The organism is Tsuneonella sp. HG222, from assembly GCF_053819185.1.
Map to the genome: position 1 here is coordinate 716,198 of NZ_JBSOQZ010000001.1, position 55,081 is coordinate 771,278.

At 67.6% G+C, this 55,081-nt stretch carries 55 protein-coding genes (2 of these 55 cut by a window edge); 31 read left to right on the forward strand and 24 right to left on the reverse strand.

The window, feature by feature from the left end; translation table 11 throughout:
- Window positions 1-902, forward strand: the 3' portion of a protein-coding gene (locus ACWPMZ_RS03570; protein ID WP_455702634.1) for a glycerol-3-phosphate dehydrogenase. The gene continues 568 nt to the left of window position 1, outside the view; only the last 902 of its 1,470 coding nucleotides appear in the window; its start codon lies beyond the left edge, outside the window; its stop codon occupies window positions 900-902.
- Here ACWPMZ_RS03570 and ACWPMZ_RS03575 read toward each other — a convergent pair.
- From ACWPMZ_RS03575 to crtY, 6 genes are all read right to left on the reverse strand, one after another.
- Window positions 899-2,515: an MFS transporter gene (locus ACWPMZ_RS03575; protein WP_455702635.1), complete on the reverse strand. Its 1,617-nt coding sequence runs from the start codon at window positions 2,513-2,515 to the stop codon at window positions 899-901. The genes ACWPMZ_RS03570 and ACWPMZ_RS03575 overlap by 4 nt on opposite strands.
- A 275-nt stretch (window positions 2,516-2,790) precedes the next feature.
- Window positions 2,791-4,665, reverse strand: coding sequence for an acetyl/propionyl/methylcrotonyl-CoA carboxylase subunit alpha (locus tag ACWPMZ_RS03580; RefSeq protein ID WP_455702636.1), 1,875 nt, complete (start codon window positions 4,663-4,665; stop codon window positions 2,791-2,793).
- Window positions 4,666-4,697: 32 nt separating this feature from the next.
- The gene (locus tag ACWPMZ_RS03585) at window positions 4,698-5,708 is read right to left on the reverse strand and encodes a phytoene/squalene synthase family protein (protein WP_455704158.1); all 1,011 of its coding nucleotides are present in this window, start codon (window positions 5,706-5,708) and stop codon (window positions 4,698-4,700) included.
- A gap of 71 nt (window positions 5,709-5,779) precedes the next feature.
- A complete protein-coding gene (locus ACWPMZ_RS03590; protein WP_455702637.1) occupies window positions 5,780-6,361 on the reverse strand; it encodes an LOG family protein in 582 nt (193 codons plus the stop codon).
- The gene (locus ACWPMZ_RS03595; protein ID WP_455702638.1) at window positions 6,358-7,851 is read right to left on the reverse strand and encodes a phytoene desaturase; all 1,494 of its coding nucleotides are present in this window, start codon (window positions 7,849-7,851) and stop codon (window positions 6,358-6,360) included. Before ACWPMZ_RS03595 ends, ACWPMZ_RS03590 begins: the two co-directional genes overlap by 4 nt.
- Window positions 7,848-9,029 (reverse strand): lycopene beta-cyclase CrtY, encoded by a 1,182-nt coding sequence (crtY, locus tag ACWPMZ_RS03600; protein ID WP_455702639.1) that lies wholly within the window; start codon window positions 9,027-9,029, stop codon window positions 7,848-7,850. The genes ACWPMZ_RS03595 and crtY overlap by 4 nt, the downstream gene beginning before the upstream one ends.
- A gap of 61 nt (window positions 9,030-9,090) precedes the next feature.
- On the opposite strand from crtY, the gene ACWPMZ_RS03605 reads away from it, so the two are divergent.
- On the forward strand, window positions 9,091-9,678 hold the full coding sequence (locus ACWPMZ_RS03605; protein ID WP_455702640.1) for a DUF2585 family protein: 588 nt from the start codon (window positions 9,091-9,093) through the stop codon (window positions 9,676-9,678).
- Window positions 9,679-9,764: 86 nt separating this feature from the next.
- The gene (locus tag ACWPMZ_RS03610) at window positions 9,765-11,597 is read left to right on the forward strand and encodes a DUF885 domain-containing protein (protein WP_455702641.1); all 1,833 of its coding nucleotides are present in this window, start codon (window positions 9,765-9,767) and stop codon (window positions 11,595-11,597) included.
- A 3-nt stretch (window positions 11,598-11,600) separates the two neighbouring features.
- Here ACWPMZ_RS03610 and ACWPMZ_RS03615 read toward each other — a convergent pair whose 3' ends face one another.
- The 3 genes from ACWPMZ_RS03615 to ACWPMZ_RS03625 form a co-directional block, all read right to left on the reverse strand.
- A complete protein-coding gene (locus ACWPMZ_RS03615; RefSeq protein WP_455702642.1) occupies window positions 11,601-11,912 on the reverse strand; it encodes a transcriptional regulator in 312 nt (103 codons plus the stop codon).
- On the reverse strand, window positions 11,909-12,367 hold the full coding sequence (locus tag ACWPMZ_RS03620; protein ID WP_455702643.1) for a hypothetical protein: 459 nt from the start codon (window positions 12,365-12,367) through the stop codon (window positions 11,909-11,911). Before ACWPMZ_RS03620 ends, ACWPMZ_RS03615 begins: the two co-directional genes overlap by 4 nt.
- Window positions 12,368-12,521: 154 nt before the next feature.
- Window positions 12,522-12,785: a hypothetical protein gene (locus ACWPMZ_RS03625; protein WP_455702644.1), complete on the reverse strand. Its 264-nt coding sequence runs from the start codon at window positions 12,783-12,785 to the stop codon at window positions 12,522-12,524.
- An 89-nt stretch (window positions 12,786-12,874) separates the two neighbouring features.
- Between ACWPMZ_RS03625 and ACWPMZ_RS03630 the strand changes: the two genes are divergently transcribed.
- Both ACWPMZ_RS03630 and ACWPMZ_RS03635 read left to right on the forward strand, forming a co-directional pair.
- On the forward strand, window positions 12,875-13,273 hold the full coding sequence (locus tag ACWPMZ_RS03630) for a hypothetical protein (RefSeq protein WP_455702645.1): 399 nt from the start codon (window positions 12,875-12,877) through the stop codon (window positions 13,271-13,273).
- A gap of 128 nt (window positions 13,274-13,401) precedes the next feature.
- Complete coding sequence (locus ACWPMZ_RS03635) at window positions 13,402-15,282, forward strand: DUF885 domain-containing protein (protein ID WP_455702646.1); 1,881 nt, start codon at window positions 13,402-13,404, stop codon at window positions 15,280-15,282.
- A gap of 23 nt (window positions 15,283-15,305) precedes the next feature.
- Here the strand turns inward: ACWPMZ_RS03635 and ACWPMZ_RS03640 are convergent, their stop codons facing one another.
- Complete coding sequence (locus tag ACWPMZ_RS03640) at window positions 15,306-15,518, reverse strand: hypothetical protein (protein WP_455702647.1); 213 nt, start codon at window positions 15,516-15,518, stop codon at window positions 15,306-15,308.
- 618 nt (window positions 15,519-16,136) lie between these two features.
- Between ACWPMZ_RS03640 and secE the strand changes: the two genes are divergently transcribed.
- The 7 genes from secE (at window position 16,137) to ACWPMZ_RS03675 (ending at window position 21,412) form a co-directional block, all read left to right on the forward strand.
- Window positions 16,137-16,343, forward strand: a complete 207-nt coding sequence (gene secE, locus ACWPMZ_RS03645; RefSeq protein WP_455702648.1) for a preprotein translocase subunit SecE — start codon at window positions 16,137-16,139, stop codon at window positions 16,341-16,343.
- Between the two features lie 35 nt (window positions 16,344-16,378).
- Window positions 16,379-16,915, forward strand: coding sequence for a transcription termination/antitermination protein NusG (gene nusG / locus ACWPMZ_RS03650; RefSeq protein WP_455702649.1), 537 nt, complete (start codon window positions 16,379-16,381; stop codon window positions 16,913-16,915).
- 145 nt (window positions 16,916-17,060) lie between these two features.
- On the forward strand, window positions 17,061-17,492 hold the full coding sequence (rplK, locus tag ACWPMZ_RS03655) for a 50S ribosomal protein L11 (RefSeq protein ID WP_455702650.1): 432 nt from the start codon (window positions 17,061-17,063) through the stop codon (window positions 17,490-17,492).
- 4 nt (window positions 17,493-17,496) lie between these two features.
- Window positions 17,497-18,192 carry a 50S ribosomal protein L1 gene (gene rplA, locus ACWPMZ_RS03660; protein ID WP_455702651.1) on the forward strand — a complete coding sequence of 232 codons (696 nt, stop codon included), beginning with the start codon at window positions 17,497-17,499 and terminating at the stop codon, window positions 18,190-18,192.
- Between the two features lie 285 nt (window positions 18,193-18,477).
- Window positions 18,478-19,983, forward strand: coding sequence for a M10 family metallopeptidase (locus ACWPMZ_RS03665; RefSeq protein ID WP_455702652.1), 1,506 nt, complete (start codon window positions 18,478-18,480; stop codon window positions 19,981-19,983).
- A 140-nt stretch (window positions 19,984-20,123) separates the two neighbouring features.
- Entirely contained in the window at window positions 20,124-20,537 is a 414-nt protein-coding gene (gene ligA / locus ACWPMZ_RS03670; protein WP_455702653.1) for a protocatechuate 4,5-dioxygenase subunit alpha, read from the forward strand.
- Entirely contained in the window at window positions 20,537-21,412 is an 876-nt protein-coding gene (locus ACWPMZ_RS03675) for a class III extradiol dioxygenase subunit beta (protein ID WP_455702654.1), read from the forward strand. Before ligA ends, ACWPMZ_RS03675 begins: the two co-directional genes overlap by 1 nt.
- Here ACWPMZ_RS03675 and ACWPMZ_RS03680 read toward each other — a convergent pair.
- Genes ACWPMZ_RS03680 through ACWPMZ_RS03690 form a run of 3 tightly spaced genes read right to left on the reverse strand, consistent with a single transcriptional unit; the run spans window position 21,409 to window position 24,529 of the window.
- Entirely contained in the window at window positions 21,409-22,314 is a 906-nt protein-coding gene (locus ACWPMZ_RS03680) for a hypothetical protein (protein WP_455702655.1), read from the reverse strand. The two genes, ACWPMZ_RS03675 and ACWPMZ_RS03680, sit on opposite strands and share 4 nt — an antisense overlap.
- Entirely contained in the window at window positions 22,293-23,054 is a 762-nt protein-coding gene (locus ACWPMZ_RS03685) for a competence/damage-inducible protein A (RefSeq protein WP_455702656.1), read from the reverse strand. The genes ACWPMZ_RS03680 and ACWPMZ_RS03685 overlap by 22 nt, the downstream gene beginning before the upstream one ends.
- Complete coding sequence (locus ACWPMZ_RS03690) at window positions 23,054-24,529, reverse strand: flavin-containing monooxygenase (protein ID WP_455702657.1); 1,476 nt, start codon at window positions 24,527-24,529, stop codon at window positions 23,054-23,056. The genes ACWPMZ_RS03685 and ACWPMZ_RS03690 overlap by 1 nt, the downstream gene beginning before the upstream one ends.
- Window positions 24,530-24,595: 66 nt before the next feature.
- Here ACWPMZ_RS03690 and ACWPMZ_RS03695 point away from each other — a divergent pair, with 66 nt between their 5' ends.
- Window positions 24,596-25,564, forward strand: a complete 969-nt coding sequence (locus tag ACWPMZ_RS03695; protein ID WP_455702658.1) for a magnesium and cobalt transport protein CorA — start codon at window positions 24,596-24,598, stop codon at window positions 25,562-25,564.
- On the opposite strand, the gene folD is transcribed toward ACWPMZ_RS03695, so the two are convergent.
- Together folD and ACWPMZ_RS03705 are read right to left on the reverse strand one after the other, a co-directional pair.
- On the reverse strand, window positions 25,565-26,506 hold the full coding sequence (folD, locus tag ACWPMZ_RS03700; RefSeq protein WP_455702659.1) for a bifunctional methylenetetrahydrofolate dehydrogenase/methenyltetrahydrofolate cyclohydrolase FolD: 942 nt from the start codon (window positions 26,504-26,506) through the stop codon (window positions 25,565-25,567). It abuts the gene before it with no gap.
- A 13-nt stretch (window positions 26,507-26,519) separates the two neighbouring features.
- Entirely contained in the window at window positions 26,520-27,389 is an 870-nt protein-coding gene (locus ACWPMZ_RS03705; RefSeq protein WP_455702660.1) for a methylenetetrahydrofolate reductase, read from the reverse strand.
- 138 nt (window positions 27,390-27,527) lie between these two features.
- Here ACWPMZ_RS03705 and ACWPMZ_RS03710 point away from each other — a divergent pair, with 138 nt between their 5' ends.
- The 3 genes from ACWPMZ_RS03710 to ACWPMZ_RS03720 all read left to right on the forward strand — a co-directional run bounded on the left by ACWPMZ_RS03710 (window position 27,528) and on the right by ACWPMZ_RS03720 (window position 30,345).
- The gene (locus tag ACWPMZ_RS03710; protein ID WP_455702661.1) at window positions 27,528-28,253 is read left to right on the forward strand and encodes an alpha/beta fold hydrolase; all 726 of its coding nucleotides are present in this window, start codon (window positions 27,528-27,530) and stop codon (window positions 28,251-28,253) included.
- 2 nt (window positions 28,254-28,255) lie between these two features.
- Window positions 28,256-29,683 carry a syringate O-demethylase gene (gene desA, locus ACWPMZ_RS03715; protein WP_455702662.1) on the forward strand — a complete coding sequence of 476 codons (1,428 nt, stop codon included), beginning with the start codon at window positions 28,256-28,258 and terminating at the stop codon, window positions 29,681-29,683.
- 89 nt (window positions 29,684-29,772) lie between these two features.
- Window positions 29,773-30,345 (forward strand): hypothetical protein, encoded by a 573-nt coding sequence (locus ACWPMZ_RS03720; protein ID WP_455702663.1) that lies wholly within the window; start codon window positions 29,773-29,775, stop codon window positions 30,343-30,345.
- 68 nt (window positions 30,346-30,413) lie between these two features.
- On the opposite strand, the gene ACWPMZ_RS03725 is transcribed toward ACWPMZ_RS03720, so the two are convergent.
- Window positions 30,414-32,513: a TonB-dependent receptor gene (locus tag ACWPMZ_RS03725; RefSeq protein WP_455702664.1), complete on the reverse strand. Its 2,100-nt coding sequence runs from the start codon at window positions 32,511-32,513 to the stop codon at window positions 30,414-30,416.
- 112 nt (window positions 32,514-32,625) lie between these two features.
- Here ACWPMZ_RS03725 and ACWPMZ_RS03730 point away from each other — a divergent pair, with 112 nt between their 5' ends.
- Window positions 32,626-33,837, forward strand: coding sequence for a hypothetical protein (locus ACWPMZ_RS03730; protein ID WP_455702665.1), 1,212 nt, complete (start codon window positions 32,626-32,628; stop codon window positions 33,835-33,837).
- A gap of 3 nt (window positions 33,838-33,840) precedes the next feature.
- On the opposite strand, the gene ACWPMZ_RS03735 is transcribed toward ACWPMZ_RS03730, so the two are convergent.
- Window positions 33,841-34,608 carry an IclR family transcriptional regulator gene (locus ACWPMZ_RS03735; RefSeq protein ID WP_455702666.1) on the reverse strand — a complete coding sequence of 256 codons (768 nt, stop codon included), beginning with the start codon at window positions 34,606-34,608 and terminating at the stop codon, window positions 33,841-33,843.
- A gap of 142 nt (window positions 34,609-34,750) precedes the next feature.
- Here ACWPMZ_RS03735 and ACWPMZ_RS03740 point away from each other — a divergent pair, with 142 nt between their 5' ends.
- The 5 genes from ACWPMZ_RS03740 to ACWPMZ_RS03760 all read left to right on the forward strand — a co-directional run bounded on the left by ACWPMZ_RS03740 (window position 34,751) and on the right by ACWPMZ_RS03760 (window position 38,779).
- Window positions 34,751-36,382 (forward strand): GMC family oxidoreductase, encoded by a 1,632-nt coding sequence (locus tag ACWPMZ_RS03740; RefSeq protein ID WP_455702667.1) that lies wholly within the window; start codon window positions 34,751-34,753, stop codon window positions 36,380-36,382.
- Window positions 36,379-36,768, forward strand: coding sequence for a nuclear transport factor 2 family protein (locus ACWPMZ_RS03745; RefSeq protein ID WP_455702668.1), 390 nt, complete (start codon window positions 36,379-36,381; stop codon window positions 36,766-36,768). The genes ACWPMZ_RS03740 and ACWPMZ_RS03745 overlap by 4 nt, the downstream gene beginning before the upstream one ends.
- A gap of 11 nt (window positions 36,769-36,779) precedes the next feature.
- Complete coding sequence (locus ACWPMZ_RS03750) at window positions 36,780-37,535, forward strand: SDR family oxidoreductase (protein ID WP_455702669.1); 756 nt, start codon at window positions 36,780-36,782, stop codon at window positions 37,533-37,535.
- A 4-nt stretch (window positions 37,536-37,539) separates the two neighbouring features.
- Complete coding sequence (locus ACWPMZ_RS03755; RefSeq protein WP_455702670.1) at window positions 37,540-38,070, forward strand: DUF3237 domain-containing protein; 531 nt, start codon at window positions 37,540-37,542, stop codon at window positions 38,068-38,070.
- Window positions 38,071-38,260: 190 nt separating this feature from the next.
- Window positions 38,261-38,779 carry a DUF1097 domain-containing protein gene (locus tag ACWPMZ_RS03760; RefSeq protein WP_455702671.1) on the forward strand — a complete coding sequence of 173 codons (519 nt, stop codon included), beginning with the start codon at window positions 38,261-38,263 and terminating at the stop codon, window positions 38,777-38,779.
- A gap of 97 nt (window positions 38,780-38,876) precedes the next feature.
- On the opposite strand, the gene ACWPMZ_RS03765 is transcribed toward ACWPMZ_RS03760, so the two are convergent.
- Both ACWPMZ_RS03765 and ACWPMZ_RS03770 read right to left on the reverse strand, forming a co-directional pair.
- Window positions 38,877-39,914, reverse strand: a complete 1,038-nt coding sequence (locus tag ACWPMZ_RS03765; RefSeq protein ID WP_455702672.1) for a hypothetical protein — start codon at window positions 39,912-39,914, stop codon at window positions 38,877-38,879.
- A gap of 54 nt (window positions 39,915-39,968) precedes the next feature.
- Window positions 39,969-40,115: a hypothetical protein gene (locus tag ACWPMZ_RS03770; protein ID WP_455702673.1), complete on the reverse strand. Its 147-nt coding sequence runs from the start codon at window positions 40,113-40,115 to the stop codon at window positions 39,969-39,971.
- Between ACWPMZ_RS03770 and ACWPMZ_RS03775 the strand changes: the two genes are divergently transcribed.
- Window positions 40,104-42,176: a hypothetical protein gene (locus ACWPMZ_RS03775; protein ID WP_455702674.1), complete on the forward strand. Its 2,073-nt coding sequence runs from the start codon at window positions 40,104-40,106 to the stop codon at window positions 42,174-42,176. The two genes, ACWPMZ_RS03770 and ACWPMZ_RS03775, sit on opposite strands and share 12 nt — an antisense overlap.
- Window positions 42,177-42,196: 20 nt before the next feature.
- Here the strand turns inward: ACWPMZ_RS03775 and ACWPMZ_RS03780 are convergent, their stop codons facing one another.
- On the reverse strand, window positions 42,197-43,687 hold the full coding sequence (locus ACWPMZ_RS03780; protein ID WP_455702675.1) for a carotenoid oxygenase family protein: 1,491 nt from the start codon (window positions 43,685-43,687) through the stop codon (window positions 42,197-42,199).
- A 101-nt stretch (window positions 43,688-43,788) separates the two neighbouring features.
- Here ACWPMZ_RS03780 and ACWPMZ_RS03785 point away from each other — a divergent pair, with 101 nt between their 5' ends.
- Both ACWPMZ_RS03785 and ACWPMZ_RS03790 read left to right on the forward strand, forming a co-directional pair.
- A complete protein-coding gene (locus ACWPMZ_RS03785) occupies window positions 43,789-44,313 on the forward strand; it encodes a MarR family winged helix-turn-helix transcriptional regulator (protein WP_455702676.1) in 525 nt (174 codons plus the stop codon).
- Window positions 44,314-44,343: 30 nt separating this feature from the next.
- Window positions 44,344-44,775, forward strand: coding sequence for a nuclear transport factor 2 family protein (locus tag ACWPMZ_RS03790; protein ID WP_455702677.1), 432 nt, complete (start codon window positions 44,344-44,346; stop codon window positions 44,773-44,775).
- Between the two features lie 32 nt (window positions 44,776-44,807).
- Here the strand turns inward: ACWPMZ_RS03790 and ACWPMZ_RS03795 are convergent, their stop codons facing one another.
- Both ACWPMZ_RS03795 and ACWPMZ_RS03800 read right to left on the reverse strand, forming a co-directional pair.
- The gene (locus ACWPMZ_RS03795) at window positions 44,808-46,031 is read right to left on the reverse strand and encodes an MFS transporter (RefSeq protein WP_455702678.1); all 1,224 of its coding nucleotides are present in this window, start codon (window positions 46,029-46,031) and stop codon (window positions 44,808-44,810) included.
- Window positions 46,028-46,900 (reverse strand): hypothetical protein, encoded by an 873-nt coding sequence (locus tag ACWPMZ_RS03800; protein WP_455702679.1) that lies wholly within the window; start codon window positions 46,898-46,900, stop codon window positions 46,028-46,030. The genes ACWPMZ_RS03795 and ACWPMZ_RS03800 overlap by 4 nt, the downstream gene beginning before the upstream one ends.
- Window positions 46,901-46,994: 94 nt before the next feature.
- Here ACWPMZ_RS03800 and ACWPMZ_RS03805 point away from each other — a divergent pair, with 94 nt between their 5' ends.
- Genes ACWPMZ_RS03805 through ACWPMZ_RS03815 form a run of 3 tightly spaced genes read left to right on the forward strand, consistent with a single transcriptional unit; the run spans window position 46,995 to window position 49,347 of the window.
- Entirely contained in the window at window positions 46,995-48,557 is a 1,563-nt protein-coding gene (locus ACWPMZ_RS03805) for an FAD-binding oxidoreductase (protein WP_455702680.1), read from the forward strand.
- Window positions 48,554-48,988 (forward strand): c-type cytochrome, encoded by a 435-nt coding sequence (locus ACWPMZ_RS03810; protein WP_455702681.1) that lies wholly within the window; start codon window positions 48,554-48,556, stop codon window positions 48,986-48,988. The genes ACWPMZ_RS03805 and ACWPMZ_RS03810 overlap by 4 nt, the downstream gene beginning before the upstream one ends.
- A complete protein-coding gene (locus ACWPMZ_RS03815) occupies window positions 48,985-49,347 on the forward strand; it encodes a hypothetical protein (RefSeq protein WP_455702682.1) in 363 nt (120 codons plus the stop codon). Before ACWPMZ_RS03810 ends, ACWPMZ_RS03815 begins: the two co-directional genes overlap by 4 nt.
- Here ACWPMZ_RS03815 and ACWPMZ_RS03820 read toward each other — a convergent pair.
- On the reverse strand, window positions 49,344-49,841 hold the full coding sequence (locus tag ACWPMZ_RS03820; RefSeq protein ID WP_455702683.1) for a nuclear transport factor 2 family protein: 498 nt from the start codon (window positions 49,839-49,841) through the stop codon (window positions 49,344-49,346). The two genes, ACWPMZ_RS03815 and ACWPMZ_RS03820, sit on opposite strands and share 4 nt — an antisense overlap.
- Before the next feature lie 71 nt (window positions 49,842-49,912).
- Between ACWPMZ_RS03820 and ACWPMZ_RS03825 the strand changes: the two genes are divergently transcribed.
- Genes ACWPMZ_RS03825 through ACWPMZ_RS03835 form a run of 3 tightly spaced genes read left to right on the forward strand, consistent with a single transcriptional unit; the run spans window position 49,913 to window position 54,557 of the window.
- Window positions 49,913-50,827: an NAD(P)H-binding protein gene (locus tag ACWPMZ_RS03825; RefSeq protein WP_455702684.1), complete on the forward strand. Its 915-nt coding sequence runs from the start codon at window positions 49,913-49,915 to the stop codon at window positions 50,825-50,827.
- Window positions 50,824-53,043 (forward strand): PQQ-dependent dehydrogenase, methanol/ethanol family, encoded by a 2,220-nt coding sequence (locus tag ACWPMZ_RS03830; protein WP_455702685.1) that lies wholly within the window; start codon window positions 50,824-50,826, stop codon window positions 53,041-53,043. The genes ACWPMZ_RS03825 and ACWPMZ_RS03830 overlap by 4 nt, the downstream gene beginning before the upstream one ends.
- Before the next feature lie 41 nt (window positions 53,044-53,084).
- Entirely contained in the window at window positions 53,085-54,557 is a 1,473-nt protein-coding gene (locus ACWPMZ_RS03835) for an aldehyde dehydrogenase (RefSeq protein ID WP_455702686.1), read from the forward strand.
- A gap of 4 nt (window positions 54,558-54,561) precedes the next feature.
- Here ACWPMZ_RS03835 and ACWPMZ_RS03840 read toward each other — a convergent pair whose 3' ends face one another.
- Window positions 54,562-55,081 carry the 3' portion of a lipid II flippase Amj family protein gene (locus ACWPMZ_RS03840; protein WP_455702687.1) on the reverse strand. Its footprint extends 287 nt past the window's final position, so the window shows 520 of its 807 coding nt (coding positions 288-807); its start codon lies beyond the right edge, outside the window; it ends in the stop codon at window positions 54,562-54,564.

Here is a 55,081-nt window from a genome sequence, read left to right on the forward strand (position 1 = left end):
ACGTCGTAACCCCGGCGGGCGAGTTCGCGGGCCGCGCGCTGGTCAACTCGACAGGGCCGGCGGCGGAGCGGTTCGACCGCCTGATCGGCGTGCGCCCGCGCTATACGATCCGCCCCGTGCGCGGCTCGCACATCGTGGTCCCCCGGCTGTTCGAGCACGATCGGCCCTACATCTTCCAGTTGCCCGACACGCGGATCATGTTCGCCATCCCGTGGGAGGAGGACTTCACCCTGATCGGCACGACCGATGCCGATCACAGCGGACCGCTCGACCATGTGGCGGCGAGCGAGGCGGAGATCGACTACCTGATCGCGGCGACCAGGCGCTTGATCGACACGCGGATCGAGCGGTCCGACGTGGTGTTCACCTTTGCCGGCGTCCGCGCGCTGGTCGACGACGGCAGCGGCCGGCCCGAGGCGGCGACGCGCGGCTATCGCCTGCCGCTGAGCGACCCGGCGGAAGGCGCGCCGCTGCTGAGCGTCTATGGCGGCAAGATCACCAGCTATCGCCACGTGGCCGAAGCAGCCGTGGACAAGCTGGCGGGGCGGCTGCCGATGCTAAAAGTCCCTGCATGGACGGCGCACAAGCCCTTGCCCGGCGGCAATTTCCCGCGCGAGGGGCAGGGCGAGCTGATCGCCGCGCTCGGCCGCGACTACCCGTTTCTCACCCCGCGCGATGCCCGGCGCATCGGCCGCGCCTACGGCACGCGGGCGCGGCGCTGGCTCGGGGAAGCGGCGGCTAGCCGTGCGTTCGGCGCCGGCCTGACCGCCGCGGAAGTGGACTACCTGCGGCGCGAGGAATGGGCGCAGACCGCGCAGGACGTGCTCTGGCGCCGGACCAAGCTTGGCCTCCACCTCGACGCGGCCGGCCAGGCGGCGCTGCAGGATTATCTCGGCGGCTAGCCCGCGTGATCCACCCGGCGGCGGAAGGTCTCCGGCAGGAACAGCAGGCCCACGACCAGCGTCAGCGTCGCCACGCCGACCGGGTACCACAGCCCGGCGTAGATGTTGCCCGTGGCGGCCACCATGGCGAAGGCGATGGTCGGCAGGAACCCGCCGAACCAGCCGTTGCCGATGTGGTAGGGCAGGCTCATCGCGCTGTAGCGGATGCGTGCCGGGAACAGCTCGACCAGCAGGGCCGCGATGGGCCCGTAGACCATGGTGACCAGGATCACGAGCGCGGTCAGGATCGCGACGATCAGGGGGTCGTTGCGCGCGCCCGGATCGGCCGAAGCGGGATAGCCGGCCGCCGCCAGCTCCTCCGCCAGGTCGGGCGCGTCGCCGGGCGCCAGGTCGAACACCTCGCCGCCGATCCGCACCAGCGCGCGGTCGCCGAAATCGCCCCGTTCGTTGGCATAGGGGATGCCGGCCTTGGCGAGGGCGGCCTTGGCGATGTCGCAGCCGGAGGTATCGAACTTGCTCTTGCCGATCGGGTCGAACTGGACCGAACAGGTCGCCGGGTCGGCCGAAACGACCACGGGCGCGCTCTGCTGCGCTTCGGCCAGTGCCGGGTTGGCGGCCGTCGTCAGCGCGCCGAACAGCGGGAAATAGGTGACCGCCGCCAGCGCGCACCCGGCCATGATGATCGGCTTGCGCCCGACCTTGTCGCTCAGCCAGCCGAAGAAGATAAAGAACGGCGTGCCAATGGCGAGCGCGATGGCGACAAGCACGTTGGCGGTTGCGCCGTCGACCTTGAGGATCCGCTCGAGATAGAACAGCGCGTAGAACTGGCCGGTGTACCAGACCACCGCCTGCCCGGCGACCGCACCGAGCAGCGCCACCAGCACCCACTTGAGGTTGGACCACTTGCCGAAGGCTTCGCGCAAGGGCGCCTTGGAGGTCGCGCCTTCGTCCTTCATCGCCTGGTAGACCGGGCTTTCGGCCAGTTGCAGGCGGATCCACAAGGAGACGGCCAGCAGGATCGCCGAGAGCAGGAACGGCACGCGCCAGCCCCAGGCGGCGAAGGCGTCCTCGCCCATCCACGTCCTCAACCCGATGACGACAAGCAGCGCGGCGAACAGGCCCAGCGTGGCGGTGGTCTGGATGAACGAGGTATAGAAGCCGCGCTTTCCTTCGGGCGCATGCTCGGCCACGTAGGTCGCCGCGCCGCCGTATTCGCCGCCCAGCGCCAGGCCCTGCAGCAGCCGCAGCGCCACCAGCAGGATGGGCGCCGCGACGCCGATGCTCGCATAGCTCGGCAGCAGGCCGACCGCGAAGGTCGCCGCGCCCATCAGGCCCATCGTCACCAGGAAGGTGTACTTGCGGCCCACCAGGTCACCGATCCGCCCGAACACGAGCGCGCCAAAGGGGCGCACCGCAAACCCGGCCGCGAAGGCGCCGAGCGCGAGGATGAAGGCGGTCGTCTCGTTGACGCCGGAAAAGAACTGCGCCGAGATGATCGTGGCGAGCAGGCCGTAGAGGTAGAAGTCGTACCACTCGAACACCGTGCCGAGCGACGATGCGAGGATGACCTTGCGGTGCGATTGGCGCAGCGTTCCCCCGGCGGCTTCGGTCATGCGGCGATATCCCCTCTCGGCGCGACACTGCCGCAGCGGCCCGCGATGTTCAATGCCGCGCTGCGAAGGCGAAAGGTGACACTAAGTATACACTTGAACGCGGTGCCGAGCGGGCAGACCCGATCGCCGGCGCGGTTGAGTGGAAGGACGGGTTTCATCCACCAGCGTAAGCCACGAATCGAGGCCTGTAGGAAAGTGAATTCCTCCCCGGCACGCGGGGGGAGACCATGCCAAACCAGTCTGCCGCTGGGCCGCTTTTCCCGATGGGGAAGGAACTACTCCGCCGCCTTCTCCACCCGCGCGAGCAGCGCCTCGACCTGCACCTGCGCGCCCTCGCTGGCCTTGAGCTCGGCCACGGTCCCGGCGAACGGCGCGGTCAGCGCGTGTTCCATCTTCATCGCCTCGAGCACCAGCAGCCGCTGCCCGGCCTCGACCTGCTGCCCCTCGGCCACGTCGACCGCGATGACCTTGCCCGGCATGGGGGCAAGGATGTCGCCGTCGTGGGCGGAGGCAGCGCCTTCGCCATGGGGATTATGCTGCCCAATGGCGAAAGCTACGCCCTTGGCACTAACGAGAGCGGTCGTGGGCGTTGCTGATGAGGACCAAACGTCGTCGATCCAGTCGTCGGGAATTCTCACCTCGACGGGCCCTGCGTCGGTCGCAAGTAGCACCGACCTGTTTGGCTCCCTGTTGAGACGAAACCCGGTCAATGCAGCATTCTTCGTTCCGATGTATTCGCGTTGCAAATGAAGGGCCGCCGTTTCCAGCATGGCCTGCGTTGGCGCGATCTCGGGAATTAGCTCGGTTCCGCGACTTGCGATCAGCCCCGTGGTCATTTGGCCGGCGCGAAATTGCTCGTCTTCGAGTAACCGGTACAAGAAACCAGCGTTCGACTTGACCGGCCAAATCGCCGTCCCGTCAAGCACCTTCATGAGGTCCGCTATGGTGCGATCTCTGTCCGGTGCCCAAGCGATCACTTTCGCAATCATGGGATCGTAAAATGGCGAGATGGCGGCACCCTCTTCGACGCCGGTATCGACACGCTCGTCGTCCGGGATATGGAAACGAACCAGCCGCCCGGTACTCGGCAGAAACCCCTTCGCCGGGTCTTCCGCATAGAGCCGCGCTTCCATTGCCCAGCCGTCGATCGTCAGTTCGTCCTGCCTGAGCGGGATCGGCTCGCCGCTTGCGACGCGCAGCTGCCACTCGACCAGGTCGACGCCGGTGATCTCCTCGGTCACCGGGTGTTCCACCTGCAGGCGGGTGTTCATCTCCATGAAGAAGATGCGGTCGGCGCGCAGGCCTTCGCTGGCATCGGCGATGAACTCGATGGTGCCGGCACCGACGTAGTCCACCGCCTGGGCCGCGCGCACTGCCGCGCCGCAGATCGCCGCGCGCGTCTCCTCGTCCATGCCCGGGGCGGGGGCTTCCTCGATCACCTTCTGATGGCGCCGCTGCAGACTGCAATCGCGCTCGAACAGGTGGACGACGGTGCCGTGCGTGTCGCCGAACACCTGCACCTCGATATGCCGCGGCGAGGTGATCCATTTCTCGAGCAGGACCTCCTCGTTGGCGAAGCTCGACCTAGCTTCACGTTTGCAGGAATCGAGCGCGGCGAGGAAATCCGCAGGGTCGTCGACCTTGCGCATTCCCTTGCCGCCGCCACCTGCGACGGCCTTGATCAACACCGGATAACCGATTGAATCGGCCTCGTTGTGCAACCGCTCGGGCGACTGGTCCTCGCCCTCGTAGCCCGGTGTCACCGGCACCCCGGCGGCGCGCATCAACTTTTTGGCGGCATCCTTCAGGCCCATCGCCTCGATGCTCTCGGGCGCCGGGCCGACCCAGGTGATCCCCGCCGCGATGACCGCGCGGGCGAAGGCGGCGTTCTCGCTCAGGAAGCCGTAGCCGGGGTGGATCGCGTCCGCCCCGGTGGCCATGGCGGCGGCGATGATCTTCTCGCCCACGAGATAGCTTTCCGCCGCGGGCGATGGCCCGATGTGGACCGCCTCGTCCGCCTGCCGCACGTGCAGCGCCTTGGCATCGGCATCGGAATAGACCGCAACCGTGGCGATCCCCATCTGCCGCGCCGTGCGGATCACCCGGCAGGCGATCTCGCCGCGATTGGCTATGAGCAGCTTTCGTATCATGCGAAACCGGTTAGGCCGCGCGCCGCCAAGGCTCAAGCCTCATCCGGCAGCGGGGTCATCGGGATCGGGGCGATCGGGCCGGCCATGCGGGCGGCCATCATCAGGCTTCCGCGGGTGTGCTTCGGCCAGGCTTCGGGGGCGGGCGCATCGCGCAGGGCTTCGAACAGGGCGCCGACGACGTGCCCCAGCTTGGCGAACAGGCCAACGCGGACCCGGCGGTCCCACGCCCGCTCGCCGCGTTCGCGCACCTTGCGGCCGATCGCGCCGTAGATTCGCGCCGCGGCCAGCACGGCCCAGCGTTGGCGGAAGGCGAGCGCATTGGCGCCGTAGCGCGCCGCCGCCTCGTGCTGGTCGGCCATGGCGAGCAGGCGGCCGACGAGTTCGACCAGTTGCGGGCGGAACTCGGGGCGCATCCGGCCGCCGGGCGGGAGGTCCGCTTCCACCTGCCACTCGGTCGGGATGTAGCAGCGGCCCGCAGCATCGTCGTCCTTCACGTCGCGCGCGATGTTGACCAGCTGGAAAGCGAGGCCGAGATCGCAGGCGCGGTCGAGCGTGTCGTGATCGTCCTTGGGAACGCCCATGATCTTGCCGATCATCACCCCCACCGCGCCGGCGACATGGAAGCAGTAGCGCATCATGTCTTCCTCGCTGCGCGGCCGCCAGCCTTCGGCGTCGAGCGCGAAGCCCTGGATCACGTCTTCGCAATCCTCCTTCGTCAGCCGCGCCTCGGCAGCGACCTGGCCGAGCGCGTCGAAGGCCAGTTCGGCGGTCGGCTGCCCTTCGAGCGAGCGTTCGGTGAGGATGCGGATGGCGAGCACGCGCTGCTGCGCGCTCGCCTCGTCCAGCTTGAGGCCGCTGCTGCCGTGATCCTGCCCGTCGACGATGTCGTCGCACCGGCGGCACCAGGCGTAGAGCAGCCAGATGCGCTCGCGCGTGGGGCGGTCGAACAGGCGGCTGGCGAGCGCGAAGCTCTTGCTGCCCTTGCGGATCGACTTGCGCGCCCGGCGGACCAGCGAACCGCGGTCCTGCCCGCCGCCCATCATTCGCGGGCTGCTCCTGAGGATCGCCGAGGGAACGAGCCGGCGCGGGCCGAAGCGCAGGATGCGCGGGCGGTTCAAAGGTCGCTCGCCTTCATCGCGAAGATCGGGGTGTGCGGCTGATAATCCGCCATTTTCGCCAACAGCGGATCGAGCTCCTCGTCGGCGATGATGATGCCCTGGTGCGCGGGGCGGACGAAGCCGACCTCGGCCATGTGGCGGTTGAATTCCAGCAGCCCGTCGTAGAAGCCGAAGCTGTTGAGCAGCCCGACGGGCTTGGTGTGATAGCCGAGCTGCGCCCAGCTCACCGCTTCCCACAGCTCGTCCATCGTGCCGACACCGCCCGGAATGGTCAGGAACCCGTCGGACAGGTCGGTGAAGGCCTGCTTGCGCTCGTGCATATTGCGCACGACGTGCAGCTCCGTGCAGTCGGTGTTGGCGACTTCCCCGCCGACCAGCGCCTCGGGGATCACGCCGACGACCTTGCCGCCCGCGCCCAGCGCTCCCGAGGCCACCGCGCCCATCAGCCCCAGCCTGCCGCCCCCGTAGACGACCGCGATGCCGCGCCCGGCCAGCGTCCGCCCGACGTCGCGCGCCAGCTCGACGTAACGCGGATCGGCCGGCGTGGCGGAGCCGCAATAGACGGCCAGGGCATTCACTTTGCGAGATCCTCCAGCATCAGGCCGGCGGTCGCTTTCGCGCTGCCGACTACACCGGGAATCCCGGCGCCCGGATGGGTTCCCGCGCCGACCAGATAGAAGTTCTCGATCACGTCGTCGCGGTTGTGCCCGCGGAACCAGGCCGACTGGGTCAGGATCGGCTCGAGGCTGAAGGCGCTGCCCAGGTGCGCATGCAGGTCGTGCGCGAAGTCGGTCGGCGCATAGTGGAACTTGGTCACGATCCGCTCATGGATATCGGGGATCAGGCGGCGGCCGAGCTCGTCCAGGATCCGCTTCTCGAGCTCGGGCCCGACCTGCTCCCAGTCCACCGCCAGCTTGCCCATGTGCGCCACCGGGACCAGCGCGTAGAACGTGCTCATGCCGGGGGGCGCCATGCTGGGATCGGTCACCGTGGGGTGGTGCAGGTAGATCGAGAAATCGGCCGGCAGCACGCCGCGGTCGTAGATGTCCTTCAGCAGCCCGTCGTAACGCGGGCCGAACAGGATCGTGTGGTGCGGGATGCCGGGCCAGGCGCCCTCGATTCCGAAATGCACGACGAACAGGCTGGGGCTGAAGCGCTTGGCCGCCATCTTGCGCCCCTGCGTCTTGCCGCGATGGCTGTTGCCCAGCAGGTCGCGATAGGAGTGGACGATGTCGGCGTTGCTGGCGACCGCGTCGAACGGCTCGCGCCAGCCGCTGGCGGCGATCACCTCGACCGCGCGGGTGCCGATCGTGTGGACGTTCTGCACCGGGTCGCCCAGCCGGATCTTGCCGCCCAGCCGCTCGAAATGGCGCACCATCCCGGCGATCAGCCGGTTCGTGCCGCCGCGCGCCCACCATACGCCGCCGTCGCGCTCCAGCTTGTGGATCAGCGCGTAGATGCTGCTGGTGGTCATCGGGTTGCCGCCGACGAGCAGGGTGTGGAAGCTCAGCGCCTCGCGCAGGTGCTCGTTGCGGATGTACTTCGAGACGATCGAATAGACGCTGCGCCAGGCCTGGTGCTTCGCCAGCGCGGGGGCCGCCTTGATCATCGACTTGAAGTCGAGGAACGGCACCGTGCCGAGCTTGACGTAGCCTTCCTCGTAGACGGCGGCGGAATACTTCAGGAACGCCTCGTACCCGGCGATGTCGGCGGGATCGAGCTTGGCGATCTCGTTGCGCAGCTGGCGGTCGTCGTTCGAATAGTCGAACTGCGCGCCGTCGGGCCACATCAGGCGGTAGAACGGCATGACCGGCATCAGCTCGACATCGTCGCGGATGTCGTGGCCACTCAGCGCCCAGAGCTCCTCTAGACAGGCCGGGTCGGTCACCACGGTCGGGCCGGCGTCGAAGGTGAACCCGTCGCGCTGCCAGAAGTAGGCACGCCCGCCCGGCTTGTCGCGCGCTTCGACCACGGTCGTCTGGACACCGGCGGACTGCAGCCGGATGGCGAGTGCCAGCCCGCCGAATCCGCTACCGATCACGCAGGCGCGTCTGCCCTCGGGGCTCATGCAGCTTCTTTCAATCTGGGGCGGGAGGATGTGAGCGCGGCCACGGCGCGCCCGATCGGCACCGGCGGCTTGCCGCACAGGATGCGGATACGGTCGGCGCGGGTCGACCGGGCGGCGTAGAACCGCTCGATCAGGCCCTGGTTGAGGCGGTAAAACCGGGCGAAGATCTGCCAGCGGCGCTGGTCGCTCGCCGCGCCGAACAGCATCGAGCCGAGCCGGCGATAGAACTTGGTGCGCTTCCAGGTCTGCCGCGCGCGCGCCTCGAGCATCGCGGTCAACTGATCGCCCGGCAGGTCTACGTCGCGGGCGATGGCGGTGGCGGTCTCGACCGCAAAGGGCAGGGTGTAGCTGGTCAGCGGGTGGAAGAACCCGGCGTGGGCCCCCGCGCGGGCGACACCGGGGATGCGCAGCTCGTTCTGCCAGGCGGCGAAGTCGCCCCCGGTGACGACGGGCAGCACGCCGGTCTCGGCGCTCAACAGCTCGCCGGTCCAGCCGTGCCGCTCGCAGTATCCGTCGATCCGCCGCGACAGCGCGCTGCGGTCGAGCACCGGCGTGTCCTGGTAGTAGGTGTCCTCGACGAACAGCTCGTCCACGCCGAGCGGGAGGACGTAGACGAAACGATAGCCGCCGATCTGGTCGACCGTGGCGTCCATGATCACCGGGCGCTCGATCCCATGGGGCTTCGCGGTGCGCATGTGGCGGCCGAGGAAGACCTGCCAGCCGCCGGCAAGGTGGATGGTCGGCACGAAGGCGCGGCAGTCGATCACCACGCGCGCGCCGATCCGCTCGCCGCCCGCCAGGGTGACGCCGTGCGCGTCGAGCGCGGCGGCGGGCGTGCCGGTCATGATCGTGCCGGGTGCCAGTTCGCGCGCGAGCGCGGCGGCGAAGTCTTCGCTGGCGAGCGAGCGGTAGGGCGTTGCAAGGTGGCGGGCCTGGCGCGGGAAGCCGACGTCGTAGCCGTCGTCCCACCGCGTCACGCGGAACGGGCGCATCAGCCATTCGCCCTCGGCATCGAGATCGCTGGCGAACCACGACCAGCGATGGTTGCCGCCCAAGGCCTCGCCGGTCTCGATCAGGCGGACCGCGATCTCGGGCCGTGCGCGCCGCAGCGCCAGGGCGATCAGGCCCCCGGCCAACCCCCCGCCCACGATGGCAATGTCACACGCGCGCCCGGTCATCGGCTGGTGCCTTAGCCGATGGGGATTGCTTGGCAATGGGCGCTCGCGCACAAGTCTCCGGGTGAACAGCCTCCTCCCTCATCGCCGTGCCGCGTTCGCCGCGCTGGTCGTCGCGCTGGCGGCGGCGGCGATCCTGTTGGCGATGGGGCGCAACCCGATCTGCGAATGCGGCACGGTCAAGCTGTGGCACGGGGTGGTGCAGTCGAGCGAGAACAGCCAGCACGTGACCGACTGGTATGCGCCGAGCCACTTCACCCACGGGCTGATCATGTACTTCGTCGCCTGGTTGCTGTGGCGCAGATGGAAGCTGTTTGGCGGGCGCCCGGCGCGCTGGGCGCTGCCGATCGCGGTCGTCGTGGAGGCGGCCTGGGAGGTGCTGGAGAACACGCCGATGGTGATCGACCGTTACCGCGCCGTCACCGCCAGCTTTGGCTATTCGGGCGACAGCGTGCTCAACTCGGTCAGCGACATCGGCTGGATGACGATCGGCTTCCTTGCCGCCAGCCGCCTGCCCGCCTGGTCGAGCGTGGCGCTGGCGCTGTTCCTCGAGCTCCTGACGCTGTGGATCATTCGCGACAACCTGACGCTCAACGTCGTCATGCTGCTCTGGCCGGTCGAGGCGATCCGCCAGTGGCAGGCGGGAGGCTGATCTTGGGGGTTGAGCGGTAACGCTTGAAACCGCTTTGCCGGCGGTCTAGCCCACACGGGTCCCCACCCGGTCGCCGGAGAACATCCTTGCTTCGTTCCTTTGCCGCCCTGCTGCTGGCGGGCGCCCTGCCGCTGGCGGGCTGCGCCACCGTCCCTGCCACGGAGCAGGCCGCCGCGCCCGCGCTGGTGCCCCCCACGGTACCGGCGCAAACGCCCCACGCTCTGCTGTTCGCCATCTTCGCCGCTGCCGACGAAGCGAACCTGAAGCTCAATCCGACCGACGCCCTGGCGCGCGGCGACCGGCGCTATGCCGAGCATTTCGGCGACTACGGGACCGACGCCTGGAACGATGCGGCGCGCCGCCAGGCACAGGCCAACATCGCCGCGGTCGAGGCGATCGACCGCGCCTCGCTCTCGGAAACCGACCGCATCGCCTACGACACGTTCCTGTGGGGCGAGCGCGATACGCTCAAGGCGCTGAGCCCGGCGATCCTGCCGCTCACGCACGTGCGGCCGATCAACCACTACAACACCTGGCAGGTCTATTATCCCAGCTTCGCCAGCGGCGAGGGCGGTGCGCCGTTCGAGACGCTGGCCGACTACGAGAGCAACCTGAAGCGCCACGCCGAATACATCGCCTGGGTGGACCGCTCGATCGGCCTGATGCGACAGGGCATGGCGAGCGGGGTGGTCGAGAGCCGCATGACGATCGAACGGACGATCGAGCAGCTCGACGAGCAGACCGCGCGGCCGGTCGAGGAATCGCCGTTCATGGGGCCGGTCGGCAAGTTCCCCGATGCGGTCGGCGCGGCGGACCGCGCCCGGCTGACCGCAGAATACCGCGCCGCCACCGGCCGGATCATGGACGCCTATCGCCGGCTCAACGGCTTCCTGAAGGCCGAGTACCTGCCCGCGGCGCGGCAGGAAGTAGGCCTGCGGGCGATGAAGGGCGGCGACGGGCTCTATCGCTATCTGGCCGAACGCTACACCACGCTGCCGGTCGATCCGGAGGAGGTGCACCAGACCGGGTTGAAGGAAGTCGCCCGCATCCTCGCCGCGATGGACGAGACCCGCAAGGAACTCGGCTTCGAGGGCACGATGAAGGAATACTTCGCCTGGCTGCGCACCGATCCCCGCTTCAAGCGCGCGACGGTGCAGGAGAAGATCGACGCTTACAACGCGATCGCCGCGCGCGTGGCCGAGAAGATTCCGCAGTATTTCTCGAAGGTGCCCCGATCGCGGCTCGAGGTGCGGCCGGTCGAGGCGTTTCGCGAGAAGTATGCGGCCGAAGGCTCCTACAGCGCCGGCACGCCCGATGGCTCGCGCCCCGGCGTGTTCTACTACAACACCTACGACCTGCCGGCGCGCACCACCCCCAACGAGATCACGCTCTACCTGCACGAGGGCGCACCGGGGCACCATTTCGAGAGCAGCCTGGCAATGGAGAACGAGGCGCTGCCCAACTTCCTGCGCTTCGGCGGCAACACCGCCTTTAGCGAAGGCTGGGGTCTCTATGCCGAGACGCTCGGCTACGAGATGGGCCTCTACGACGACCCGGCCAGCCGCTTCGGTACGCTGAACGACGAGATGCTTCGCGCCATGCGGCTGGTGGTGGACCCGGGGCTGCACGCCAAGGGCTGGACCCGCGAACAGGCAATCCAGTACATGACCGACAACTCGGCGCTGGGCCTGGAGGACATCCGCGCCGAGGTGGAACGCTACATCGCGATGCCCGGCCAGGCGCTGGCCTACAAGGTCGGTTCGATGACCATCCAGCGGCTGCGCGCCAAGGCCGAGGCCGAGCTGGGCGACCGGTTCGACATCCGCGAATTCCACGCCCAGGTGCTGGGCACCGGCCCGCTGCCGATGCCGGTGCTGGAGCGTAAGATCGACGACTGGATCGCCGCCACCAGGGGCTGAGGCCTATTGCGCGGCGATCGCCCGTTCGGCGCTGGCGACCAGTTCCTGCAGCGCTGCCATGTGCGCGGCAAACGCCTTGCGCCCGGCGCGGGTGAAGCTGACCCAGGTGCGCGAGCGGCCGTCGAGCGGGCTCTTGCGCAAGGAGATGTATCCGGCGTCCACCAGCGCCGAAAGGTGCTTGGACAGCACCGAATCGCTGACGTCCGCGATGGCGCGCAGGCGGGCGAATTCCGCGCTGTCGACATTCGCCAGCACTGTCGCGATCTGCAGCCGCGCGGGCGCGTGGAGATGGGGATCTAGGGCGACCGGGCTCACGCGGCGCGTTCCATCTCGCGGCGGAAGATCCGGCTCCACAGCACGCTCGCGCTGGTGGCGACCAGGAACGCCGCGCAGCCGATCGCGAAAGCCGTGGGCAGCGGCGCGCCGGCCGCGCGAAGCCGCACCTGGATGACGATCAGCGCCAGCAGCGCGGCGGTTAGCGCCACTGTGAGTGGCAGGGTCTTGCCCCGGCGATATCCGTTGACGAACACGCCGTAGCGTCGCTCGTCCCATTTCTTGAGCCAGATCACGCCCGCCATGCTGACGACCATGGTCGCGACCTGCCACGGCTGCGGCAGTCCTATCCCGGTGACCAGCAGGCCCATGACCAGCCCGAAGGCGGCATGGCGCCAGGGCGGGCAATCGGTCAAATGAGCCAGGCTCGCGCGCGTTGCGCTGGCTGCGGCCAGGGCGGCCGCGGCTTCGGAGGCTGTGGGCTGGGCATCGGTCATATCTCAGTTCTCGCTTTCCAAGTTGGAAAGTGACTAGGCTTGAGTTTCCGATTCGGCAAGTCATAACTTTCCACGCAGGAAAGTTATGTTACGCGAGGAGCCGGACATCGTTGTTTCAGGAGAAGAGGTAGGCCGCTCTGGCCGACTAGACAGATCAGCCTTGCGGAAGGCCAGCCTTGCGGCTCCTGCGGTCGCTCCGCACGCGCTGCACCACACTGGCGAAGAACAGCACCGCGCCCACGATCAGCGAGAACCACGAGGGGCCAGCGGACCAGTCATCCTCCGAACCGAGCAGCAGCCCGGCGGTGCCAATCAGGATCAGGACGATGGCGAAGCCGCGCAGGAGGCGTGACACCCACCGCAGGCTCTTGCGCATTTCGCGCCGTTCGCGCGCTTCGCTGGCCTGTGCGTCCGTCATGGAGCGCAAAAGTCTCAAGCGCGCTTCCGGTTCCCGGATTGGACAGGTCCGGCCGGGCAGCATACATTCGGGCACGAGAGGAGGCCGCAATGGCCGAGACGACGCAAATCCCGGCCTGGATCGCCCTGTTTCTCGGCCTTTATTCGCTCGCCGCCGCGGTGGGCGAGTTCCGCTCGCCGGGAAGCTGGGTGACCATGCTCAAGGATTTCGAGCGCAGCCCCGCGTTGCGTTACCTGACAGGCATGTTCTGCGTGGTGCTGGGGGCCGCGATATACCTCGTCACGCCATGGAATCCCGCCGACTGGCTGGCCGTGGCCGTCAGCGCCATCGGCGGCCTTTGCGCGGCCGAGGGGCTGCTGATCCTGGCCGCCGGCGACCGCTTCCTGCGGCTGGCGAGGGGATTGATGGGGCGCGCCAACGCCTTCTGGGCCGGATTCGCAGCGCTGTTCGGCGTGGCGGCCATCGCGGTTGCGCTCTTGCGCCTCTGATCGACTGAGGGCCTGCTCCGCGAAGGGCCGAACAGACCCCGTTGCCGGTCGGAGCGTGTCTGCGGTTGGTCGAGCGATCCGCGCGCGTCCGCGCCGTGGCGCCACGGTGGCACCGGGGGAATGCGCGCATGGGCAAAATCTCGAGGAGCAAGTCGAGCACCAGACCGCTGGTTCTCTGGGCGGCACTGGCCCTCGCTTCATGCGGCGGCGGCGACTCCGCCGGTACGCCCGCGCCGAGCCCGTCCCCGGCCCCGGCACCCGCGCCTGCCCCTGCGCCCGCTCCGGCAACGCCCGCCCCGCCAACGGTCATCAACGCATCGCTGCGCGCGGTATTCGACCGGTCCGAAGCCGATGGAGACGCGCTGTTTCCGCTGAACGCGCAGCTGCAGGGCAAGAAGCAGTATGCCGCCCGTTTCGGCGACTACAGTTCGGATGCCTGGTATGCCGCAGTGCGCACGCTGGCCGAACGCGATTTGGCGGCAATCGAGGCGATCGACCGCGCGCCGCTGACCGCGGTCGAGAAGGTCGCCTACGACGCGTTCCGCTATCGCCAGCAGCGGATCCTCGCGGCATACGCCCCGGCGTTCCTGCCCTTCGAGCGCGGCCTGCCGCTGGATCACTTCAACGGCATCCAGGCGTTCTATCCCACTTATGCCAGCGGCCTTGGCCCGATCCCGTTCGACACGCTGCAGGATTATCGCGACAACATCCCGCGCACGAAGGAGTTCGCCGCCGCGCTCGACGCCGCGATCGCTGCGTTCCGCACGGGAGCGGCGGCTGGCATCGTGGACTCCAAGGTTACGATCCAGATCGTCATCGCCCAGCTCGACGACCTGCTGGACGACAGCGTCGAAAGCTCGCCGTTCTATCGCCCGATCACCGTCTTTCCCGTATCGATCGGCGCGGCCGACCGGGCGGAACTGACCGCCGATTACCGCGCGCTCATCACCGACGTGCGCCCCGCCGTCCTGCGCCTGCGGACATACCTGGCCACCGAATACCTGCCGCAGGCGCGCAGCGCGCCCGGCCTGGCGGCGCTTCCCGGCGGGCGCGCCTACTACGACTTCCTGATCGAGCAATCGACCACGCTCGATCTCTCGGCCGAGCAGGTCCACCAGCTCGGCCTGGCCGAGATACAGCGCATCAACCAGCGCCTGACCGAGATCAAGAACGCGCAAGGGTTCGCCGGCTCGCTCGACGATTTCAGCCAGACCCTGAACGCCAATCCCAACCTGGGCGTGCCCAGCCGCGCGGCCTATCTCCAGCGCTACCAGGCTATCGGCACCCAGGTCGCGCCGCTGCTGGCCGGGCTGTTCAAGTACCAGCCGGTGACGCCGCTTTCGATAGAGCCTTACGACGCGACGCGCGAGGCGTTCATGTTCGCTGCATCCTACACCCCCGGCTCGGTCGAGGCAGGGCGGCCGGGCGTGTTCAACTTCAATGCCGGCGATCTGGCGGGGCACAAGCTGTCGGCCACCAGCATCTACCTGCACGAAGGATCGCCCGGCCATCATTTCCAGATCATGCTGGCGAAGGAGGATCCGGGGCTGCCGGGCTTCCTCAAGAACGTCAACATCATCGCCTATACCGAAGGCTGGGCGCTCTATGCCGAGACGCTTGGCTACGACATGGGGCTCTACGGCAACGGGCTCACCGAATGGGGCCACCTGACGCAGGAGATGCTGCGCGCGCTGCGGCTGGTGATCGATACCGGCATCCACGACAAAGGCTGGACGCGCCAGCAGGCGATCGACTTTGCCGTGGCCAATTCGACCTTCGGGCCCGGCATCGCGGGCGAGGTGGACCGCTACATCGCCTGGCCGGGGCAGGCGCTGGGCTACAAGATCGGCGCGCTTCGCATCCAGGAATTGCGCAGCAAGTCGGCCACACAGCTCGGCGCGAAGTTCGACCTGCGCGAATTCCACGACCAGGTGCTCGACACGGGAGTCATCCCGCTGCCGATCCTCGAGGCCAAGGTCAACGCCTGGATCGCCTCGCAGGGCGGCTAGGGCGGGGCTTTAGCGGGGGGAGTTTAGGGGCTGGCCGGGGTGTCGTCGCCATCCGAGCCCTCGTCGGCGGTGGCGATGACGATCGCGGCGATGAGCGCGCCGATCAGCACGTAGGTCAGCACCCGGTCGTTGAAGCCGGCCAGGTTGTCCGACGCCGGCAGCGGGCTGGCCTCGCGGGCGACGGCTGGTGTCGCAAGCGCGAAGGCGGCGATGGCGGTGACTGCATAGCGGAACATGGCGTTTCCTCTGGAGAACGGTGCAGGTCGTGCTTGAACGGAGTGTCAGGCGCCAAGTCAAGCGCGTGATCCAATCGGCGGCCGGTGCGCTGGCTCGGCCCGTGTGGACGCGCGGCCGGAATGGCGGCGTGGCGCTTGGGTAACACCGGCGATATTTGCCGGCCCGATCCGGAACCCGCGGCCTGGAGCGGCATTGTCGCTCCATAGACGGGACTTAGGTTTGAGGAACGGCCATGTCGAGTTACAGCTTTCGTACGAGTCGGCCGGACGGTTGGATACAGCCGCGGCCGCATCAGGATCCCACCCTTCGCTTCATGAAGCACGGGAAAATCCAGCCGATGCAGGAGCCCGGGTTCTTCGCCAAGCTGTTCGGCCGCTACTGAGGGCCGGAACGCCCAAACAATGCGCCGATTGAAGGCCCCGCGGACCCCCTCTCTTCCGCGGGGCCTTTGCACATCTGGCGCCGGCCCGCGCCGGTCTTGCTTTGCGGTGGCGGCATCGCTATCTGGGCGCTCGACTTCCGACATCGGAGCCAGCCAGCCCCTCCCGGTCCTCGACCGGGGCGGCGCGGAGCCCATGGCGGAAGCGAGGCAATGCAAGTGAAGAGGTTCGATCGCGATGGCGCAGAACGGTTCCAAGGCCAACCCCGGTGAATTCCTTCGCCAGGTCCAGGGCGAAGCGCGCAAGGTCGTCTGGCCGAGCCGGCAGGAAACCGTTCGCACGGCCATCTTCGTGGCCATCCTGATGGTCGTCCTCGCGATCTTCTTTCTCGGCGTCGATTCGCTTTTCGGCTGGGTCGTGAAGAGCCTCCTCACGCTCGTCTGAGCACGCTCAAGATCAATCGGAACAAAAGAGACACCATGGCCCGCTGGTACATCATTCACGCCTATTCCGGCTTCGAGAACAAGGTTCGCGATTCGATCATCTCGGAAGCCGAGCGGATGGGATTGTCGGAAGCGGTCGAGGCGGTCGAGGTCCCGACCGAGACGGTGACCGAGGTCAAGCGCGGCAAGAAGGTCCAGGTCGAGCGCAAGTTCATGCCGGGCTACGTGCTGGCCAAGCTGATGCTGACCGACGACGTCTACCACCTCGTCAAGAACACGCCCAAGGTGACCGGCTTCCTCGGTTCCGGCGGCAAGCCGCAGGCCATCAGCGAGCGCGATGCGGCCCGCTATTTCGGCGGCGTGGAAGAAGCGAAGAACGCGCCCAAGCGCGAGATCAACATCGACTACGAGATCGGCGACAGCGTCAAGGTGCTGGACGGCCCGTTCGCTAGCTTCAACGGGCTGGTGGAAGAGCTCGACTTCGACAAGAACAAGGTCAAGGTCAGCGTCTCCATCTTCGGTCGCGCCACGCCGGTGGAGCTGGACTTCGAGCAGGTCGAACTGGTCAAGTAACATCGCTTGAATTGCGCGCGCCTTTGAACTAGGGGCGCGCCTTCCCGAAAGGGAGCCACCGCGGGAGGCGGATTCGTCCGCCGTCTGACCGCTTACCATGAGGCCTTGCTAAGCAGCGGGCCAACAGTGAGAAAGGAGGCCAGTCATGGCCAAGAAGATCGAGGGCTACATCAAGCTCCAGGTGCCCGCGGGCGCCGCCAACCCCTCTCCGCCGATCGGACCTGCGCTGGGTCAGCGCGGCGTCAACATCATGGAATTCTGCAAGGCGTTCAACGCCGCCACGCAGGATCTCGAGAAGGCGATGCCGATCCCGACCATCATCACGGTCTACGCGGATCGCAGCTTCACCTTCGTCACCAAGACGCCGCCCGCCAGCTTCCTGATCAAGAAGGCCGCCAACCTCAAGTCGGGCTCGAAGGAGCCGGGCAAGGTCTCGGCCGGAAAGATCGCGCGCAGCAAGCTGGCAGAGATTGCCGAGATGAAGATGAAGGATCTGAACGCCAACGACATCGACGCGGCGACGAAGATCATCGAAGGCTCCGCTCGCGCGATGGGCCTCGAAGTGGTGGAGGGCTAAGGACATGGCCAAGCAGACCAAGAAGGACAAGGTCCTCGCACAGCTCGACCGCGAGCAGCTTCACGGCGTCGACGCGGCCATCGCCCTGCTGCGCGAGCACGCCAGCAAGAAGTTCGACGAGACCGTCGAAGTCGCGATGAACCTCGGCGTCGATCCGCGCCATGCCGACCAGATGGTCCGTGGCATGGTGTCGCTCCCGGCCGGAACCGGCAAGGAAATGAAGGTCGCGGTGTTCGCTAAGGGCGACAAGGCGGACGAGGCGCTCGCCGCCGGGGCCGACAAGGTCGGCGCCGAAGACCTGATGGAAGACATGCAGGCCGGCAATCTCGATTACGACCGCGTGATCGCGACCCCGGACATGATGGGTGTCGTCGGCCGCCTGGGCAAGGTGCTCGGCCCCAAGGGCCTGATGCCGAACCCCAAGCTGGGCACGGTCACGCCGAACGTGGCGCAGGCGGTCAAGGACGCCAAGGGCGGCCAGGTCGAGTTCCGCGTCGAGAAGATGGGCATCATCCACTCGGGCATCGGCAAGCTGTCGTTCAAGGACGAAGATCTGAAGGCCAACTTCCAGGCCCTGACCGGCGCGATCGTCAAGGCCAAGCCGAGCGGCGCGAAGGGCAAGTACGTGCGCAAGATCACCATCACCAGCACCATGGGTCCTGGCCTGAAGGTCGATCTGGCGGAAGTCGAAGGCGCCTGAGCCGTTCAGTAAACACATTCGAAGAGGGCCTGCGGAGCGATCCGCGGGCCCTTTTTCGTTGGGCCTGAGGCTGGCCGAATAGCTTTCAAATGGGCCAGGCGAAGGGCGTGGCGCAATATTGTTACGCAGACCGAGCCCTGCGGCAACCAGACCAAACGTTGCCGAGCTCGCTCGCGCAATTGCCTAACTATGGTTATGGAAACGTTGACTTAAGTAAGGGCGACTCGCATCCTGTCCACGACACCGGGAGTCGGGTGTCGGACCTTGTAGGGACGGGAAATCCACATGCCTAAAGCCAACGAATTGTCCGCTTCGGCGGACGTGCTCTATTACGACAACGCCTTCGAATTAAAGCTCGACAGCAAGATCGGCGAGCCGCTCGCGCTGGTCAACCCGGACCCGGACGGGAACGGCATCGCCTACAACGGCAAGCCGATCTTCACGACCGAAGAAGCGGCCGCGCAACTCAATCGCGACGGCGCGCGGTGGAATGTCGGCCCCAACGGAACCATCACCTACACGTTCGCCGAGCATGCGCCGGGCGGCCAGTACAACAACAAGTTCGAAGGCCTCGGCCCCTACATCGAAGGCTTCATGGCCTTCACGCCGGAGCAGCGCGAAGCAGCGCGTGAGGCGATCGGCCTGTGGGACGATCTCATCGCCGTCAACTTCGTCGAGAAGAACGGGTACGGCGCCGACATCGTGTACATGAACACGTCGACCGGTCCGGCCCAGGCGGCCGCCTACACGCCGTTCTACGGCGGCGGCCACGGACGTTATGCCAAGATCCAGGGCGACACGTTCGTCAACCAGGATCAGGCCGACAACTTCGATCTGGAGCCGGGCGGCTATGGCTTCACCACGCTGGTTCACGAAACCGGCCATGCGATCGGCCTCGAGCATCCGGGCGACTACAACTTCGCCGTCGGCCGCTCGATCACCTACACCCAAGACGCGACCTACTTCCAGGATTCGGCGCAGTTCACGATCATGTCGTACTTCCACGCCGGCAACACCGGCACGAAGGGCTACGTCAACTGGTCGACCGGCTACGCTCAGTCGGCCCAGACCCCGATGGTGCACGATATCGCCGCGGCCCAGGCCATGTACGGCGTGGACACGACGACTCGCACCGGCGACACGACCTACGGCTTCAATTCGACCGCGGGCCGCGACGTGTTCGACTTCACGCAGAACGAGGCACCGTTCCTGACGATCTGGGATGCCGGCGGCCACGACACGCTCGACATGAGCGGGTTCACCCGTAATTCGGTGCTCGACCTACGTGAAGGCAGCTTCAGCTCCGGCTGGAATTTCGATGTCGATGGAGCGGCGTTGAATGCCAAGTATAAAACCAACCAAAGCCAGGCTTTCTGGGACGCGGTCTTCGAGGGGCGTACCACGAACGCCGGCTTCCTGAGCGACAACATCGGCATCGCCTTCGGCACCGTGATCGAAGACGGCAAAACCGGCATCGGCAACGACGTGCTCATCGGCAACGACGTGGCCAACCGGCTCGACGGCGGCCGCGGCAGCGACACCTATACCGGCGGCAAGGGCGCCGATACCTTCGTCGTGGCCGAGGCCGGCTGGTACGAGTATCTCACCGACTTCCAGACCGGCGTGGACCAGCTTGACCTGTCGGCCTTCGGGATCGATTCGAGCGACGTTTCCATTGTCGGCAACCAGGTCCGCGTCGATGTCGGCGGCAGCAACGGGACTGCTCCCGATCTGATCGTGGTGCTGAATGACAATGCCCCGATCCAGTATTCGGACATGATCTTCGGCTGATCCGACACGCAGCCTGCAAGACGAGCGAGGCCGGCGGAGCGATCCGCCGGCCTCTTTCGTTCGCGCCGTACTGGTGCTGGCGCTGGCGCGGGCCGGACGGGGCTGGTAGGTTCGGCGGGCACGTCCAGAAAGACCCCCACATGCGCCACCGGCTTTACCCGCTCTCCGACCTCGACGACATTCCCGGCACCACCGTCTTCACCGCCAAGCGCAGCCGGCAGGCCTATCACCTGCACAAGTTCTGCATGTCGCTGATGGAGGCGCCCAACCGCGAGGCGTTCAAGGCCAACCAGCGGGCCTATCTCGACAAGTTCCTGATGAGCGAGGAGCAGAAGCAGGCCGTGCTCGACCGCGATTTCGCGCGCCTGATCGACCTTGGCGGCAACATCTATTTCCTGGTCAAGCTGAGCAACACCGACGGCTGGAGCGCGCAGCGCGCGGTATCCTCGATGACCGAGATGACGCCCGACGAATACGCCGCGATGATGCGCGCCGGGGGCCGTTCTCCGACCGGCCAGAAGTCCAAGCGCGAGCAGCAGGGGGGCAAGCGCTGATGGCCCGCATCACAGCCGGCATCGCGACCAGCCACGTCCCCGCGATCGGCGCCGCGATCGACCTCGGCCGCACGGGCGACGAGTACTGGGCGCCGGTCTTCGCCGGGTACGAATTTGTCCGGAAGTGGATCGCGGACAACACACCCGACGTGGTGATCCTGTGCTACAACGACCACGCCAGCGCGATGATGCTCGACATCGTGCCGACCTTCGCGATCGGTTTCGCCGAGCAGTTCCTGCCGGCCGACGAAGGCTGGGGCCCGCGCCCCGTGCCCACGGTGATCGGGCATCCCGACCTTGCCGGGCATATCGCCGAACAGCTGGTGATCGACGAGTTCGACATCACCATCATGAACGACATCGCCGTCGACCACGGGCTGACCGTGCCGCTGAGCCTGGTGTTCGGCCAGCCCGAGGAGTGGCCGGTCAAGGTCATTCCGCTGGCGGTCAACGTGACCCAGTTCCCCACGCCGTCCGCGGCGAGGTGCTGGAAGCTGGGCGAGGCGATCCGCGACGCGGTCGAATGCTACGACGAGGACCTCTCGGTCCAGATCTGGGGCACCGGCGGCATGAGCCACCAGTTGCAGGGCCCGCGCGCGGGCCTGATCGCGCCCGAATTCGACCAGGCCTTCCTCGAACGGCTGGCGGCCGGACCGGAAGGGACCGACGAACTGCGCGAAATCACCCGGCTCGATTTCCTGCGGGAGGCCGGGACCGAGGGCATCGAACTGATCATGTGGCTGATCATGCGCGCGGCGCTGGGCCGCGACGTGGAGGAACTGCACCGGTTCTACCATGTCCCCGCCAGCAACACCGCGGTGGGCCACACGGTCCTGCTGCCGAAGGAGCGGTTCCGCTACAAACTGGCAGGCTAGGCGGGCGCGGCCGGCCAGCCCGGCCGCATTCCATACGGGACTTCCACCATGATCGCCTCGATGCGGGTGATCAGGCCTGCTTCCACGCGGAAGCCTTCGGCCACCAGCCAGGTGAACGGGCGATCCACGCCGTTGCGCGGCGTCCCGTCCGCCAAGTCATAGCTGCGCACGGTGCCGGAGTGGTCGAATAGAGCGAAGGAGAAGACCGCGCCGCGCGCCGGATCGACGACCGGATGGCGGCGGTCGCGAATGCGGTCGACGAACCGGAAGAAGCCCGTTTCGAACTGCTGGCGCGCGGACATGGCGCGCAGCTCCTCGATGTACGGCGTCTTGCCGGCGGTGGGCGAGGGCGGCACGCCGGTGGTGCGAAAGCCGTTTTCGATCCGGATGCAGTCGTCCGCGAACGGGTAGTGTCCGTGCCCGTCGTTGCGTTCCAGCCCCCTGAAATATGCGTCGGCCGCATCGGCCAAGGAGGCCCTGTCCTGGCGCAGGGCAGGGGCGATTGCCTCGCTCCAGCGGGGATCCAGCGTCGAGGCGTCGAGCGCGGGCGCACCGTCACCGAACGGCCCGGGCAGGCCGAACAGCGGGGGCCGGGCGACGACGGCCTCGATCTCGCCCTCGGCGACCCGCAGGGCCAGGATCGAGCGCGCGGCGCCTTCGCGCATGGTGATAAAGCAGGCTGCCGCGCCCGCGTCGGCGTCAAGGAAATCGTGGCGGTAGGGACCCAGGTTGTCGGCGGTCGCCCACAGGCCTTCGCCGATCGGCAGGACCTGCCCGTTCTCGGTGTAGCGCCAGCCCTGGAATCGCGCCCGGCCGCCAGGGTCGGTCAACGCGGCCAGGACTTCGCCCAGCAGGCCTGCGGGGGTGCCTTGGGCGCCGATCAGATCCCTCCCGCGGTCCATGCGTAGCCGCGCGCGTCCAAGCCCTTGCACAGGTCAGCGACGCAGGCGTCCAGCGCGTCGCGCTCGGTCGAGCGGACGACGAAGTTGGCCCCGGTCCTGCCTTCGCGGAAGAAGGGATACGAGCCGATCTGGCAGCCTTCGTGGGCCTTTTCGACCTCGCGCAGCAGATCGGCCACCTGGCTTTCCTGAATCCAGCCGCCCACCGTTTCGCTGAGCAGAGGCGCGCCGCCTTCGAGCGTGCCGGTCAGGGCATCGAGCATCTGCGCACAGATCGCCGGGACGCCGGCCATCATGAAGATGTTGCCGACATGGATCCCGGGCGCGCCCGAGCGCTTGTTCTCGATCAGGTCCGCCCCTTCAGGCACCCGGGCCATTCGCAGGCGGCCCTCGTTCATTCCGCCGCGGGTGGCGTAGTAATCCTCCAGCACGGCCCGCGCGACCGGATGGATCACCACCGGCACGCCGAGCGCGGCGGCGACGGCATCGACGGTGATATCGTCGTGCGTCGGGCCGATCCCGCCAGTAGTGAAGAGATAATCGTAGCTCGCCCGCAGCGCGTTGACCGCCTCGACGATCCGCGCCTCGACATCGGGCACCACGCGGACTTCGGTCAGGCGGATGCCCTGGACCTGCAGCCAGCTGGCCACCTGCGCGATATTCTTGTCATGCGTGCGGCCCGATAGGATCTCGTCGCCCACCACGAGCAGCGCGGCCCGCCAGATTCGGCTCTCGTTCGGCATCAGGCGGCCTGGGATTCCGCCGGGGCGTGTTCGAACTTCAGCACCCCGTCGTCGACCGGGCGCTTGCGGAAGTCACGGCAGTCCTCGAGGTAATCCTGGTTCAGGCGCCAGGGCAGGGTCGCGGCGCTCTTGGGGATGAGATGGCGCGCGCGGGTGAGGTACCCCGACGAGAACGGGAAGGGCTCGATCTCCTCCATCCCGTGGTCTTGCGCCAGGCGCGGGACCGCGACGTCGGCCCGCTTGTCGGCCATGCGGTTGAGCACGCGGCAGATGTAGTCGGACGTGTTGTCCGCCCGCAGGGTCCAGCTTGCATTGAGGTAGCCGAACACGATGGCCAGGTTGGGCACGTTGGAGAACATGCAGCCGCGGTAGAACCAGCGCTCGGTCCAGTCGAGCGGCTGGCCGTCAAGGCTGACCTCCACCTTGCCGCCCAGCGCCAGGCGCAGGCCGGTGGCGGTGACGACGATGTCGGCCGGGAGGATCTCGCCGCTCGCCAGCTTCACGCCGTCTGCAGTGAATCCGGCGATCTGCGCCGTCTTGACCGAGGCCTTGCCCGCCTTGAGCGCCTGGAACAGGTCGCTGTCGGGCACCAGGCAGAGGCGCTGGTCCCACGGCGGGTAGGGCGGCTGGAAATCGTCCAGTGGGTAATCCTCGCCCAGTTCCTTCTTGAGCAGCCCGGTAAGGAAGTTCGCCACCTTGTCGGGCGCGTTGCGCGCGCGCTTGAACAGGTAGTCGCGCAGCCTGATGTTCTTGCGCCGGACGATCTTGTAGGCGAGCCAGTCGGGCAGGACCTTGCGCAGCGTGTTGGCGATGCGGTCCTCGCTCGGGCCGGCCGCCATCCAGGTGGGCGTGCGCTGGAGCATCGTCACATGCGCGGCCTTGTCGGTCATCGCCGGGACGATCGTCACCGCCGTCGCGCCGGAGCCGACCACGACCACGCGCTTGCCTCCGTAGTCGAGATCCTGCGGCCAGAACTGCGGATGGACGACCTGCCCGCCGAACTCCGCGATGCCGGGGATCTGCGGGTTGTGCGGGTTGTCGTAGTCGTAATAGCCCGACGCAAAGTAGAGAAAGCGCGCCGTGACCGTGTGCCAGCCCTGCGCATCCTCGACCGTGATGTGCCACAGCGCCTCGTCCGACTTCCAGTCGGCCGACTGGACCCGGGTGTCGAAGCGGATGTGGTCGATGATCCCGCGCTCGGTGACGATGCGGTCGAGGTACTCGCGGATCGCCGGGGCATCCGCGATGGCCTTCTGGTGGATCCAGGGTTCGAACTTGAAGCCCAGCGTGTGCATGTCGCTGTCGCTGCGCACGCCCGGATAGCGGAACAGGTCCCAGGTCCCGCCGATCTTGCTGCGCCGCTCGAGCAGCGCGAAGCTGCGGCCGGGGCACATCAGGCGCATGTGCGCGGCCATCGAAATGCCGGAAATGCCCGCCCCTACGATGGCGACATCGACGTCGGGCTGTTGAGGCATCGCGCTTGCTGACATGGCTGTTATTGCCAATTGCCAGCGTTCGCGCGTCATGTCACCTCCCGCCGCATGACCATCGTCGCCTCGCGCCGCTACCAGGACGGGAAACCCGTCGAAGACTGGCTCGATCTGGAAACCGCGCCCCCGGCGCCGGAGGGGGCGTTCGACTGGGTCGGCCTGCACGATCCCACGCCGGCGGAGCTGGAGCTCATCAAGCGGCGGTTCTGCCTCCACCAGCTGGCGGTCGAGGACGCGCTCAACCAGAACCATCAGCCCAAGGCGGAAAGCTACGGCGAATCGCTGTTCGTGATCGCGCGTACCGCGCAGGTCGCGGCGGGCGAGGCGATCGCCTACGGCCAGACCGCGGTGTTTCTGGGGAAGGACTTCGTCGTCACCGTGCGGCAGGGAAGCGCGCGCGATCATTCGGGCCTGCGCGCCATGCTGGAATTGCATCCCGAGCGGCTGGCGGAAGGCCCGGACTTCGTGCTCCACGCCGTGCTCGACTTCGTCGTCGACGGTTACATCCCGATCCTCGACGAATTGGACCAGCACGTGATCGACATGGAGGAGAACGCGGTGACGACGTTCCCGGACCAGGCGCGCATCCGGCGGATCTTCCGCCTGCGGCGGACCTTGCGCAGGTTCGAAGTCGTCGCGGGCCAGATGGAGGAGGTCGCCTCGAAGCTGGCGATGCTCGAAATGCCTTCGATCGACGTGCGCGCGCGCCCCTATTTCCGCGACGTCTACGATCATGCGCGGCGTTCGGTGGCACGGGCTCGCGGCCTGTCGGAAACGCTGACCGGCATCGTCGAAATCGCCGGCCTGCTCGAACAGAGCAGGCAGGGCGCGATCACCCGGCAGCTTGCCGCCTGGGCGGCCATCCTCGCGGTGCCGACGGCCATCGCCGGCATTTACGGCATGAACTTCGACCATATGCCGGAACTGCGCTGGACGTTCGGCTATCCCGCAATCCTGCTGGTGATCGTCGCGATCTGTTCGCTGCTGTTCGTGCGCTTTCGCCGGATCGGCTGGCTGTAGCTATTCGCCACTGACTTCGGCCGTGAACATCGAGCGGTCGGGCACGTCGTTCCAGTCGATGTCGAAGCCGTCGCTGCTGGTGCCTTCGCTCTGGTCACGCGCCGCCTGCACGGTGTTGGCCAGAAGGCACGAGATCGTCATCGGGCCGACGCCGCCGGGCACCGGGGTCACCGCGCGTGCGTGCTGGACCTCGTCGAACTTCACGTCGCCGACCAGCTTGGTCTTGCCGTCTTCCGTCTTGCGCCGCGTGATGCCCACGTCGATGATGACCGCGCCGGGCTTGACCCAGTAGCCGCGCACCAGCTCGGGCGCGCCCGCGGCGGCGATGATGACATCCGCCTTGCGGCACACGTCGGCCAGACCCTTGGTCTCGATATGCGTCACGGTGACGGTCGCCTCGCGCTCGAGCATGAGCATGGCGATCGGCTTACCGACGATGTTGGACTTGCCGATGACCACCACGTCGAGCCCGGTCAGGTCGTCGAACACGGTGTCGAGCAGCTTGGTCACGCCCAGCGGTGTGCACGGGACGATCCCGCCGGTGCCGGTCGAGAGGCGGCCAACGTTGACCGGGTGGAACCCGTCGACGTCCTTGCTCGGCGCGATCGCCCGCAGGACAATGCCGGTGTCGATGTGCGCGGGCAGGGGGACCTGCACAAGGATGCCGTGGACCTTGGGATCGGCGTTCAGCCGCGCGATCAGCGCCAGCAACGTGTCCTGCGAGGTATCCTCGGGCAGGCGATGCTCGAAGCTGAGGATGCCGACTTCCTGGCTCTTCTTGAGCTTGCGGCCGACGTAGACCTCGCTCGCCGGGTCGCTACCCACGAGGACCACGGCGAGGCCCGGGGCCGGCGCGCCGGCCGCGACCATCGCGGCGACCTGCGCCTTCGTCTGTTCGTCGAGCGTGCGGGCGACTGCGCGCCCGTCGATGATGTCGGCCATGTCGGAAAATCGCTCAGTGCTTGGCGTTGTAGCCGTTGATCCATTCCGCCGAGGCGGTCAGCGCGCCGAACGGATAGAGGTGCAGGCGCACCCGGCCGTGGCGTTCGGTCAGTTTCTTGTCGAGCGAATCGACCAGCTTATCGGGGCCGGCGCTGCCGATGAGATTGGTCAGGCTGACGCCGTACTTCATCATGACGCTGGCCGACGCGCCCACGCCGCAGCGCTTGGCAAAGCCGAGCAGGCGCTTGATCCCGGCCGGGCCGGGGACGCCGAGGCGGACCGGGACGTCGATCCCGCGATCGCGCATCTCGCCGATCCATTCGACGATCGCATCGTCGTCGAAGGCGAACTGGGTCACGACCAGCGGGGTCATCCCGTGCGCGCGCACCGCGGCGAGCTTGCGCTCCATCCAGACCCACAGGTCGGCCTTGTCGACGTTCGGGTGCCCTTCCGGGTGCCCGCCGACGCCGACGATCTCGATGCCGTGCTTTTCCAGCAGGCCGCTCTCGATGATCTGCAGCGAATCGGAATAGGGGCCCTCCGGCTCCGGCGGATCGCCGGCGATGATGAAGCAGCGCTTCACCCCGGCGCGGCGGGTGATCTCGCCCAGGTACCAGTCGAGCTGCTGCTCGGATTCGAGCCGCCGGGCGGATAGGTGGACGATCGGTTCGAAGCCGAGCTGGCGGACCAGTTCAGCCGCCTGCACGCGCTGCTCCATTTCCTCGCCGGGGAGGAAGGTGACCGCGATCTGCGTGTTGGGCCGGATCAGCGGGGCGGCTTCGCGCAGACCGTCGAGTTCCTTGGCGGTCATTTCGAGCGAATAGCCGTCGACCATGTTGCCCCGCGGCTGTTCCCAATTCGGGTGGATGGCGGCGTACGACATGGATTGATCTCCTCTCACGACGAGCGACTTCGATAGGGCCGCTTCGAATGCACGAAAAGCCCCTAGCGCAAGGCCATTTCTTCGTATAGACGAAATTTTCAAGCTTGCGAATTTTATGGGAGAGGCGATTCGGTCGCCATGGTGTTGTTCCTGCCGGGCCTTGCCTGCGACGCGCGCATCTACCGGCCGCAGCTTGCGGCCTTTCCCGATTCGCGCGCCATCGACGGTTATGGCCTCGCCGATACCCTCCCGAAAATGGCTGCGATCGTGCTGGACCAGGCGCCGGACACCTTTGACCTGCTGGGTCATTCCATGGGCGGCCGGGTGGCCATGGAAGTCTACCGCCTCGCACCCGATCGCGTCCGCCGGCTGGCCCTCGTCAGCACCGGTATCCATGGGCTTCGTCCCGGCGAGCCGGAGAACCGCCGCAAGCTCCAGCAGATCGGCTGGGACGAAGGCTTCGAAGCGCTGATCGACGCATGGCTGCCACCGATGGTGGCCGAGGCGAACCGCACGAACCCCGAAATCTACGAGCCGCTGCGCACTATGAACGTCGAGGCGGGACAGGCCGTTTTCGACGCGCAGATCCACGCGCTGGTCAATCGCCCTTCGGTGGACGACCTGCTGCCCACGATCGATTGCCCGGTCCTGGTGATGACGGGCGCAAACGATACCTGGGCCTCACCCGCGCAGCACGAGACGATCGCCGAGGCGATCCCAAGCGCCGAGCTGGTGATCGTCCCCGGCGCCGGGCACATGATCCAGCTCGAGGAACCCGATGCCGTGAACCGGGCCATTGCCGATTGGCTGGCCCGGCCCACCGCTTCCGACCAATACCCCGCCCTTCAAACGGAGAGACAGTGACAATGAGTGACCAGACCCTGCAGCAGAAGCTCGATTCCGCCGGCAACGTCGTCGACATGCTGCGCAACCAGCAAGTCGGCCCCAATCCCTATCCGGGCGTGCCGGCCGAGTATTCCAACTGGCGCAACGAACAGCGTGCCTGGGCCAAGACCGCGGTGCTCTTCAACCAGAGCTACCACATGGTGGAGCTCTACGTTCGCGGGCCCGACGCCTTCGACCTGCTGCAGTACCTCGCCATCAACAGCTTCAAGAACTTCTCGGTCAACAAGGCCAAGCAGTTCGTGCCCGTGACGCCGGACGGCTACGTCATCGGCGACGTGATCCTGTTCTACCTCGCGGACCAGGAATTCAGCCTGGTCGGCCGCGTGCCGGCGATCGAGTGGGTGGAATTCCACGCGCAGTACCCCAAGCCCGACGGCGGCAAGTGGGACGTGACGGTGGAGCGTGACGAGCGCACCGCGATGCGTTCGGACGGCGTGCGCAAGAACTATCGCTTCCAGCTCCAAGGCCCGAACGCGATGAAGATCCTGAGCCAGGCGATGGGTACCGATGCCCCCGACCTCAAGTTCTTCAACATGGCCCACATCGACATTGCCGGGAAGGACGTGATCGCGTTGCGGCACGGCATGGCGGGGCAGCCGGGTTACGAGCTGTTCGGTCCGTGGGAAGACTACAAGGCGGTCCATTCGGCGCTGGTCGAAGCGGGCAAGAACGACGGCCTGACGCTGGTCGGTGGCCGTGCCTATTCGTCGAACACGCTGGAATCGGGCTGGCTGCCTTCGCCGTTGCCCGCTTTCTACACCGGCGACAGCCAGATGATGAAGGACTTCCGCGCCTGGGCCGGGGGCAATTCCTACGCCGGGATGTGCTCGATCGGCGGCAGCCACGTGCCCGACAGCGTCGAGGGCTACTACCTGACGCCGTGGGACATCGGTTACGGCCACATCGTGAAGTTCGACCACGACTTCGTGGGCCGCGAGGCGCTCGAGAAGATGGCCGGCGAGAAGCACAAGCAGAAGGTCACCCTGGCGCTCGACAACGCCGACGTGATGCGCGTGATGAGCTCGCTGGTGGCCGAGGGCGACCGCGCCAAGTACTTCGAGTTCCCGAGCGCGGTCTATGCGATGCACCCGTTCGACGAAGTGCGTAACCAGGACGGCAAGCCGATCGGCGTGTCCACCTGGGTCGGCTACAGCTCGAACGAGGGCAAGATGCTTACGCTCGCGATGATCGATCCGGACGAGGTCGAGATGGGCAAGGAAGTGACGCTGGTCTGGGGCGAGCCCGACGGCGGCACCAGCAAGCCCACCGTCGAGCCGCACGTCCAGACCGAGATCAAGGCCGTCATCTCGCCGGTCCCGTACTCGAAGGTCGCGCGCGACAGCTACGCCGATTCGTGGCGCCAGTCGGGCGTCGGCGCCAACGCCTGACGACCCCGCTTCGCAAGCATTGGAGAGGGCGGTCCGCACGGGCCGCCCTTTCCTTTTGCGTTCATGTTTTCTGCGCTAGGGCCGCAGCCATGGTCGTCCGTCTGCTCCTGCTGCTCGCCCTTCTGCTTCCCTTCCCGGCGTCCGCGCAGGACGAGAGCGTCAGCTCGCTCGAGGGATCGTGGGCCTTCCAGATCGGCCCGGCGACGATCTTCCGGTTCGATATCGCCCCGGTGTCCGGCAAGGACGGCGAATGGCGGGCGACCTGGAGCCAGCCCAAGAGCTTCGCGACCGACGGCGAGAATTTCACCCGCCTGACGCTGCCGGCCAAGGTCACGCCCTCGATGGCCGGGCTGGAATTCGACGGCGAGGTCGAGCTGAGCTTCAACGACCCGCGCCCGGGCGCGATTCCGGACATCTTCCGCTTCCGCCTGATCGATGCCGACGCGGCCGAGATGGATTACGTCGGCACCGATCTGGCGCCCTTCACGCTGCAGCGGGTCGCGCGCGACACCCCGCTTGGCCCGTTCGAACAGAACACGGTCTATCGGCGCACGCCGCCCAAGGCGGCCGAACCCGCCGCGCCCAAGCCGGCCGCGCCCGACTTGCCGAAGATCGACGACCAGGGGTTCCGCCTGCCGCCCTCGGGCAAGCCGACCCGCTGAACGAGGAAGGGCGGCCCGCTGCCACGGACCGCCCTTCGTGTTACCGGGGTGCGTATCAGGGGCCCCGGTCAGAACGTCTTCTTGATGCCGATGCGCACCTGGCGCGGCTCCACCACGCGGCTGTTGAGGTCGAGCACGCCGTCGGCCGGCTCGCCCTGGAAGCGCGTTTCGTAGTAGTAATCGATGTCGTGCTTATCGGAATCGAGCGCGTTGAGCAGCTCGCCGTAAACTTCCAGCCCGCCGAAGCGCTGCGGGGTCCAGGCAAGGCGCAGGTTCACCAGCAGGGTCGATTCCCCGCGCACTGAATTGTCCTCCACCAGCGGGTGCGGCCCGAGGTAGCGGAAGCGGATCGCCGAATTCCATTCGGGGAACAGTGCGGACACGCCCAGTTCGCCGGCGTGCTTCAGGGCGCCCGGAATGTAGTCCTCGCCCCGCGGCAGCCCGACGTAGCGTCCGGTGCTGCCGGTGAACACGCCGTCGACGGCCAGCCAGGAATTGGGTTTCCAGAATCCGGTCAGCTCGTATCCCCGGCGCTTGCCCGGGTCGCTCGGCTCGACCGCGCCCGAATCGCCGACGTAGATCAACTCGCTGTCGATCGCGCTCCACCAGTAGACGCCGGTCAGGATCAGGCCGCCGCGCTCGAACCGGCCGCCCACTTCCTTGAAATTGCCGCGCACGAGGCCGGGGGCGGGGTCGACCGGGCTGGTCACGCCGCGCGCGTCGTTCGAATGGAAGCCCTGGCCGTAATTGGCATAGAGCGCGATGCCGGGGGCGACTTCGTAGTTGGCGCCGATCTTGGGGGTGAAGAGGCTGTCCTTGACGGTCCCGCCCCAGGATGCCCCACCTGCCGGGCTCGTCTTGAAACGGTAGAAGTCGCCGCGACCGCCGCCGATGATCATCAGACGGTCGGTAGGCTTCCAAACGGCTTCGGCATAGATGCCTGCACTCGTCTCGGTCACCTTGTGAGCAACGCGGGTGAAGTCGAACTGTCCATTGATCGTATGGTCCAGTCCGACACGGCCGATGTCGTCTGCACGCAGCTCGGTTCCCGCCCGCAGCGACAGCTTGTCGCCAAGTTCGAACGTCCGTTCTACCCGCCCGCCATAGCCCCACAGGCGATCGAACTGGCGCAATTGGTCGCCGTTGACGGGATCGTCGAGGAAGAAAGTGAAATTGGACAGCAGGCTCCAGTCGTAGTGCTGGGCCCAGGCGGTCAGCTTCCAGTCCTGGTCGGTGTAATTCGCGGTCAGCGTCTCGCGCTCGGTGCGGCCGCGCAGGGTCAGGTCGAGCGAGCAGTAGACGGTTTCGCACAGCGGCGTGCCCACCACGCGCGACGGGGTCTGCTCGGTCGGAGCCCACTTGGCCCAGAAACCGTTGAAGGCGATCTGTAAGTTGCCGCTGCCGAGCGGGGCGGAGTATTTGGCGAAGGCCGAATAGCCCTTGTAGCTTTCGGGCAGTTCCCACGGGCCGTTGTTGAACTTGGCTTGCCCGGCAAAGGCCAGAGCGCCGTTCCCCAGCTTGACCGTGGCGCCCGCCACCGCGCGGTAATAGTCGTAGCTGCCGACCTCGCCGAGCGCGAAGGGCTCGATCTCGTCCTTGGTGGTGATGAAGCTGGAACCGACGAAGCTGAAATCGCCGGTGTCGGCGCGGTAGGGACCTTTGCGATAGTCCAGGCGCTCGACGATCTCGGGGATCAGGCCGTTGACGTCGAGATAGCCCTGGCCGTGGCCATGGGTGCGGAAGTTCATCGGCATGTCGTCGATGTACAGCGCGTAGTCGGTCCCGTGATCGAGGTTGAAGCCGCGCAGGAAGTACTGGTTGGCCTTGCCGCCGCCCGAATGCTGAGTGGCGATCATGCCGGGCGTCGCTTCGAGCAGTTCGCCCGGCCGCAGCAGCGGGCGGATCTCGATGTCGGCCCCGGCCACGCCGCCCTCGCTTGCCGCCGCGGCGGTGCCGATGCGCTTTTCCGCGCGGCCGTAGACGATGATCTCGGGCATGTCGGTGATGATCGGCGGGGCCTCTTCGCCATGTTCGTCATCGGCGGTCTGGGCACGATCGGGAGCGGTCGCCCGCTGCTGGGCCGCGGCAGGCACATGGAACAGCCCCGCCGCCAGTGCGCAGGCGAGCGTGTTACGTGCTGTTGCGACAAGGAAATCTGCAGGTTTCAAGGCAATCCGTTCGGGCAAGGGTGTCTGTCTGCCCGCCTTCTCGCCAAGGCCGCTCGCCATCGTAAGTTAATTACGGTAATCGCGCGTTACACGACGTTACAACGGCGGGGGCATGGACCGGAACGAGGAATTCGAGCGCGAGGTGGAGCGGGTGCGGGCGAGCGGCAAGCTCGGCCGCAGCGGCCGCCTGCTCGAGCTGTTCGATTTCCTCGCCACGCGGCCCGCGGGCGGCGCTTCGGCCAGCCAGGCGGAAATCGCCCAGGAAGTGTTCGGCCAAATCGATGCCGAGGCCGACGATGCCACCGCACGCGTCTACATCCACCGCCTGCGCAAGCGGCTCGACCAGTTCTATGTCGAGCAGCCGGCCGGCAACGGGCGGCTGGCGATCCCCGCCGGGAGCTATGAACTGGTGGTCCAGCCGCCGGTCGACGAACCGGCCGACGAGCCGCTCGCGGTCCCCGTTGCACGGCCCCGACGCCGGTGGCTCGTTCCGCTGGCGCTTGTGGCTCTCTTGGCGCTGGCGTTCGTCACCGGGCGCGAACTGCGCCCGTCGGGCGCCGCCGAGAGCGCGAACGCGATCTGGCAGCCGTTCCTCGAAAGCGACCGACCGATCATGGTGGTGGTCGGCGATTACTACATCTTCGGCGAACTCGACCCGTTCGATCCCGACCGCAGCCGGCTGATCAGGGATTTCGGGATCGATTCCCCGACCGACCTGGCGCGGGCGCAGGAAGCCGATCCCGCGCGCTACGAGAAGGCCGAGGACGTCGCGCTCAATTACCTGCCGGTCTCGTCCGCCTATGCGCTGGAGGAACTGATGCCGGTGCTGGCACGGCATCCCAAGCCGGTCGGGATCATGGCGGCATCGGAGGTGACCAGCCAGACGCTGCGCGACCACAACATCGTCTACGTCGGGCTCGTCAGCGGGATGCACCTGCTGGAGGACGTGAGCTTCATGAATTCGGGCCTGGCGGTGGGCGCGAACTACGACGAGCTGATCGACGTGAAGAGCGGCCGGCGCTTCGCCAGCGACGAGGCGTTTTCGCTCGCGTCCGCCCGCTACTACAACGACTGGGGCGTGCTTGCCCGCTTCCACGAGCCGGGCGGGGCGCTGGTCGCCGTGGTGGCCGGCGCGCGCGACACCGGACTGCGCGGACTGGCGCCCGAGGTGGCCGCCGCCGCGCTGCCCGAGCAGGTGGAGGACCTGGCGGGCGCAGGGCGCGATTTCGAAGCCGTGTTCGAGGTCACCGGGCAGCAGGGGGCGGACCTGGGCACGCGCCTGGCGCTTGCCGCGCCGCGAGCGTCCGTACCCGCCCGGCCTTAGGCGCTAGTCCGCTTCGAGCAGGTTGGCGGTCTTTTCCAGCAGGCCCCTGACCCGTTGGAGCAGCGCGTCGCTGCAGCGGACCTTGGGGATCGCCACGGAGAGCGAACCCGCCGGTTCGCCGCCGATGGTCACGATCCGGCCGATGCCGAAAATGCCGAGGCTGAACTCCTCGTCGGTCTGCGCGAAGCCGGTGGCGCGGATGGCGGCGATTTCGCCACGCAGGGCCTTTTCTGACGTGATCGTGGCGGGCGTGAAGGCCTCGCGCCGGGTCTCGGCGAAATAGCGGCCGAGCTCGTCGTCCGGCAGCGCCGCGAGCAGCGCCTTGCCGCCGGCCAGGGCGTGCATCGGCAGCCGGTTGCCGGTCGGCACGGCATAGCGCAGTGCCTGTTCGCTCGATTCGGTCACCAGCGCCTCGATTTCCCAGCCTGCGCGCACGAAGAAGCTGGTCGTCTCGTTGAGCTGCTGGCGCAAGGTGCGGACCATGGGCGCGGCCCGGTCGGCCAGCGAATAGGTCGCGCCGTGCAGTTGCAGCCGCTCGAGCCCCGGACCGGGCGAATAGCGGCGGCCTTCGCGCACCAGGTAGTCGCGCTCGACCAGGGTCGACAGCAGGTAGCTGAGGCTGGAGACCGGGATGCCCAGCGCGGTGGAGATTTCCTGCGCCACCAGCGGGCGCGGATGGGCCACGACGTATTCGATGATGTCGAGGGTGCGGGTCGCCGACTTGACCTGGCTCGACTGCACGGAGGCGGGAACGGCGGGGCTGGTGGCCATCCGTGCGGTATTTCAGATATGCGAAATTACCGCAAGGGTGAAAAGATGCCGCCGCTATGGCCCGATTTCGTCGGATTGCCGCGCGGCTGTCTTGCGCGTCATCGTAACGGTCGTTAGCAAGGCGGCAAGCGGGAGAGATAGCTTGGCCGACAGCTTCGATTACATCGTCGTGGGCGCGGGCAGTTCGGGCTGCGTGGTCGCAGCGCGGCTGAGCGAGGACCCGGGCACGCAGGTGCTCCTGCTCGAGGCCGGGGGCCGGGACGACCACCCGCTCGTGCGCATGCCGCTCGGCTTCCTGCGGGCCATGACGCGGCCCGAATTCAACTGGACCTACATGACCGAACCCGAGCCGAACCTGGGCGGGCGGCGGATGCCACTGCCCCGCGGGCGGCTGATGGGCGGCTCGGGATCGATCAACGGCATGTTCGCCATGCGCGGCCACCCCGGCGACTACGACCAGTGGGCGCAGATGGGAGCGCGCGGCTGGTCGTTCGCCGACGTGCTGCCCTATTTCCGCAAGCTGGAGGATTCCTGGCGCGGAGAAAGCGACTATCACGGCGAGGGCGGCCCGGTGCGGATCAAGTCGATCGACCTGCCGGTGCTGCATCACGAACGGATGATGGAAACCGGGCGCAAGCTGGGCTTCCCGATTAGCGAGGACCTGGGCGGGGCGGTGCCCGAGGGGTTCGCGCGCGGCGAGATGACGGCCGACCGGCGCGGCCGCCGGGTCAGCGCGTCGAGCGCCTACATCAAGCCCGCGCTCGGCCGGCAGAACCTCGACGTGCGGACCGGCGCGCTGGTGCGGCGCGTGGTGTTCGAGGGCAAGCGCGCGGTCGGCGTCGAGCTCGACGGGCCGGACGGGCCGCAGGTCGTGCGGGCGCGGCGCGAGGTGATCCTTTCGGGCGGGACCTACAACTCGCCGCACCTGCTGATGCTGTCGGGGATCGGCCCGCTCGCTCACCTGAAGGACCACGGCATCGCGGTGGTGCGCGACAGCGCGGGCGTGGGTCGCAACCTGCAGGAACACCCGACCGCCAGCCTGGAGTGGAATTCGACCCAGCCGGTCACTTTCCTCAGCGAACTGCGGTGGGACAAGCTGGCGCTGAGCGCCGCGCGCTGGGCACTGCTGGGCACCGGCACGGCGACCTACCAGGTCAATTCGTGCAACGTCGTAATCAAGACTCGGCCCGAGCTCGACCGGCCGGACATGCAGATCATGGTCAACCCGATCCGCTTCGACGCGCAGACCTGGTTCCCCGGCATCAAGCCGCGCCAGCAGGACGTGTGGTGGGCCGGCGTCGTCCAGCTCCACCCCGAAAGCCGCGGCTGGGTCGAGCTGAAGAGCCCCGACCCGCGCGAGGTCGCGGCGGTCACGCTCAACATCCTCGATACCGAGAACGACCGCCGGCAATTGCGCGACGCGATCCGTCTGACCCGCAAGATCTACAACACCGAGCCGATGGCCGAACTGGTCGGCGAAGAGAAGACCCCGGGCGTCAACGTCGACAGCGATGCCGAGCTCGACGCCTATCTCACCGCCGCGTGCTACGTCGGCCAGCACCCGACCAGCACCTGCGCGATGGGCATGGGCGACATGTCGGTGGTGGACAGCGAGCTGAGGGTCATCGGTGTCGAGGGCCTGCGCGTGGCCGACGCTTCGGTCATGCCGACGGTGCCGGGCGGCAACACGATGATCCCGAGCATCATGGTCGGCGAGAAGGCGGCGGACCTCATCCGCGGCCGCTCGCTGCCGAGCGCGGACTTGGCCGCATGAACCGCACTGCGGGGGAACAGGCCAATCTCGATCTCGTGCTCGCCATGTTCGCGCAAGTGCTCAATCCGATGGATTCGGCTGCGGTCGACCGTTTCATCGCCCCCGCCTACATCCAGCACAATCAGATGGCCGAGCCCGGCCGCGACGGCCTCAAGCGCTTCCTCGACATGATCCGCGAACAGACCCCCGAAGCGGTCCACGATGTGAAGCGCGCCTTTGTCGACGGCGACCATGTGACGGTCCACTATCACGTGCGCCGCTGGCCCGGCGACAGCGGCTGGGCGGTGATGGACCTGTTCCGCATCGAGGACGGGATGATAGCCGAACACTGGGACGTGATGCAGGACGTGGTCGAGGGCGGGCCCAATCCGCTCGGGCCGTTTTAGGGGGGGCTGCGATGACCAGGCGCTTCATCGACAGGGTCGTGCTCGTGCTGGGCGGCAATTCGGGCATGGGCCTCGCCGCCGCGCAGGCCTTTGCGGCAGAAGGCGCGAAGGTCCACTTCACCGGGCGCGATCCGGCGACCATCGCCGCCGCGCAGGATGCGGTCCCCGGCGCGACCGGCTACCGCTCCGACATCGCAGATATCGCCGCGACCGAGGCTGTCGTCGCCGCGGTCGAGGCGACCGACGGGCGGATCGACGTCCTCTACATCAACGCCGGCGTCGGCGGCTTCGCTCCGCTCGAGGGGATCACCGAAGCGGACTGGGACCATGTCCATTCGATCAACCTGAAAGGATGCGTTTTCGCCCTGCAGAAGGCGGTGCGGATCATGGGCGAGGGTGGGGCGATCGTCGTCACCGGATCGATCGGGGCGCACGGCCCGCTGGAAGGCAACGGCACCTATGCCGCCGCCAAGGCCGGGCTGGCGATGGCGATGAAGGTCTTCGCCAGGGAATTGCTGCCGCGCAAGATCCGCCTCAACATGGTCAGTCCGGGGCCGATCGACACCCCGCTGCTGCATCGCAATCCAGGCATGGGGCCCGAAGACGTGGCGCGGCTGAAGGAAATGATGATCGCCAACATCCCGATGCACCGCATGGGGACGAGCGAGGAAGTCGCCAAGGCGGTCCTGTTCCTGGCCAGCGACGACGCGAGCTTCATCACCGGGGCCGACCTTCTGGTCGATGGCGGCCTGATCGAACTGGGGTAAAACCATGACAGAGTTCTCCGACACCACGCCGTTCCAGCCCCCCTATTCCGAGGCCGAGAACCCGCGCCTGGAATTCGTGATGGAAGTGCGCCTGGCCTTTCCCGGCGGCTATTCGATGGCGCCGCTGCCCGGCGGCGGGATGCGCACCGCGGTACTGGTCAAGGAAGGCGTGTTCGAGGGTCCCCTGCTGCGCGGCCGGGCGATCCCGGGCTCGGGCGGCGACTACGCCTACTGGCGCGGCGACGATGTAGCCGTCCTCGATGCGCGTTACCTGCTCGAGGAGGAGGACGGCACGGCCATCATGCTGCAGAACCGCGGCTTCCTGTGGGGCCGCAAGCCCGACACGATGGTTCGGCTACGGAAATGGGCGTTCGAGGGCGGCGAGCCGGTCCCCCACGACGAGTACTACCTGCGCAGCCAGACGACGTTCGAATGCGCGGCCGGCAAGCACGACTGGCTGACCAAGCATGTCTTCATCGGCGTGGGCGAGCGGCGCAGCGACGGCAACCGGTTGCGGTATTACGCGCTGACCTGACCCTTCCGGGCACGCGCCGGCGATAGCGCGCGCCCAGCCGAGCCGGCCGCTCCATTCATTCAGGGCGGACAAAGTCAAAGACACGCTGGACGGGGGCATCCAACAGGGTTAGCCTGCCGGTCAGCGGGGGAAGGAGAGCCCTCGCGCGCAGAGCCGCCCATGCGGCCCGCAAACCTGGGGGAGAAAAAACATGCCCGCATTGCTTGCCCTTGCCCTGTCGGTCGGCGTGCTCGCCGTCCTCGATACCTGGCTTTTCGTCGTACCGCTCGCCTCGTTCCTGCCCGGCCTGGTGTGGATCAGCTTTATCGCCTGGGGCTGCCATTTTCATTCGGGCGGCGGCGTGAAGGGTATGACCACGGCCATTGTCGGGATGAGCTTCGGTGCCCTCGTGGGCATGGTTGCAGTCATCCTGGCGTCGGGCGCGCTTGCCGGCCTGGGCGATTTTGCCGCGCCGCTGGCGGTCGGTCTCGGCGCCTTCGTCATCTGCCTCGCCAGCGCCATTCCGCCGCTGGCGACGATCCCGGCCAGTGTCTACGGCTTCGCCTCGATCGCCGGCCCCATCCTGCTGGCCGAGATGAGCCCGACCGAAGCCATCGTCCCGACGATCGTTTCGGTGATCATCGGCGCGGTGTTCGGCATCGTTTCGGAAAACCTCGCCAATGCGTTGACCGCCAAGAGTGCGCCGACGGCCGAACAGGTCGCCAGCTAGTACCCTACGGCGTGCAACGGCAGGGCCTCGCCGGCGGTGCACCGGCGGGGCCCTTTCGTTTCGGGCGCCCGGTCCGGACTGAACCCCATGCAGCCTACTATTTCGCGCCGCCGCCGGCATCGCGGGCGGTGCCGTCCGCCTCGCGCGCGGCCCAAGCCGCTTCGCGCTCCTTGGCGAGGAACGGGCTGGTCGAAGTGATGTAGCCGCGGAACTGCACGTTGCCTTCGTGGCAGGCATATTCGAACTGCTCGTAGTCCGAGTTGCGCTGCCACGGGAAATCGTATTTGAAGGTGCCGGTCAGGGTCACCGGATCGGTTACCCAAGCTTCGTAGCGGATCGTATCCGGGCCGGTGGGTGTCAGCCGCTCGACGATCTTCATCTGCTCGCTGTTGGGCACCGGGCGGGGGCTATTGCCGACGTTCGAGATGGGCACGCCGGGCACGAAGTTGGTCGTCTCGATGACCAGTGTTTCGCCTTCGAAATGGCCGCGTGAGAACCCCAGCCAGTTCCTGACCGCCGGCGGCGGGGCGTCTGCCTTGCCGATGGGAATGATCCGCGTTTCGTGGATCATCTCCAGCCGGATCGCCGCGTAGCCGGGCGATTGCCAGATCTCGATGCCGGAGTTGTAGTTTCCGGGCAGCATCGAGCCGGGCATCCCGCGCGTGATGCAACGGTCGAACGGATTGAAGTCGTTCGCCCAGATGAAGGTGTCTTCGGTCCAGCTCGATTTCTGCAGGGCCGCCAGGCGCGCGCCTTCCTCCGTCATTGCCGGGATGCGCCCGTCGGCGGGCTCTGTGATCAGCGAGTTCTGCCGCAGTGGCAGGCCGCGCTCGATCCAGTGGCCCATGCCCATCTTGTTGGCCTTGCCCTCCTGCTCGATCCAGCTCTGCTGCTCGCGTGCGTTGCGCAGTGCAGCTTCGTATTCCTCGTCGGTCAGGTCTGCCCGAGTTCCGGCACCGGGCGCGCGCTGGCGCGGGGTCTGCGCGAGATAGTCGATCGGCCAGCGCCCGGTCAGGTCGGGATCGCCCCACTCGGTGCGCTTGGCTTTGTAAGCGTCTTCGGCCGCGACCGGGGCACTCGAGAGCGCCAGCGCCAGCGCCGCGGGCAGCGCCGGTACGAGTCGGAATCCTGTCATCGTCTCTCCCCCTCCACCGGCAAATATGCCTGCCGAACCGCCGCGCGCAACCGTTCATCGCGGCAGGGCGCTCGGCTCGCCGCCGAAACCGGACTGGTCGATGAACGCCGCCACCACGGCGAGTTCAGTCGCCATCGCTAGATTGGACGGTTCGATAACCGCGCCCACGCCGGAGCAAGGAGTGGCCCCATGAAGACCCATCGCAAAATTCTCTCGACCGCCGCGCTTGGCGTGCTCGCGATCGCGCTCGCCGGCTGCGAACCCGACGAATACGGCCAGTCCGCCTCGCTTCCGCTATCCGCCGCGTCGTTCCAGCCCGGCTGGTCGATGGACGACCTGGCCGGGATCGACCCGGCCTTTCTCGGCTCGGGCGCACCGATGTATCCCGATGCGCTGCCGATGCAGGCCTATTGGGATGGCGATTACGCGCAGGCGCCGATGTTCGACTACGCGCCCGAGTACGACGGCGGTTACTACCAGCCGCTGGAGCAGGACTATTACGCGCCGGATGAGGGCGGGCTGGGCGATATCGCGCTGCTCGCGCTCGCCGCCGCGCTGGGCGGGATGCTCGGCAATGCGCCGCCCGACTACGGGTTCGATTACTACGGCGGGGTGCAGCCCTGGGGCTGGAACACGGCTGACGACTACGTCCGCTATGCCGAGCCGGTCTATGGCGGGTACCGCTATTACTATTACGAGCCGGATGCCTACCGGCCGTTTTACGTGCAGGATCCCTATTACGGCTACGGCTATCGCGACGACCGCCTGATCGTGATTTACGACCGCGACGGGCGCCGCGTCGATTCCCGCCGCGCCGAGCGCCAGCGGCTTGCCGCGCGGACCTATTTCGTGCGCGGCGAGGAGCTTTACCGGTACGGCGAGGATGCCCAGCGCTACGGCGTGCCGGCGCCGCTGTGGGAGCGCAATCGCGCCACCTTCGTGCGGGACAACCGCCAGTGGGACAAGGTCCGCGCCAAGCGCCCCGTTTGGCGCGAATGGGAGCGCAACGAAGGCATCGCCGTCCACCGCGACTGGGCGGGCGAAGCCCTGCTGCGCCGCGGGGCGGAGCGCGACTTCGCCGGCTGGCAGCAGGCGAGCTACAGCAAGCAGGCGCCGACCTTCTACACGCCCGAGGCGCGCCGCACCCAATTGAGCAAGGTTGCCGATCTCAGGGCCCGCAACAAGGACGCGGAGCGCCAGCGCCAGATCCAGACCGAGCAGGTCAGGCTGGCCGCTGCTCAGGATCGCGGCAAGGGTTGGTCGGGCCGGCAGCAGCAGGTCGAGACCGTGGCCTTCACCCGCCCGATGGATGCCGGAAAGGCGCAGGAGCGCGCGGCGCGCCAGCAGCAAGCGGTGCTGCGCGGCGCCGAGCGACCGCGCGCTTTTGCCGGTCAGGCCGAGGCGCGCCAGTTGCAGCCGCAGCGCGCGGACGCCCAGTCGCGCAAGCAGCAGGAGGCCGGGGCGCGGCAGCAGCGCGAGGTTCGCACGCAGCAGGACCGCCGCCAGCAAGGCGAGCGGCAACAACTCGCCCGCGCCGAACAGCAGCGTCAGCAGGCCGACCGTTCCCAGCAGGGCGAGCAGCGCCAGGCTCAGGCGAGGGCTGCTAAGGCCGAGCAGCAGCGCCAGGTGCAGCAGGCGCGCAACAACGAGCGTCAGCAACAGCAGCAGGCCAGCCAGGCCCCCGAACGCAAGCAGCAGCAGGCCCGCGCGTCCCAACAGCGGGACCAGCAGCGCCAGCAGCAACAGGCCCAAGCCGCGCAGCAGCGCGAGCAGCAACGCCAGCAGCAGCAAGCCCAGGCAGCGCAGCAGCGCGAGCAGCAACGCCAGCAGCAGCAGGCTCAGGCCGCGCAGCAGCGCCAGCAGCAGCAGGCGCAGGCGGCACAGCAGCGCGATCAGCAGCGTCAGCAGCAGCAGGCGCAGGCGGCGCAGCAACGCGAACAACAGCGCCAGCAGCAGCAGGCCCAGGCCGCACAGCAGCGTCAGCAGCAGCAGGCTCAGGCAGCACAGCAGCGCCAGCAACAGCAGGCCCAAGCGGCGCAGCAGCGCGAGCAGCAGCGTCAGCAACAGCAAGCGCAGGCAGCGCAACAGCGCGAACAACAGCGCCAGCAGCAGCAGGCTGCCGCTCAGCAGCAACGCCAGCAGCAGGCCCAGGCGGAGCGGCAGCAGCGCGAGCAGGCGCAGGCCGCTGGCGCGGCTCAGCCGCAGGGCGGCGCCGACACCGGCCGCGGCAAGGGTAACGGAAAGGGGCGCGGGGCCGGCTGACCGGCCGCGCGCTCAGCCGTTCAACCCTTGAGCACGCTCGCGTTCAGTTTGTCGCGGCTGACCCAGGTACCGTGCACTTGGCTGCGAAGCGGCATGCCGGTCCTGACCTTGGCGACGGGTCCTGCCTCGATGGCGTCGGCGGCGACGATCCACAGTTCGGACAGATAGTCGCCCGGGCGCTGCTGGCCCGGATCGGGATGGGTCGGCATGTCGACGACGCTGAGAAGCCAGCCGCCGTGGCCGGCCGTCCGGCTGGGGACATAGGCAGGCTCGCTGATCGCCGCACCCGGCGGCACGCCCATCAGGTCGACGCGGCCGGTTTCCGGCTCGAAGCGGATCAGCGCGTTCATGTTGACGCCCACCGGGCCGCCCACCATCGGCGGACCGCCCTGCGGGTTCATGCTGAGATACCAGCAGCGATCGTAGGGCCGCCCCTGATCGGCATCGCACACGCGGCACAGGTCACCCGGCGGGCCGATGTCGCTGCTCTCCAGCACCGGCTCGTCCTTGCTCATGTCGATCGTCCAGCGGGTGATCGCGCCCTTCAGCGTCTGCTGGTCGCGCTCGATCCCGCCCGCCTCGCGCATGAAGGCAAAGGCGTTGGTGTCGGTCAGGCACAGGTCGAGATGGACCTTGTCCCCATCGTCGAAGCCGTTGACCTCGTGGAAGCACGAGACGCCGACCGGCCCCTCGATCCATTTCATCTCGCTCACGTCGCCGTAGCGCGGCATGATGCCGATCCAGCTCGGCTTGTCCTGATGGTGCGCCCAGTGCGCCCCGCCGGCCTTAATCCGGTCGAGATCGGCCAGCGTCGGGAAGATCGGGAAGATGGCGTACTTCTCGGTGATCACGAAGTCGTGGATGGTCGAGAGATAGGGCTGCTCGAACCACTGTTCCTTGATCAGGTCGCCGTCCTTGTCGGCAATGCAATAGGCGACGTTGGGATCGCACAGCCCGCCCGCCTCGTAGCCGAAGAAGAACATCTCTCCCGTCTCGGGATCGATGCGCGGGTGGGCGGTGAAGGTCTCGCTCTTGAGCTTGCCCTGGTAGTCCCACTTGCCCGCGGTCCTCAGGGTGTGCGGATCGATTTCGTAGCCGCGCCCGTCCTCCTTGGTCATGAACAGGCGGCCGGCGTGCCAGACCGGGGTGGTGTTGGCGACCGTGCGGTCCACGCCCTCGACGCTGGGATCGTCGGTGAAGGGGTTGCGATAACGCCCGAACAGCGCCCGCCCGGCCTTCTTTTCTGCCAGGTAGCGTTCCGTTTCGACATAGCGGATCGCGAAATCGACCTTGCCCCCGCCGATGTCGAACTTGGCAATCATCCCGTCGTGGTTGAGCGCAATGTCGTCGTCGAACATCGGCGCGTGCGCATTGTCGGGCACGGCGCGAAAGAACGCACCATCGATATCGGCCGGGATTTCCCCTTCGACTTCCAGGTCGTGCAGGTCGGTTTCCAGCTGTCGCGGCGTGTTGCTGCCGATGAAATGAATGGTCTGTGGAAACGCGCCCATTTGCCTTGCCTCTCTCCAATCGAATCTTGGCAGGGGACCGTAACGCCTGTTACAGTCTTGGCAACGGCCCGGCTGCGATCGGGTGGATTGGGGGCAATTGCATGGGGGTGGAGCGCAAGGCCGACGAGCGCTGGCTAGGGGTTACCGAGCCGAGCGGAAGGGTGGGCACGCTCCACCGGGTGCTCAAGCTCAACAACCGGCTGATGCAGCCGTTCTCGATGCATCTATCCCACCGCTACAACATCAGCGTGAACGAGTTCCGGCTGCTGATGGCGATCGGCCGCCTGGGCGAGGCGGCAAGCCATGAACTGGCAGAGCACACCGGCGTCAACGCGATGAGTGTGAGCCGCGCGGTCGGCACGCTGCAGCGCCACGGCCGCATCACGGTCGAGACCGACCCCGCCAACCGCCGCCGCAAGGTGCTGCGCCTGACCGCGGAAGGGCGCAGGCTGTACGAAATCATGCTGCCGCAGACGCAAGGGGTGGCCGATTTCCTGCTCGAAGGCATGTCGGAGGACGAGATAACCAAGCTCGACGAGATCGTCACGCGGATGATCGCCCGCCTCGAAGCGACCGACGAGGAAGGCAACAGCATGTTTATCGAGGAAACGCGGCCGGAGGACTGAGGCGACAATGATCGATGCCGGTGCTGTGACATGACCGAGGATGAGCGCCGCGCGATCGAGGCCGACTGCGCGCGGCTGATCTTCGACTACGTCAACCGCAACGACGCGCATGACTGGGAAGGGTGCGCCGCGCTTTACACCGAAGACGCGCGCTTCGCCCGTCCCTCGCAGCCCGACACGGTGGTGGAAGGGCGCGGGGCGATCCTGGCGGCCTTTCTCGCCCGTCCGGCGCGGGCGCAGCGCCACGTCATCGCCAATGTCGTGGTCGACGTCGAAGGGCCGGATGCCGCACGGGCGTTTTCGGTCATCGTCCTGTACATGGGTGACGAAGCGGACGACGGCGGCCTTCCGGTCCGCGCCGCGAACAGCCCGCTGATCGGCTGGTTCCGCGACCGGCTGGTCCGCACGGCCGAAGGCTGGCGTTTCGCCGAGCGCATGGGTGGGCTCGATTTCCGGCCCTGACGGCCGGCGACATCGTCAGGACCCGGGCGGTATCACGCCGATGCGAGCTGCCGCCGCTTGACCGCCAGCGCCAGCGGCACTGCCAGGGCAGCAATCACGCACAGCACGGCCGGAACGGCGGCGACGGCGAAATAGGTCTGCGCCGAGGCTCCGCCGGACAGCACCAGTTCGCCCACCGGGGGCCCAGCGACCGCGCCGACCCTGGCGACCAGGATGCCCATGCCGATGGCCGAGGACAGCAGCCGCGGTGGGAACAGGTACGCGCACAGCGCCGGCAGGGCCATGCCGCCGGCGGACGCACCGCCCACGCCGACCATCAGCAGCAGCGTCCAACGCACCGGCTCGGGGGCGGAGAAGCTGACGGCGAGAAACGCAGCCGCCATGGCCCCGAACAGCGCGATCAGGGTCGCGCCGGGGCGCCAGCGGTCGATCCCGAAGCTGGCGGCGATGCCGATCGCGAGGCCGGCCAGCTGGACGACGCCCGATACGCGCGCCGCATCGTCGAGCGTGAAGCCGGCCGTCGGCAGCACCGTGGGGATCCACGAGTTGAGGTAGTAGAGGTTCATCGCATTGAGCGAGAGCAGGGCGGCGACGACTGCGAAGGGCAGCGCCCAGGGCGCCCTGAACAATTCGAACTGCGGCACCTTGGCAGGTCCAGACGGCGCATTGGCAGCTTTAAGGGCTGCGCCTTCGGGAGGCCCCTTGGCGAGCGTGTAGCCGAGCGCGAGCGCCAGCATGGCTGCGATCAGGCCGGGGACGATGAACAGGGCCTGCCAGCCGCCAAAGACGATCACCTCGGGCGCGAAAATCCCGGCGATTGCGATGCCGAGCGGGATCCCCGCAGAGACGATCGCCATGATCGTTGCCCGCAGCCGCTCGGGCGCGAGCTCGGCCGACAACGCGCTGACATTGGGCAGCGCGGCACCCAGTCCGAAGCCGGTCAGGAAGCGCCAGAGCAGGAACTCGTTCACGCTCGTGGCGGTAGCGGTCGCGAGCGTCGTCATCGATACCGCGAGGCAGCCGAACACGATCAGCGGCCGCCGCCCGATCCGGTCGCCGAGCGGAGCGATCAGCGCGCCGCCGACGCCCAGCCCGATGAGGATGATCGAGAAGACCCAGCCGAACGCGGGCGGGGCGATGCCCAGCGCGGCCTCCAGGCGCGGCACCGCAAGGCCCATTGCGGCGATGTCGTAGCCCTCCATCACGAAGACCCCGCCGAGCAGGATCAGCGCCAGCGTGCGCCGTGCCGGAGTCACGGGCGGCCACCCTTGGCGGAATCCCACGGGGAGGGCATGTGATAGGGCACGGTGATGAAGTTCGCCTCGATCTGTTCAATCGCATGGTCGCGGATTTTGAACGCTTCGGATAGATAGAACGTGTGCGGGCGGCGGATCGGGCTGGTGACCTTGGTCCCGTCGGTCAGCGTGTAGTCGCCCAGCTTGCCGCGATGGTCGATGAAGCCGTGGGCCAGCACGATGCCGCGCTCCTCGTCGACCAGCGGATAGCGCCGGCCGCGCAGGCGGTCGTCGTAACGATAATTGCCCAGCGCGAACTGTTCCTCGCATGACAGGTGCGCCACGGGGACGAAGAAGGCGGGGTTGTTGGTCGTCTGCACGCCGTTCTCGATCCGGTCGCAGCCGGGGTGGAACTTCGTGCGGATCGTCCCGTCGTTCAGCTCCAGCGTCGAGAAATACCCGTCGGCCAGGGCGATCATCTCGGAGCGGCCGGCCCGCTCTTGGGGCGGGACGATCGCTTCCATCACCGGCTTGGGATCGAACCTCGGGTCGGGAAAGACCAGCGCCTCGTCCTTCTGGCGCACCACCAGCGTCTCCACCTCGGCGAGCGCGCCGCCGGCAAAGCCCAGGCGGATGCATGCGCCGGAGGTGTCGTTGGTCTCGGTCACGGTGGTGAACAGCGCGACCTGGCCGGTCGCCACGTCGGCGAAGCGCAGGTCGTAGGGCCCGATCGCGGTGATCGTCTGCCAGAGGCCGTCACCGGGCTCGAGCGCGACGTTGTTCTCGCTGGTCAGCGCACCTGGCGCCCAGTCGACCCGTGCCGGATCGTGCGCCAGCAGGGCCGCCAGGTATCGGTCGAGCCCGGCATACAGTTCTTCTCGTGTCGTCAAGACCTCTCCCCTCCTTGACTCCTGACACCGCTACTCCAAAAGTAACGAGCGTTAAAGTCGCACGTTCGGATGCGGCGGGGAGAGATTGCGGACAATGGCGGACATACCCCTTCCACCGGGCTTCACGGCCATGAAGATGGACGAGGCGCGGCGGGCGTTCGAAGCCGCGCTGGGCGCCGACAAGGTGTTCTTCGACGATCTCGACCGGGTCACCTACCAGGACAAGTTCGCGATCGACGATTCGGCGCATCTGGCGGCCGGGGCGATCGGGCCGACGAGCGTGGAGGAAGTCCAGGCCGCGGTGAAGATCGCCAACCAGTACCGCGTGCCGCTGTTCCCGATCAGCCGGGGCAAGAACTTCGGCTACGGCACCGCCGCGCCGGTGTTGTCCGGGTCCGTGGTGATGGACCTGTCGGGTATGAAGAAGATCGAATTCGATGCCGCCAACGGCGTCGCGACGCTCGAGCCCGGGGTCGGGTTCTACGACCTGTACGATTTCCTCCAGGCGGGTAACCACCCCTACTGGCTGTCGGTGCCGGGCAATTCGTGGGGCTCGGTCGTCGGCAATGCGCTCGACCGCGGGGTCGGCTACACGCCCTATGGCGAGAACACGAAGTTTCTCTGCGGGTTGGAGGTCGTTCTTCCCACCGGCGAAGTGGTCCGCACGGGCATGGGCGCGTTCAGCGGATCGAGCACCTGGGGGCTCTACCCGTTCGGCTTCGGCCCCGCATGGGACCAGATGTTCGTTCAATCGAACTTCGGCATCGTGACCAAGGCCAATATCTGGCTGATGCCAGAGCCCGAGAGCCTGATGGGCATGGACGTCGAATTCGACCGGCCGGAAGACCTGAAGGCGATGGTCGACACCATCGGCCCGCTGCGCCGCGAAGGGTTGCTGCGCCAGTCGCCCAGCATCGGCAACTGGCTGCGCGCCGCCTCCGTCCTGACCACGCGCGACCAGTGGACCGACAAGCCCGGCGCGCTGGGCGATGACGTGATCGACGCGATCCGCAAGAGGTTCAACATCGGCTGGTGGGGCGTGTCGCTGCGCCTGTTCGGGCGCGAGGATATGAACAAGGCCGCCTACAAGGTGCTCGAGCGCGAGATCGGCAAGATCAAGCCGCTTTCGGTCAAGCCGTCGAGCTGGGTCAAGGGCCAGCCGATCGAACGCACCGCGGTGACCGGTACCCCGCTGACCTTTCCGATGCAGAACATCAACTGGTACGGCGGGCGCGGCGGGCACATCGGCTTCAGCCCCATCCTGCCGCAGGACGGCGACGTGGCGCTGGCGCAGTTCAACCGGACCTATGCCCGCTACAAGGAGTACGGGATGGATTATCAGGGCAGCTTCGCCTTCGGCGAACGGCACCTGATCAACGTCAACGCCATGATCATCGACAAGGACGACGAGGAACGGATGGGCCGGGTGGATCGGTTCTTCCGGGCGTTGGTGGCCGATGCGAAGGCCAACGGGTTCGGCGAATATCGCACCCACCTGGACTACATGGATCTCGTGGCGGGCAGCTACGACTGGAACGGCAACGCGCTGCTCAAGCTCAACGAAAAGGTGAAGAACGCCCTCGATCCCAATGGAATCATTGCCCCGGGCAAGAGCGGCATCTGGCCCAAGGGCCTCGAAGGGAGTCGCGGCAAATGAACCCGAAGCTCGCGTCCGCATCGCTCGCCGGGCTGGTCCTGCTGGCCTGTGCGACCCAGGCCAGTTCGCAGGCCGGGGCAGACGTCACCAGCCAGCCTACTCAGCGCGGGGGGCCGGCCCCGATGCCCAAGCCGATCACGCTGTCCGAACGGCCCAACGCCACCGGGGGCGAGAAGGCCTATGTCGAGAAGTGCGCGATGTGCCACGCGCCCAACGGGATGGGCCACGGCCTGCTCGGCCGCCGGGTGGACGAGGCTGATCTCGAAAAGCGCGACAACCTTGCGGCGGCCTATGTCGTCGTCGCGGCGCGCAGGGGCATCGGCAACATGCCGGCAGTCCCGCGGGCGGAAGTCTCGGACGCCGAACTGCAGGCGATCGCGGACTATCTCGCGGCCGGACCGCACGGAGCGGCCCCAGGAGCGAGCAAGTGATCGCCGCGAGCCGGCGCGGAGTGCTCGCCGGGGCGATGGCGCTGCCCGCCGCTGCGTCGGTCAAGGCCGCCGTGACCCGCGCGCCGAGCGGCACCGTGTTGATCTACGATCCGGAGCTGGAGACGGCACGCAAGTTCGCGCTCTCAGCCGAGGCGCGGAGCGAGCCTTCGCTGGCCGTCGAGGGCGACCGCATCCGCTTCGCCCGGCAGGTGCTGGCCCGCCGCCCGGCGCTGGTCGTGGGCGTGACGCGCGCGGCCGACGCGCTGCTGATTGAAGAGGTCGCGCGCGAGGCCGGCTATGTCCCGGTCGCGCCGCCCAAGGGGCTGGGTCCGGCCGGGTGGGCTCTCGCCCCGCGCTAACGCCGGATGATGAGCGAATCCGGCCGCTTGCGCGGAACCCACTGGCCGCGGCCGGGAAACTTCTCCAGCACCTGGCCGTCCCACAGCCGCACGATGCGGCGCCGGAAGCGCCACTCGCCGTCGGTGCCCTTGACCGCGTGGTCGTCGTACCAGCCGGCGAAGCGCAGCACGTAGGGCGGCTCGCCCTCGCACTCGGTGACGAAGGCGAAGCCGCGCATCTTCACGCTGCCGTCGCCCTGCGGCATGTACTGGACCTGCGTGACGTGGTGCTGCCGGCCCGGGAAGCCGGGCGCGTTGGCGTAGTGCTTCATCAGCCCGCGGATCCCGTCGTGGCCTTCCCACACGTCGGGCTCGTCGAACACCTCCTCGCTCATCACGCAATCCTCGGTGAAGCAGGCGACGAGCGCCTCTGCATCGCCGGTGTCGAGCGCCCAGGAATAGGCGGCGATCAGGTCTTGCAGGCCGAGGCGGTCCTCGATCGGAAGCTTGCTCATGCGAATATCTCTCCCAGTTGTTGCCTCAACCGTAACACCCGTTAGTATCGCAGCCAAGAAGGAGAGGATTCTTGGGCAAGATCGTGGTGTCCGGCGCGTCCGGACAATTCGGCAGCATGGCGGCGCGCATGCTGCTCGAGCACATTCCGGCGGAAGACCTGATCGTCTTCAGCCGCAGTCCCGACAGGCTGGCGGAGTTCGCCGAGGCCGGGGCACAGGTGCGGCAGGGCGACTTCGACGATCCCGCGAGCCTGGCCGGCGCGATGGCGGGGGGCGAGAAGCTGCTGCTGATCTCCACCGTGCGCGTGGGCAGCCGGGTGGAACAGCACACCGCCGCGGTCGAGGCGGCCAGGGCGGCGGGGGTGAGGCACGTCGTCTACACCTCGCTGCTCGGTGTGCGGAAGCCGGGCAACCCCTCGGTCGAGGGGTTCGATCACATCGCGACCGAGACGATGATCGAGGCCTCGGGCCTGGCCTACACCCACCTACGCAACAGCCTCTATGCCGAGGCCGTGGCGACGGCGATGGCGATCCCGGCGCTCGCTTCGGGCCACAAGCCCGAAAACTCGGGCGACGGGCGCGTGCCGATCGTCAGCCGCGACGACTGCGTGGCGACGGCTGTGGGCGTGCTGACGCAGGACGGGCACGAGAACACCGCGCTCGACGTCACCGGGCCGGAGATGTGGACGCTGCCCGACGCGATGGCGCTGGTCGGCGCGATGGCGGGCAAGCCGATCCATGTCGAACGCGTCGATGACGAGGAGATGTTCGCCTATTTCGATTCGCTCGGCGTGGCGCGCAAGGCGTCCGACGTGGTGCCCGACGGGCCGATTCCGTGGGCGAGCGAGGGCATGGTGACCTTCGGCCAGTCGATCCGCGAGGGGTATATGGACATCGAATCGAACGACGTCGAACGCGTGACCGGCCGCGTGCCGCGCACGCTCAAGTCGGTGTTCGAAGAATTTCAGCACCTCTGGCCCCGATGAATTCGTCGCTTCGACGCCTTTGCCTCTGCGCTTCGCTGCTGCTCGCCGCCTGTTCGGGCGGGACCGGGGAAGCGCCCGCGCCGGCAGTCGACACCTCGACCTACGGCGCCGGCGACGACTGGGACAATCCGGGCGGCGACTGGGCCTCGAGCCACTTCTCGCGGCTGACCGACATCAGCGCCCAAAACGTTGGCGAGCTGGGCCTGGCGTGGGAATACGACCTGGGCACCGCCCGGGTGCAGGAATCGACCCCGGTGGTGATCGACGGGACGATGTACGCCAGCGGCAACCTGGGCCGGGTCTACGCGCTCGACGCGGCAACCGGGGAGGAGAAGTGGACCTTCACGCCCGAGGTCGACATGCAGGTCAACCGCGCGGCCTGCTGCGACCAGGCCAATCGCGGGCTGCAGGTCAGCGGCGGCAAGGTCTTCGTCGCCGCGCTCGACGGCAAGCTCTACGCGCTCGACGCGGCGACCGGGGCGGTGCGCTGGACGACGGACACGATCACCGACCGCGGCCGCGCCTACACGGTGACCGGCGCCCCGGAAATCGCCGGCAACCTCGTGCTGATCGGCAACGGCGGGGCGGAGTACGACACGCGCGGCTATGTCTCGGCCTATAACCAGAACACCGGCGATCTCGCCTGGCGCTTCTACACGGTGCCGCGCGATCCGGCCGAGGGCGAGCAAGAGAACCCCGAGCTCGAGGGCGCGCTCGCCACCTGGAGCAAGGACAGCCGCTTCGACATCGGACTGGGCGGCACGGTGTGGGATGCGATCAACTACGACCCGCAGTTCGACCAGGTGATCATCGGCGTCGGCAACGGCGGGCCCTATCCGATGAGCATCCGCAGCCCGGGCGGCGGCGACAACCTGTTCCTCAACAGCCTCGTCGCGCTCGACCGCAAGACAGGGCGGGTGAAGTGGCACTTCCAGGAAACCCCGCAGGACCAGTGGGACCTGACCGCCACCCAGCCGATGATCCTCGCCGAGCTGGACGTGGGCGGCACCAAACGCCCCGTGGTGCTGCACACCCCCAAGAACGGCTTCTTCTTCGTGGTCGACCGCGAGACGGGCAAGCCGCTGGCGGCCAACGCCATCGCCCGGGTCAACTGGGCGAGCGGCTGGGACCTTGCCACCGGCAAGCCCATCCTGACGCCGGAGACGAGCGACTATACCAAGGGCCCGCAGATCATCTTCCCGGCCAGCCCCGGCGCGCGCAATTGGTACCCGGCGGCCTACGATCCGGGGCGCAATCTCTATTTCGCGCAGGTGACCGACATGGGGAACCTGTTCTGGATCCCGCCCGGTCCCAAGCGGCCGGAGCGCATCGCGACCGGGCTCAACGCGGGCGTCGCGGCGATCTTCGGCGCCGACCTGCCGCAGGCGGTCGAGGGACTGCCCGAGCCGATCAAGACGCAGGTCAAGGCGCTGCCGGCGTTCAAGCAGACGCTGGACCTGCCGCAGGCGAACGACGTGCGCGCGATCGACCCGATGACCGGCAAGACCAAATGGTCGATCAAGGGGGACGGCTACCAGGACCGCCACGGCGTGCTCGCCACCGCCAGCGGGCTGGTGTTCTACGGCGACCTGGCGGGCAAGCTGCGGGCGGTCGACGCCGAGACCGGCAAGGAACTGTGGAGCGTCGATACCGGCAGCTCGATCATGGCCGCGCCGATGACCTTCCGCGCCGGCGGGGTGCAGTACGTGGCGGTGCAGACCGGCTTCGGCGGCGGGGGCTGGGGGTTCGTCCCGCCCTATTCGGCCGCCTACAAGCGGGGCAACGCCAACCGGCTTCTGGTGTTCAAGGTCGGCGGCGGCGAAGTGCCCCTGCCGGGCGAGCTTCCGCCGCTCGAACCCGCGCCCGCGCCGCCGCCGCAGCTTCCCGGCGTGACCCCGGCGATGATCGCCCAGGGCGCCGCGCTGTTCCCGGCCAACTGCGCGATGTGCCATTCCAACCAGCCGCGCGCCGGCCTGCCCGACCTGCGACGGATGCAGCCCAATATCCACGACGCGTTCGACCAGATCGTGCTGGAGGGCGCGCTGGTGGCGAACGGCATGCCCGCGTGGAAGGACCGGCTCACCCCAGCGCAGGTCAAGGCGATCCACGCCTGGCTGATCGACACGCAGGGCAAGGTCCGCAAGGCCGAATTGGCGGCGCAGAAAGCGGGCAAGCCGCTCGATTCGCCCAGCGCCGCAATCCTGAGTAACTTCTAACCCAACGAGCCCGAGTCCCCGCGGGCGCAAGGAGACATGCGATGACCCCCCAAGGCGTAAACATCCAGCACCCGGACAAGCTGTTCATCGGCGGCGAGTGGGTCGCGCCCCTCAGCGGCGATACGATCGAGGTCGAAAGCCCGGTGAGCGAGGAGATCGTCGCCCGGGTCGCCGCGGCCGGCAACGCCGACATGGACCGCGCGGTTGCCGCCGCGCGCGCGGCGTTCGACAACGGCCCCTGGCCGACCACGCCGCCGGCCGAGCGCGGGGCCATGCTGATGAAGCTGGCCGATGCGCTGGAGAAGCGCGTGCCCGAGATCGCGGCCGCCTGGTGCGCGCAGATCGGCGGGCTCGAGCAGCGCAGCCAGATGATGCAGATGGGCTCCGTCATGGGGCTGCGCGGGATCGCTTCGATGGGCGAGACCTTCGCCTGGACCGAGCAGCGCAAGGGCCAGATGGTCGACACCGTGCTGATCGCCCGCGAGCCGGTGGGCGTCGTCGTGGGCATCGCGCCGTGGAACGCGCCGTTCGGCATCATGCTCAACAAGGTCGCCTATGCGCTGATATCGGGCTGCACGATCATCATGAAGCCGAGCCCGGAGACCCCGCTCGAAGCGTTCATCATCGCCGAGGCGGTGGAGGAGGTCGGTTTCCCGGCGGGCGTGGTCAATCTGGTGCCGGCGGACCGCGAGGCATCGGATCACCTGATCCACTCGCACGACATCGACAAGGTGACCTTCACCGGCTCGTCGGCCGCGGGAATGCACATCGCCAGCGTCTGCGGATCGAAGATGACCCGCGCCACGTTCGAACTGGGCGGCAAGAGCGCGGCCATCGTGCGCGACGACTTCCCGATCGAGGACGCGGCCAATATCCTGGGCAACACGATCACGATGATGAGCGGACAGATCTGCGCGATGCTGAGCCGCGCGATCGTGAGCAAGGACCGGCACGACGAACTGGCCGAGGCGATCGCCAAGGTCATGAAGGGCGTGAAGATCGGCGATCCTTCCCAGCCCGATACCCAGCTCGGCCCGCTGGCGATGAAGCGCCAGCTCGACCGGGTGGAGATGTACATCGAGGAAGGCCGCAAGTCCGGCGCCGTCCTGGTCACCGGCGGGCAGCGCCCGGCACACATGAACAAAGGCTATTACATCGAGCCCACGCTGTTCGCCAACGTCGACAACAAGAGCCGCATCGCGCAGGAGGAAATCTTCGGCCCGGTTCTGTGCCTGATCCCGGCGGAGGACGAGGAGGACGCGATCCGCATCGCCAACGAGAGCGACTTCGGCCTCAACGGCTCGGTCATGACGACCGATCCGCAGGCGGCCTACGACATCGCGCGCAAGGTGCGCACCGGCGTGGTCGGGCAGAACGGGATGCGGATGGAATTCGGCCAGCCGTTCGGCGGCTTCAAGCAGTCGGGCATCGGCCGCGAAGGCGGCGAGGAGGGGATCTGGCCCTACCTCGAGACCAAGACCATCCTGCTCGACGGCGCGCCGGCCAAGCTCTGACCGGTCAAATTCGCGCCGCGATCCAGGCGATCAGCATGGCGGCGGGGACGAAGGCGGCCTGGGCCAGAACCGTTCCCGCCAGCCGGCTGAGCGAGATCCACGTCACCACCCGGCGGTAGGCGGCTTCGCTCAGGCTGCCGTCGATCACGTCGTCGGTCAGGATGGAAAGCTGCGGGTCGATCAGCACGAACAGCAGGATCGTGGCGACGCCGTTGATGACCGCCGAAAGCTGCGAGGCGGTGACGCGGAAGTCCGGCCCGAGATACCCGGCATAGAGCGAGGCGAACACGCCCACCGCCAGCAGCGCCTGGGCCAGCGCGTTGGCGACCAGGATGCCCCAGCCTGCCTCCTTGGGACGCTTCAGGTGCTGCAGGTTGGCCACCCTGGGCGGCGCGATCGACTGGCGGATCATCGCCAGCCCGCCGGGCGACATGCTGCGCAGCGCGAGGCGGGCGACCGAGGGCTTCTTCTGCATCGCGCCGATGGCGGCGGCGAACAGGCGCTGGAAGGTCGGCACCAGCAGG

Coding starts and splice junctions, on each gene's coding strand:
- ACWPMZ_RS03690 (WP_455702657.1), bottom strand. CDS start 24,529: ATGCCTCAACAGCCCGACGTCGATGTCGCCATCGTAGGGGCGGGCATT.
- ACWPMZ_RS03775 (WP_455702674.1), top strand. CDS start 40,104: ATGAAGACCCATCGCAAAATTCTCTCGACCGCCGCGCTTGGCGTGCTC.
- ACWPMZ_RS03635 (WP_455702646.1), top strand. CDS start 13,402: ATGGGCAAAATCTCGAGGAGCAAGTCGAGCACCAGACCGCTGGTTCTC.
- folD (WP_455702659.1), bottom strand. CDS start 26,506: ATGGCCGACATCATCGACGGGCGCGCAGTCGCCCGCACGCTCGACGAA.
- ACWPMZ_RS03830 (WP_455702685.1), top strand. CDS start 50,824: ATGAATTCGTCGCTTCGACGCCTTTGCCTCTGCGCTTCGCTGCTGCTC.
- ACWPMZ_RS03630 (WP_455702645.1), top strand. CDS start 12,875: ATGGCCGAGACGACGCAAATCCCGGCCTGGATCGCCCTGTTTCTCGGC.
- ACWPMZ_RS03790 (WP_455702677.1), top strand. CDS start 44,344: ATGACCGAGGATGAGCGCCGCGCGATCGAGGCCGACTGCGCGCGGCTG.
- rplA (WP_455702651.1), top strand. CDS start 17,497: ATGGCCAAGCAGACCAAGAAGGACAAGGTCCTCGCACAGCTCGACCGC.
- ACWPMZ_RS03575 (WP_455702635.1), bottom strand. CDS start 2,515: ATGACCGAAGCCGCCGGGGGAACGCTGCGCCAATCGCACCGCAAGGTC.
- ACWPMZ_RS03625 (WP_455702644.1), bottom strand. CDS start 12,785: ATGACGGACGCACAGGCCAGCGAAGCGCGCGAACGGCGCGAAATGCGC.
- ligA (WP_455702653.1), top strand. CDS start 20,124: ATGCGCCACCGGCTTTACCCGCTCTCCGACCTCGACGACATTCCCGGC.
- ACWPMZ_RS03695 (WP_455702658.1), top strand. CDS start 24,596: ATGACCATCGTCGCCTCGCGCCGCTACCAGGACGGGAAACCCGTCGAA.
- ACWPMZ_RS03620 (WP_455702643.1), bottom strand. CDS start 12,367: ATGACCGATGCCCAGCCCACAGCCTCCGAAGCCGCGGCCGCCCTGGCC.
- ACWPMZ_RS03820 (WP_455702683.1), bottom strand. CDS start 49,841: ATGAGCAAGCTTCCGATCGAGGACCGCCTCGGCCTGCAAGACCTGATC.
- ACWPMZ_RS03580 (WP_455702636.1), bottom strand. CDS start 4,665: ATGATACGAAAGCTGCTCATAGCCAATCGCGGCGAGATCGCCTGCCGG.
- rplK (WP_455702650.1), top strand. CDS start 17,061: ATGGCCAAGAAGATCGAGGGCTACATCAAGCTCCAGGTGCCCGCGGGC.
- ACWPMZ_RS03770 (WP_455702673.1), bottom strand. CDS start 40,115: ATGGGTCTTCATGGGGCCACTCCTTGCTCCGGCGTGGGCGCGGTTATC.
- desA (WP_455702662.1), top strand. CDS start 28,256: ATGAGTGACCAGACCCTGCAGCAGAAGCTCGATTCCGCCGGCAACGTC.
- ACWPMZ_RS03835 (WP_455702686.1), top strand. CDS start 53,085: ATGACCCCCCAAGGCGTAAACATCCAGCACCCGGACAAGCTGTTCATC.
- ACWPMZ_RS03760 (WP_455702671.1), top strand. CDS start 38,261: ATGCCCGCATTGCTTGCCCTTGCCCTGTCGGTCGGCGTGCTCGCCGTC.
- ACWPMZ_RS03675 (WP_455702654.1), top strand. CDS start 20,537: ATGGCCCGCATCACAGCCGGCATCGCGACCAGCCACGTCCCCGCGATC.
- secE (WP_455702648.1), top strand. CDS start 16,137: ATGGCGCAGAACGGTTCCAAGGCCAACCCCGGTGAATTCCTTCGCCAG.
- ACWPMZ_RS03730 (WP_455702665.1), top strand. CDS start 32,626: ATGGACCGGAACGAGGAATTCGAGCGCGAGGTGGAGCGGGTGCGGGCG.
- ACWPMZ_RS03685 (WP_455702656.1), bottom strand. CDS start 23,054: ATGCCGAACGAGAGCCGAATCTGGCGGGCCGCGCTGCTCGTGGTGGGC.
- ACWPMZ_RS03585 (WP_455704158.1), bottom strand. CDS start 5,708: ATGATGGGCGGCGGGCAGGACCGCGGTTCGCTGGTCCGCCGGGCGCGC.
- ACWPMZ_RS03765 (WP_455702672.1), bottom strand. CDS start 39,914: ATGACAGGATTCCGACTCGTACCGGCGCTGCCCGCGGCGCTGGCGCTG.
- ACWPMZ_RS03680 (WP_455702655.1), bottom strand. CDS start 22,314: ATGGACCGCGGGAGGGATCTGATCGGCGCCCAAGGCACCCCCGCAGGC.
- ACWPMZ_RS03720 (WP_455702663.1), top strand. CDS start 29,773: ATGGTCGTCCGTCTGCTCCTGCTGCTCGCCCTTCTGCTTCCCTTCCCG.
- ACWPMZ_RS03640 (WP_455702647.1), bottom strand. CDS start 15,518: ATGTTCCGCTATGCAGTCACCGCCATCGCCGCCTTCGCGCTTGCGACA.
- ACWPMZ_RS03710 (WP_455702661.1), top strand. CDS start 27,528: ATGGTGTTGTTCCTGCCGGGCCTTGCCTGCGACGCGCGCATCTACCGG.
- ACWPMZ_RS03745 (WP_455702668.1), top strand. CDS start 36,379: ATGAACCGCACTGCGGGGGAACAGGCCAATCTCGATCTCGTGCTCGCC.
- ACWPMZ_RS03665 (WP_455702652.1), top strand. CDS start 18,478: ATGCCTAAAGCCAACGAATTGTCCGCTTCGGCGGACGTGCTCTATTAC.
- ACWPMZ_RS03805 (WP_455702680.1), top strand. CDS start 46,995: ATGGCGGACATACCCCTTCCACCGGGCTTCACGGCCATGAAGATGGAC.
- ACWPMZ_RS03785 (WP_455702676.1), top strand. CDS start 43,789: ATGGGGGTGGAGCGCAAGGCCGACGAGCGCTGGCTAGGGGTTACCGAG.
- ACWPMZ_RS03780 (WP_455702675.1), bottom strand. CDS start 43,687: ATGGGCGCGTTTCCACAGACCATTCATTTCATCGGCAGCAACACGCCG.
- ACWPMZ_RS03705 (WP_455702660.1), bottom strand. CDS start 27,389: ATGTCGTACGCCGCCATCCACCCGAATTGGGAACAGCCGCGGGGCAAC.
- ACWPMZ_RS03810 (WP_455702681.1), top strand. CDS start 48,554: ATGAACCCGAAGCTCGCGTCCGCATCGCTCGCCGGGCTGGTCCTGCTG.
- nusG (WP_455702649.1), top strand. CDS start 16,379: ATGGCCCGCTGGTACATCATTCACGCCTATTCCGGCTTCGAGAACAAG.
- crtY (WP_455702639.1), bottom strand. CDS start 9,029: ATGACCGGGCGCGCGTGTGACATTGCCATCGTGGGCGGGGGGTTGGCC.
- ACWPMZ_RS03755 (WP_455702670.1), top strand. CDS start 37,540: ATGACAGAGTTCTCCGACACCACGCCGTTCCAGCCCCCCTATTCCGAG.
- ACWPMZ_RS03750 (WP_455702669.1), top strand. CDS start 36,780: ATGACCAGGCGCTTCATCGACAGGGTCGTGCTCGTGCTGGGCGGCAAT.
- ACWPMZ_RS03735 (WP_455702666.1), bottom strand. CDS start 34,608: ATGGCCACCAGCCCCGCCGTTCCCGCCTCCGTGCAGTCGAGCCAGGTC.
- ACWPMZ_RS03595 (WP_455702638.1), bottom strand. CDS start 7,851: ATGAGCCCCGAGGGCAGACGCGCCTGCGTGATCGGTAGCGGATTCGGC.